At 26.2% G+C, this 57,671-nt stretch carries 54 protein-coding genes and 2 tRNA genes (2 of these 56 cut by a window edge); 38 read left to right on the forward strand and 18 right to left on the reverse strand.

Annotation, left to right across the window (positions count from 1 at the left end; all coding sequences use genetic code 11):
* From KQY27_RS04370 to KQY27_RS04380, 3 genes are all read left to right on the forward strand, one after another.
* Positions 1-308, forward strand: partial view of an L-threonylcarbamoyladenylate synthase gene (locus KQY27_RS04370; RefSeq protein ID WP_224425362.1) — the 3' portion only. Its footprint begins 292 nt before the window's first position; the window shows 308 of its 600 coding nt (coding positions 293-600); its start codon lies beyond the left edge, outside the window; its stop codon occupies positions 306-308.
* A gap of 430 nt (positions 309-738) precedes the next feature.
* Positions 739-1,446, forward strand: coding sequence for a DNA repair and recombination protein RadB (radB, locus tag KQY27_RS04375; protein ID WP_224425363.1), 708 nt, complete (start codon positions 739-741; stop codon positions 1,444-1,446).
* A 316-nt stretch (positions 1,447-1,762) separates the two neighbouring features.
* Positions 1,763-2,914: a pyridoxal phosphate-dependent aminotransferase gene (locus KQY27_RS04380; protein ID WP_224425364.1), complete on the forward strand. Its 1,152-nt coding sequence runs from the start codon at positions 1,763-1,765 to the stop codon at positions 2,912-2,914.
* Positions 2,915-3,389: 475 nt separating this feature from the next.
* On the opposite strand, the gene KQY27_RS04385 is transcribed toward KQY27_RS04380, so the two are convergent.
* Positions 3,390-5,171 (reverse strand): ribosome biogenesis/translation initiation ATPase RLI, encoded by a 1,782-nt coding sequence (locus KQY27_RS04385; protein ID WP_224425365.1) that lies wholly within the window; start codon positions 5,169-5,171, stop codon positions 3,390-3,392.
* A 456-nt stretch (positions 5,172-5,627) separates the two neighbouring features.
* Here KQY27_RS04385 and pth2 point away from each other — a divergent pair, with 456 nt between their 5' ends.
* The 8 genes from pth2 to KQY27_RS04425 all read left to right on the forward strand — a co-directional run bounded on the left by pth2 (position 5,628) and on the right by KQY27_RS04425 (position 11,175).
* Positions 5,628-5,969 carry a peptidyl-tRNA hydrolase Pth2 gene (gene pth2, locus KQY27_RS04390; protein ID WP_224425366.1) on the forward strand — a complete coding sequence of 114 codons (342 nt, stop codon included), beginning with the start codon at positions 5,628-5,630 and terminating at the stop codon, positions 5,967-5,969.
* Positions 5,970-6,026: 57 nt separating this feature from the next.
* Complete coding sequence (locus KQY27_RS04395) at positions 6,027-6,749, forward strand: delta 1-pyrroline-5-carboxylate synthetase (protein WP_342765741.1); 723 nt, start codon at positions 6,027-6,029, stop codon at positions 6,747-6,749.
* Position 6,750: 1 nt separating this feature from the next.
* Complete coding sequence (locus tag KQY27_RS04400; protein WP_224425368.1) at positions 6,751-6,912, forward strand: zinc finger domain-containing protein; 162 nt, start codon at positions 6,751-6,753, stop codon at positions 6,910-6,912.
* A 615-nt stretch (positions 6,913-7,527) separates the two neighbouring features.
* Positions 7,528-7,797 (forward strand): elongation factor 1-beta, encoded by a 270-nt coding sequence (locus tag KQY27_RS04405; RefSeq protein WP_224425369.1) that lies wholly within the window; start codon positions 7,528-7,530, stop codon positions 7,795-7,797.
* Positions 7,798-8,024: 227 nt separating this feature from the next.
* Positions 8,025-9,272, forward strand: coding sequence for a tripartite tricarboxylate transporter permease (locus KQY27_RS04410; RefSeq protein WP_224425370.1), 1,248 nt, complete (start codon positions 8,025-8,027; stop codon positions 9,270-9,272).
* Between the two features lie 377 nt (positions 9,273-9,649).
* On the forward strand, positions 9,650-10,078 hold the full coding sequence (locus KQY27_RS04415) for a spore germination protein GerW family protein (RefSeq protein WP_224425371.1): 429 nt from the start codon (positions 9,650-9,652) through the stop codon (positions 10,076-10,078).
* 145 nt (positions 10,079-10,223) lie between these two features.
* Positions 10,224-10,880, forward strand: a complete 657-nt coding sequence (locus KQY27_RS04420; protein WP_224425372.1) for a hypothetical protein — start codon at positions 10,224-10,226, stop codon at positions 10,878-10,880.
* Positions 10,873-11,175, forward strand: a complete 303-nt coding sequence (locus tag KQY27_RS04425; RefSeq protein WP_224425373.1) for a hypothetical protein — start codon at positions 10,873-10,875, stop codon at positions 11,173-11,175. Before KQY27_RS04420 ends, KQY27_RS04425 begins: the two co-directional genes overlap by 8 nt.
* 40 nt (positions 11,176-11,215) lie before the next feature.
* Here the strand turns inward: KQY27_RS04425 and KQY27_RS04430 are convergent, their stop codons facing one another.
* Positions 11,216-12,412, reverse strand: coding sequence for a 50S ribosomal protein L11 methyltransferase (locus KQY27_RS04430; protein ID WP_224425374.1), 1,197 nt, complete (start codon positions 12,410-12,412; stop codon positions 11,216-11,218).
* Between the two features lie 258 nt (positions 12,413-12,670).
* On the opposite strand from KQY27_RS04430, the gene KQY27_RS04435 reads away from it, so the two are divergent.
* The 3 genes from KQY27_RS04435 (at position 12,671) to KQY27_RS04445 (ending at position 16,608) form a co-directional block, all read left to right on the forward strand.
* Positions 12,671-14,101 carry a CpaF family protein gene (locus KQY27_RS04435; protein ID WP_224425375.1) on the forward strand — a complete coding sequence of 477 codons (1,431 nt, stop codon included), beginning with the start codon at positions 12,671-12,673 and terminating at the stop codon, positions 14,099-14,101.
* Positions 14,102-14,422: 321 nt separating this feature from the next.
* Entirely contained in the window at positions 14,423-15,415 is a 993-nt protein-coding gene (locus KQY27_RS04440) for a PDDEXK nuclease domain-containing protein (RefSeq protein WP_224425376.1), read from the forward strand.
* A 56-nt stretch (positions 15,416-15,471) separates the two neighbouring features.
* The gene (locus tag KQY27_RS04445) at positions 15,472-16,608 is read left to right on the forward strand and encodes a type II secretion system F family protein (protein WP_224425377.1); all 1,137 of its coding nucleotides are present in this window, start codon (positions 15,472-15,474) and stop codon (positions 16,606-16,608) included.
* Positions 16,609-16,931: 323 nt separating this feature from the next.
* On the opposite strand, the gene cbiQ is transcribed toward KQY27_RS04445, so the two are convergent.
* The 3 genes from cbiQ to cbiM all read right to left on the reverse strand — a co-directional run bounded on the left by cbiQ (position 16,932) and on the right by cbiM (position 18,985).
* Positions 16,932-17,723 carry a cobalt ECF transporter T component CbiQ gene (gene cbiQ, locus KQY27_RS04450; protein WP_224425378.1) on the reverse strand — a complete coding sequence of 264 codons (792 nt, stop codon included), beginning with the start codon at positions 17,721-17,723 and terminating at the stop codon, positions 16,932-16,934.
* Positions 17,724-17,864: 141 nt separating this feature from the next.
* Positions 17,865-18,167, reverse strand: a complete 303-nt coding sequence (locus tag KQY27_RS04455; RefSeq protein WP_224425379.1) for a PDGLE domain-containing protein — start codon at positions 18,165-18,167, stop codon at positions 17,865-17,867.
* A gap of 182 nt (positions 18,168-18,349) precedes the next feature.
* The gene (gene cbiM, locus KQY27_RS04460; RefSeq protein ID WP_224425380.1) at positions 18,350-18,985 is read right to left on the reverse strand and encodes a cobalt transporter CbiM; all 636 of its coding nucleotides are present in this window, start codon (positions 18,983-18,985) and stop codon (positions 18,350-18,352) included.
* Positions 18,986-20,645: 1,660 nt separating this feature from the next.
* On the opposite strand from cbiM, the gene cdhA reads away from it, so the two are divergent.
* The 8 genes from cdhA (at position 20,646) to KQY27_RS04500 (ending at position 30,082) form a co-directional block, all read left to right on the forward strand.
* Positions 20,646-23,036 (forward strand): CO dehydrogenase/acetyl-CoA synthase complex subunit alpha, encoded by a 2,391-nt coding sequence (gene cdhA, locus KQY27_RS04465; protein ID WP_224425381.1) that lies wholly within the window; start codon positions 20,646-20,648, stop codon positions 23,034-23,036.
* 37 nt (positions 23,037-23,073) lie between these two features.
* The gene (gene cdhB, locus KQY27_RS04470) at positions 23,074-23,586 is read left to right on the forward strand and encodes a CO dehydrogenase/acetyl-CoA synthase complex subunit epsilon (protein WP_224425382.1); all 513 of its coding nucleotides are present in this window, start codon (positions 23,074-23,076) and stop codon (positions 23,584-23,586) included.
* 42 nt (positions 23,587-23,628) lie between these two features.
* The gene (locus KQY27_RS04475) at positions 23,629-24,114 is read left to right on the forward strand and encodes a VOC family protein (protein ID WP_224425383.1); all 486 of its coding nucleotides are present in this window, start codon (positions 23,629-23,631) and stop codon (positions 24,112-24,114) included.
* Positions 24,115-24,325: 211 nt separating this feature from the next.
* Positions 24,326-25,726 (forward strand): CO dehydrogenase/CO-methylating acetyl-CoA synthase complex subunit beta, encoded by a 1,401-nt coding sequence (gene cdhC / locus KQY27_RS04480; RefSeq protein WP_224425384.1) that lies wholly within the window; start codon positions 24,326-24,328, stop codon positions 25,724-25,726.
* A 213-nt stretch (positions 25,727-25,939) separates the two neighbouring features.
* Positions 25,940-26,698, forward strand: coding sequence for an AAA family ATPase (locus KQY27_RS04485; RefSeq protein WP_224425385.1), 759 nt, complete (start codon positions 25,940-25,942; stop codon positions 26,696-26,698).
* A 214-nt stretch (positions 26,699-26,912) separates the two neighbouring features.
* Positions 26,913-28,082: a CO dehydrogenase/acetyl-CoA synthase subunit delta gene (cdhD, locus tag KQY27_RS04490; RefSeq protein ID WP_224425386.1), complete on the forward strand. Its 1,170-nt coding sequence runs from the start codon at positions 26,913-26,915 to the stop codon at positions 28,080-28,082.
* Positions 28,083-28,108: 26 nt separating this feature from the next.
* The gene (acsC, locus tag KQY27_RS04495) at positions 28,109-29,485 is read left to right on the forward strand and encodes an acetyl-CoA decarbonylase/synthase complex subunit gamma (RefSeq protein WP_224425387.1); all 1,377 of its coding nucleotides are present in this window, start codon (positions 28,109-28,111) and stop codon (positions 29,483-29,485) included.
* A 117-nt stretch (positions 29,486-29,602) separates the two neighbouring features.
* Complete coding sequence (locus tag KQY27_RS04500; protein ID WP_224425388.1) at positions 29,603-30,082, forward strand: 4Fe-4S dicluster domain-containing protein; 480 nt, start codon at positions 29,603-29,605, stop codon at positions 30,080-30,082.
* Between the two features lie 63 nt (positions 30,083-30,145).
* Here the strand turns inward: KQY27_RS04500 and KQY27_RS09300 are convergent, their stop codons facing one another.
* Both KQY27_RS09300 and KQY27_RS04510 read right to left on the reverse strand, forming a co-directional pair.
* Complete coding sequence (locus KQY27_RS09300; protein ID WP_305067304.1) at positions 30,146-30,622, reverse strand: methylated-DNA--[protein]-cysteine S-methyltransferase; 477 nt, start codon at positions 30,620-30,622, stop codon at positions 30,146-30,148.
* Between the two features lie 439 nt (positions 30,623-31,061).
* Positions 31,062-32,678 (reverse strand): pseudomurein-binding repeat-containing protein, encoded by a 1,617-nt coding sequence (locus KQY27_RS04510; RefSeq protein ID WP_224425389.1) that lies wholly within the window; start codon positions 32,676-32,678, stop codon positions 31,062-31,064.
* Between the two features lie 313 nt (positions 32,679-32,991).
* On the opposite strand from KQY27_RS04510, the gene KQY27_RS04515 reads away from it, so the two are divergent.
* On the forward strand, positions 32,992-33,456 hold the full coding sequence (locus KQY27_RS04515) for an avidin/streptavidin family protein (RefSeq protein WP_224425390.1): 465 nt from the start codon (positions 32,992-32,994) through the stop codon (positions 33,454-33,456).
* Here KQY27_RS04515 and KQY27_RS04520 read toward each other — a convergent pair whose 3' ends face one another.
* The 3 genes from KQY27_RS04520 to KQY27_RS04530 form a co-directional block, all read right to left on the reverse strand.
* Positions 33,457-34,758 (reverse strand): oligosaccharide repeat unit polymerase family protein, encoded by a 1,302-nt coding sequence (locus KQY27_RS04520; RefSeq protein ID WP_224425391.1) that lies wholly within the window; start codon positions 34,756-34,758, stop codon positions 33,457-33,459. It abuts the gene before it with no gap.
* Positions 34,759-34,942: 184 nt separating this feature from the next.
* Positions 34,943-35,755 carry an adhesin gene (locus tag KQY27_RS04525; RefSeq protein ID WP_224425392.1) on the reverse strand — a complete coding sequence of 271 codons (813 nt, stop codon included), beginning with the start codon at positions 35,753-35,755 and terminating at the stop codon, positions 34,943-34,945.
* 408 nt (positions 35,756-36,163) lie between these two features.
* Positions 36,164-36,334 carry a ferredoxin gene (locus KQY27_RS04530; RefSeq protein ID WP_224425393.1) on the reverse strand — a complete coding sequence of 57 codons (171 nt, stop codon included), beginning with the start codon at positions 36,332-36,334 and terminating at the stop codon, positions 36,164-36,166.
* 462 nt (positions 36,335-36,796) lie between these two features.
* Between KQY27_RS04530 and KQY27_RS04535 the strand changes: the two genes are divergently transcribed.
* The 4 genes from KQY27_RS04535 to KQY27_RS04550 all read left to right on the forward strand — a co-directional run bounded on the left by KQY27_RS04535 (position 36,797) and on the right by KQY27_RS04550 (position 39,628).
* Positions 36,797-36,879: transfer RNA gene (locus KQY27_RS04535), tRNA-Leu, on the forward strand.
* A gap of 26 nt (positions 36,880-36,905) precedes the next feature.
* Positions 36,906-36,978: transfer RNA gene (locus KQY27_RS04540), tRNA-Thr, on the forward strand.
* A gap of 401 nt (positions 36,979-37,379) precedes the next feature.
* Positions 37,380-38,402 (forward strand): ABC transporter permease, encoded by a 1,023-nt coding sequence (locus KQY27_RS04545; RefSeq protein ID WP_224425394.1) that lies wholly within the window; start codon positions 37,380-37,382, stop codon positions 38,400-38,402.
* Between the two features lie 335 nt (positions 38,403-38,737).
* Entirely contained in the window at positions 38,738-39,628 is an 891-nt protein-coding gene (locus KQY27_RS04550) for a PhoU domain-containing protein (protein WP_224425395.1), read from the forward strand.
* Between the two features lie 225 nt (positions 39,629-39,853).
* On the opposite strand, the gene KQY27_RS04555 is transcribed toward KQY27_RS04550, so the two are convergent.
* The gene (locus KQY27_RS04555; protein WP_224425396.1) at positions 39,854-40,138 is read right to left on the reverse strand and encodes a 2TM domain-containing protein; all 285 of its coding nucleotides are present in this window, start codon (positions 40,136-40,138) and stop codon (positions 39,854-39,856) included.
* A gap of 504 nt (positions 40,139-40,642) precedes the next feature.
* On the opposite strand from KQY27_RS04555, the gene KQY27_RS04560 reads away from it, so the two are divergent.
* The 6 genes from KQY27_RS04560 to phoU all read left to right on the forward strand — a co-directional run bounded on the left by KQY27_RS04560 (position 40,643) and on the right by phoU (position 46,578).
* Positions 40,643-41,479, forward strand: a complete 837-nt coding sequence (locus KQY27_RS04560) for a phosphate ABC transporter substrate-binding protein (RefSeq protein WP_224425397.1) — start codon at positions 40,643-40,645, stop codon at positions 41,477-41,479.
* 550 nt (positions 41,480-42,029) lie between these two features.
* Positions 42,030-42,773 carry a phosphate ABC transporter substrate-binding protein gene (locus KQY27_RS04565; protein WP_224425439.1) on the forward strand — a complete coding sequence of 248 codons (744 nt, stop codon included), beginning with the start codon at positions 42,030-42,032 and terminating at the stop codon, positions 42,771-42,773.
* A gap of 305 nt (positions 42,774-43,078) precedes the next feature.
* Positions 43,079-43,957 carry a phosphate ABC transporter permease subunit PstC gene (gene pstC / locus KQY27_RS04570; protein WP_224425398.1) on the forward strand — a complete coding sequence of 293 codons (879 nt, stop codon included), beginning with the start codon at positions 43,079-43,081 and terminating at the stop codon, positions 43,955-43,957.
* Positions 43,954-44,814, forward strand: coding sequence for a phosphate ABC transporter permease PstA (gene pstA / locus KQY27_RS04575; RefSeq protein WP_224425399.1), 861 nt, complete (start codon positions 43,954-43,956; stop codon positions 44,812-44,814). Before pstC ends, pstA begins: the two co-directional genes overlap by 4 nt.
* Before the next feature lie 98 nt (positions 44,815-44,912).
* Positions 44,913-45,665: a phosphate ABC transporter ATP-binding protein PstB gene (gene pstB / locus KQY27_RS04580; RefSeq protein ID WP_224425400.1), complete on the forward strand. Its 753-nt coding sequence runs from the start codon at positions 44,913-44,915 to the stop codon at positions 45,663-45,665.
* Positions 45,666-45,912: 247 nt separating this feature from the next.
* Positions 45,913-46,578 carry a phosphate signaling complex protein PhoU gene (gene phoU / locus KQY27_RS04585; protein ID WP_224425401.1) on the forward strand — a complete coding sequence of 222 codons (666 nt, stop codon included), beginning with the start codon at positions 45,913-45,915 and terminating at the stop codon, positions 46,576-46,578.
* Positions 46,579-46,733: 155 nt separating this feature from the next.
* Here phoU and KQY27_RS04590 read toward each other — a convergent pair whose 3' ends face one another.
* The 7 genes from KQY27_RS04590 to porC all read right to left on the reverse strand — a co-directional run bounded on the left by KQY27_RS04590 (position 46,734) and on the right by porC (position 52,265).
* Complete coding sequence (locus KQY27_RS04590) at positions 46,734-47,588, reverse strand: fumarate hydratase (protein WP_224425402.1); 855 nt, start codon at positions 47,586-47,588, stop codon at positions 46,734-46,736.
* A 380-nt stretch (positions 47,589-47,968) separates the two neighbouring features.
* On the reverse strand, positions 47,969-48,397 hold the full coding sequence (locus tag KQY27_RS04595; protein WP_224425403.1) for a 4Fe-4S dicluster domain-containing protein: 429 nt from the start codon (positions 48,395-48,397) through the stop codon (positions 47,969-47,971).
* 109 nt (positions 48,398-48,506) lie between these two features.
* Positions 48,507-49,010, reverse strand: a complete 504-nt coding sequence (locus KQY27_RS04600; RefSeq protein WP_224425404.1) for a 4Fe-4S dicluster domain-containing protein — start codon at positions 49,008-49,010, stop codon at positions 48,507-48,509.
* A 21-nt stretch (positions 49,011-49,031) separates the two neighbouring features.
* Positions 49,032-49,901 carry a pyruvate synthase subunit PorB gene (gene porB / locus KQY27_RS04605; protein ID WP_224425405.1) on the reverse strand — a complete coding sequence of 290 codons (870 nt, stop codon included), beginning with the start codon at positions 49,899-49,901 and terminating at the stop codon, positions 49,032-49,034.
* Positions 49,902-50,007: 106 nt separating this feature from the next.
* A complete protein-coding gene (porA, locus tag KQY27_RS04610) occupies positions 50,008-51,147 on the reverse strand; it encodes a pyruvate synthase subunit PorA (RefSeq protein ID WP_224425406.1) in 1,140 nt (379 codons plus the stop codon).
* Positions 51,148-51,278: 131 nt separating this feature from the next.
* Entirely contained in the window at positions 51,279-51,521 is a 243-nt protein-coding gene (gene porD / locus KQY27_RS04615; protein WP_224425407.1) for a pyruvate synthase subunit PorD, read from the reverse strand.
* A 213-nt stretch (positions 51,522-51,734) separates the two neighbouring features.
* Entirely contained in the window at positions 51,735-52,265 is a 531-nt protein-coding gene (porC, locus tag KQY27_RS04620) for a pyruvate synthase subunit PorC (protein WP_224425408.1), read from the reverse strand.
* Positions 52,266-52,904: 639 nt separating this feature from the next.
* Between porC and KQY27_RS04625 the strand changes: the two genes are divergently transcribed.
* The 5 genes from KQY27_RS04625 to KQY27_RS04645 form a co-directional block, all read left to right on the forward strand.
* Positions 52,905-54,533: a dihydropteroate synthase-like protein gene (locus tag KQY27_RS04625; protein WP_224425409.1), complete on the forward strand. Its 1,629-nt coding sequence runs from the start codon at positions 52,905-52,907 to the stop codon at positions 54,531-54,533.
* 54 nt (positions 54,534-54,587) lie between these two features.
* Positions 54,588-55,520 (forward strand): TIGR00269 family protein, encoded by a 933-nt coding sequence (locus KQY27_RS04630; RefSeq protein ID WP_224425410.1) that lies wholly within the window; start codon positions 54,588-54,590, stop codon positions 55,518-55,520.
* Positions 55,521-55,676: 156 nt separating this feature from the next.
* A complete protein-coding gene (locus KQY27_RS04635) occupies positions 55,677-55,880 on the forward strand; it encodes a MoaD/ThiS family protein (protein WP_224425411.1) in 204 nt (67 codons plus the stop codon).
* Between the two features lie 29 nt (positions 55,881-55,909).
* Entirely contained in the window at positions 55,910-56,770 is an 861-nt protein-coding gene (locus KQY27_RS04640) for an ARMT1-like domain-containing protein (protein ID WP_224425412.1), read from the forward strand.
* Between the two features lie 313 nt (positions 56,771-57,083).
* Positions 57,084-57,671, forward strand: the 5' portion of a protein-coding gene (locus KQY27_RS04645) for an NAD(P)-binding domain-containing protein (protein WP_224425413.1). 276 nt of this gene lie beyond the right edge of the window; the window shows 588 of its 864 coding nt (coding positions 1-588); its start codon is at positions 57,084-57,086; its stop codon lies beyond the right edge, outside the window.

Consider the following 57,671-nt stretch of genomic DNA (forward strand, 5'->3'; position numbering starts at 1 on the left):
TTATTATACGTGAAACATCTATAATGCCAATTCTTTTTGCTAAAAATCATAAAATTGGATTTAGAATTCCTGACAATGATATAGCTAGATCTTTATCTCAAAATTTCCCAATAACTACTACTAGTGCAAATCTTTCTGGAGAAAAAACATTAGATACTCCAAAAAAGATAATCAAACAGTTAAATGGGGATGTTGATTATGTTATCGATATTGGTCATTTAGATTCTCCTAATCCTTCAACTGTTGTTGATTTAACCAAAAGAAAACCTGTAATATTAAGACAAGGAATAGGTATTTTAAAAAATTAAGTATTCGAATATTAGATAAAAATAATTTGTGAATATATTGATTTTGGAAATTTACAATATTTCTTCTTTATTAAAAATTACTATATTTTATTAATTTTATTTAATTATATTAACAATAAGATCTCTAATTTAATTTTAATTAGGATAATAATACAAATTAGAATAGTATTAATATTAGTAAAAACAAACAGTATTATGGATAAAAACACTATAAAATATTATAAAAAATATAAAAATATAAAAAATTTTAAAAAAGTTTTAAAAATATTATAAAATATATAATATAAATATATTGAAAAAATAAATTATTAAGATATATTGTAAAAATATATTTTAATTATTATTAAAATATTATTATTAAAATATTGTAAAACTTATAAATATTATAAATTAATTTTAAAAATCTTGAAATATTAAAAATAGTGAGAGTATGAAAACATTAGCTAATATAAATAATCCTTCAAAAATTTCAACTGATTCTTCCTTAGATATTATTTTAGGAGGGGGAATTGAAAAAAGGAATATAACTCAATTTTATGGACCTCCCGGTTCTGGAAAAACAAATATATCTTTAAATTTAGCTGTTAAAGTTGCAAAAGAAGGTAAAAAAGTAGCTTATATTGATACTGAAGGTGGAATATCAATAGACAGAGTTAAACAATTAGCTAATGAAGATTTTGATAAAATAGCTAATAATATAGTTGTTTTTGAACCAAACTCATTTCAAGAACAGATTAATAATCTAAAATCAATTGAGACATGGATTAATTCTAATGCTGAAGAGGTTGATTTAATTATTATTGATTCTGCTGTAGCTTTATATAGATTAAAAGAAGGAAAAAATTCAAAATTAATTAATAGAGAATTAGGAATTCAAATGGGAACTTTATCAAGGTTATCTCGTAAATATAATATAGCTGTAGTTATAACTAATCAAATATATTCTACATTTGAAGTTGAAGGTTCTGTAACAGTTACACCAGTTGGTGGAACTATATTAAAATATTGGAGTAAAATAATAGTTGAACTTTCAAAATCTGATATGAATGGACAACGTATAGCTACTTTAAAAAGACATAAAACAATAGCTGAAGGTAAAAGCACTAAGTTTGCTATTACTAACAATGGAATTGAATAAACTTTAATCTTTTGAATTTTTCTTCTTTATTATTCTTTATTATTAATTATTACCCTTTATTCTTCTAATCAATTTAAACCATTATATTTATTAATAATTTTAAACATACTTTATTATGATATAAAACTTTTATATATTTTACAATTCTTTAATTAATGATTGCTTAACAGTATTATGAAAGTTTTATAAAAATTTTAGAAATAATAAGAATAAATCTAAGAATAAATTTAATTATAATTTTAATTATAATTTATAATAAAATTTTAATAAATTTATAATAAATCTTAGAATAAATCTTAAATACAATCGTGATAATATGATCCAACCAAAAAAATATGCAAAAGCTGCTAAAATCCCTCCTAAAGGTTTCAAATCAGCTAATGAATTCTTTGAAGAAGTTTTCAATGATAAAGAGATGATTTGGATGGGTCAAAATACTAATCACCTCCATGAAAGTAATGAAATTTTGGATGCTATGATTAGTTGTGTTGAAAGTAGAGAATATTGTAAATATCCTCCTCCAGAAGGATTTAAAGAGTTAAAAAATCTTATTTTAGAAGATCTTTCTCTTGAAGATAAAGATATTTTAATAACAGCTGGAGGAACAGAGTCATTATATTTATGTATGAACGATATTTTAGAACCTAATAATAATGTTATTACTTGTGATCCGGGTTATCTAATCATAGACAATTTTGCAAGTAGGTTTTCTAATGAAGTTATATCTGTACCTATTTATAGTAGTGATAATGATTACAAGTTAACTCCTGAACTTGTAAAAGAATACATGAATGAAAATACAAAAATAATCGTGCTTATCGATCCTTTAAATCCTTTAGGTAGTTCTTATAATGAAGAAGAAATAAAAGAATTTGCTGAAATAGCTATTGAAAATGATATTTATCTCTTACATGATATTACATACAGAGATTTTGCAAAAGAACATTTTTTAGCTGCCCATTATGCTCCAAACCATACCATTACAATATACAGTTTTTCAAAGATTTTTGGAATGGCAGGACTTAGGATAGGATCTATAATATCCACAAAAGAAATAATTAGTTCTGTAAGAACTATTCTTATTAATGACTTAGGAACAAACCTTATAGCTCAAGCTGGTGCTATTGCAGCTCTTAAATCAAAAGACTCTTGGATTAATGAAATTACAAATACTACACGAAATAATCAAAAGCTTATTAAAGAATGTGTTGATGAAATTAAAGGGGTTTTTATTCCAGTATATCCTTCTAATGGAAATATGTTAGCTATAGACCTTAAAAATACAGGAATAGATCCAAAAGTCATGGCCGACTATCTTTTAAAGAAAAAGATTTTTACAAGACAAGGTGCTTACACTAGTAATCTTTTTGGAGACAAATATCTTAGAGTTAGTTTCTCAATTCCAGAAGAACAGGTTAAGATTTTTGTTAAAGAATTTAAATCAGCTGTTGATGTTCTAAGAAAATAGATTTTTGTATAAATTCATCTTATTTTAATTTTTTATCTCATATTTTTATTTTATTATATTGTATTCATTATTTTATTTTATTATATCGTTTTTATTACTTTATTTTATAATGTATTCCCTTATTTTATTTATAATTTAAAATATATTTAATAAAATATAATGTAAAATAAAATTAATAGAAAAATAAATAATATAATAATTAATCGAATAACTAATAGAATATTTATAGAATATTATAAAATAATTAATAAAATAGTTAATAGAATAGTTAATCAAATAACTAATAGAATAGTTATAGAATATTATAAAATAGTTAATAGAATAGTTAATTAAATAACTAATAGAATAGTCAATAGAATAATTAATAAAGTAATTATAAAAATATTTGAAAAATAAAATTAATAAAATTAATAAAATTTATAAAAATAATAAAAAAAATCAAAAATATAAAAATAAAAATTTTATTTGAAAATTTTTATTTATCTTTTAAATAATAATATTCTCCTTCTTGTTTTTGTTCTCGATCTAGGTAGCTGTCTAATTTGTTTACTCTTGGTCTTTTTGTTTCTTTATCTCTTCTAAATGTTATTTCAAGATCTTTTAAGAATGTGTTCATTGAAGTTCTGAGATCTGTTGGTTTGGTTGCTTTCCCTTCGATTCCTGGTTCACCTTGGAAAACCATCGCTCTATCTGATATATAATCAATAAACACAATATCGTGATCAACAATAAGGGATGCAGCATTTCTACTTTCGATTATTTTTCTAATAGCTCTTCCAGCTATTAATCTCTGTTCAACATCGAGAAAAGCTGTTGGTTCATCAAAAAGATAAATTTCAGCATCTTTTGATAAGGTTGCTGCTACAGCAAGACGTTGAAGTTCTCCTCCACTAAGATCTTCTACTTGTTTATCTAAAATTTCTTCAAGTGAAAATGGTTTCATAATTTCTGTTTTAAATATATTTGAACCATAACTTGGTGCATTCATATATAGAAAATCTTCTACTCTTCCTTCAAAGTCAGTTACAATATATTGTGGCTTGTATGCTATTTTTATATCTTCTCCTACTTCTCCTTCATCAGGTTCTGTTTCTCCAGCTAATATTTTTGCAAATGTTGTTTTACCAATACCATTTGATCCAAATGCTGTTACAATTTCATCATGAAAAATTTCTCCAGCTTCTGCAGATAATGAAAATCCGTCATAAGATTTTTTTAGATTACTATAGGATACAATAGCTTCTCCTTCATCTTCTGGTGTTGGAGGTCTAATACTAAATTCAATAGGTTGTTTTCTGATTCTTACATTTTCTTCTTTTAAGAATCCATTGATATATGCATTTATTCCAACTCTCACGCCTTTCATTTGTGAAACTACTCCATAAGCTCCAGATTGACCATAAAGAATATGGATATAATCTGAAATAGCATCGAGAGTAGCTAAATCGTGTTCAATAACCATTACTGCTTTTCCTTCATCAGCTAGAGATCTAATTACATTAACTGCATTGAGACGTTGGCGAACATCCAACCAAGATGTTGGTTCATCAAAATAGTAAAAGTCTCCTTCTCTTACAAATGATGCGGCTATAGCTACTCTTTGAAGTTCTCCTCCACTTAAGTTAGCTATTTCTCTATTCAGGACATTTTTCAAGTCAAGTGTTTTGACTGCTTCTTCAAATTTTCCTCTTTCATCAACACCTGTTAAAAGGTCAGATACATTTCCTTTAACAAATTTTGGAAGTTGATCTACCATTTGTGGTTTATGAACAACTTTTATTTTTCCTTCAGATAATTCCTTAAAATAATTTTGAAGCTGTGATCCTTTAAAATAGTTAATGACTTCATCCCAATTTTCTGATTTTTCTTCCCAGTTTCCAAGGTTTGGAATCATTTCTCCAGATAAAATTCTCATAATGGTTGATTTTCCAATTCCATTTGGACCAAGAATTCCAAGAACAGATCCTTTGCTAAGCTGAGGCAAGCCAAATAATTCGAACATATTTTGTCCAAATCTATGGATTGGTTCATCAAGAGCTTCAGGAAGATTAATTACACTTATTGCATTAAATGGGCAACGATTAGTACATATTCCACACCCAGAACATAAATCTTCAGAAATAAGTGGTTTTTTTGTCTTTTCATCAATAACTATTGTATCTTCTTCCATACGTACTCCAGGACAGTATTCAATACATGTATAATTACATTTTTTGGGCTGGCATCGATCATGGTCTAATATGGAAATCCTACTCAATTTATCACCTAATTAAAAATCATTATTAAAATTTGAAAAATTACAAATCTTTTTAATAAAAAATAATTTCATTATTCTAATTTTATTATTTTTATTCTTATTATTTATTTAAATTTTTAAACTATTAAATTTACTAAAATTTAATATTACTTTAAAATATTTATTATATTATTCTTTATTATTCTATATTATCTATATTGTTTTTATACTATTAATATAATAAATATAATTTTATAGAATATTGAATTTATGAATGATATTTATTTTATAATATAATATTTTAAGAATATAAATAACTATAAAGTATTATAATATTATTAATATTAAATTTATTAAATATTAAATATTAAAAATTATATAATTGTATAATAATTGTATATTAAATTGTATATTATAATAATTATAATAAAATTTGAATGTATATGATACTAATTTGAATTAATAAGGTGTAGTTTAATGAAACAAGTGATTGTAGTTCGGAATGACTTGAAAATGTCCAAAGGAAAAACAGCTGCTCAAGCTTGTCATGGATGTTTAGGTTCTTATAAAAAGGCAGATTCTAATAAAATCAAAGAATGGGAAAGGGAAGGCGAGAAAAAAGTAATTGTTAAAGTTAATTCATTAGAAGAGTTATTTGAAATAAAAGAAATAGCTAAAAAGAATAATGTTCCTAATTATATGGTAAAAGATGCTGGAAGAACAGAGTTGCCTGGAGGAACTATAACCTGTTTGGGTATAGGTCCTGACACTGATGAGATTATTGACAAAGTGACTCATGATTTGAAGTTACTTAGCTAAATATTATTTTAATAGCTATTACTTACTATTTTATAAAATAGGAATGGTGTTAGTATTATAGATTGGGTAGTTAAAATTGGAGGAAGTCTTTTTCCAAAAGAAGCTATAGAATTAGTCAATGCTTTAAAAAGATTAAAAGGATCAAAAAAATCAAATAATATTAATTTTTTGATAATAATTGGAGGGGGAGAATTTGCAAATCTTATTCGTAAATATGATGGAATAACAAGATTTTCAAATCACATTACTCATGAAACAGCTATTGATTCAATGGATATTATAGCAAAACTTCTCAATGATAAGTTTGATTTTACTAAACTTGTTTATTCTATTGAAGATGCAGAAAATAGTTTAAATGATGGTTTTATTCCTATACTAGCTTGTTCAAAAATTTTAAAGGAAAATGAAGATAATAATGAAATTCCTCATTCCTGGGATATGACTTCAGATTCTATATCTGCATATATTGCAAACTTACTAAAAGCGAAACTTTTAATAGCTACAAATGTAGATGGTATATATACCCAAAAACCAACTAAGTTTGGGGCAAAATTTATCCATGATATTGATGCTAAAAAACTACTAACTTTTGATGAAACATCAGTTGATTTGATGCTCGCAGAGTATTTGCTTAAATTTGGGACTAATTGTTTTGTTGTAAATGGAAACTTTCCAGAGAGAGTTTTATCTCTAATTGGAGAGGATATAGGCAGCAGAATAAATAATAACGATTATAATACTGATTATAATTTTAAATACACATTAATTAGAGGTGAATGAAATGGAAAAAATAGAATGTAAATCTTGTAAGCAAGAAATACCATTAATTGATACTTATGTTCAATTCCCGTGTCCAGAATGTGGTGAATTAATAGCAAGATGTGAAAAATGCCGTACTTTTGGCCATACTTATGTATGTGATTGTGGTTTCGAAGGACCATAATTTTTAATTTAATTTAATATAATTTAGTATAATTTTTTAATATAAATTACATTTATAGTTTGATTTATGATTTCATTAATAATATTTCATTAATAATTATAAATTTATCAATTAATACTATCTTTTCATGTATAATACTAATCTTATTATTATAATGAAAAATTGTCATAAAGTGTAATTATTGGCTTTATCGTGTAAAATTGATTTAAAACCTGAATATTGTTTTAATATTGATTATTTTGGCGAAATAAACCGAAATAATTATATATATTGAAATTCAATAGTATAATACATTTATAATAGTTTATATTAATATCAATATATCTATTTAAAATGCTATAATTACCTAAAAAGTTAAGTTTTATTGATGATGAATTATATAAATAATAAAAATGAAATATATAATGAAATATAACATAAAATATAAACGAAATGTGAAATAAAATATTAAACAATATATTTTAATAAAATATATTTAATAAAATTAATAAATTTAATATATTTAATTTATATTTAAAATATTCAAATATTAATATTTAGAATATTTAAATTATTTAATATATTAAAATATTTAAAAAATATTTAAATTAATGTTCTTTTGTGGAGGAAAAAATAATGGGAGAAGTTGTTGCAACTGTTAAATTAATGCCTGAAAGTCCTGATGTTGACTTAGAACAAATGAAAATTGATGCTCAAAATGCTGTTACTGAAGATGCTGAATTGCACAAAATTGACGAAGAACCAATTGCTTTTGGTTTAGTAGCTTTAAATGTTATGTTCATTGTCGATGATGGTGAAGGTGGAACTGAAATAGTAGAAGAAAAATTAGCTAAAATCCCTAATGTTACCAGTGTAGAAGTTATGGATGTTAGAAGATTAATGTAATTTCTATTTTTACATTAATTCATTATTTTTATTTTAAAACAAATTTTAACAAATTTTATTTAGTTAATTTTTATATTTTTTTACATACTTTAGATTATTGAGAATATTTTTAGATTATTGAGATTATTATTTTAATATCATTTATATAATCTCTATAGTTTATATAATCTATATAGTCTATATAATCTATTTATTTTAAAACAAGTAATTTTTGCGAGGGAGATAAGATGTTTGATCTTATTTTTGCTTGCTTTTTAGGTATTTTATGTGGTGCAATTACTGGAATGATTCCAGGAATTCATGTTAACACAGCAGGAGCTATAATTTTTGCTTCATCAGCATTTTTACTAGGGGTTTTTTCCCCTGAATTTTTGTGCATTTTTATGGTAGCTATGTCTATTGCCCATGCTCTCATTGAATTTGTGCCTTCTATGCTTCTTGGAGTTCCTGAAGAAGGTACAGCTATGTCAATTCTGCCAGGTCATAGAATGGTTCTTGAAGGTAGGTCAAAAGAAGCTATTAGGATAGTTTCTCTTGGAGGATTTGGAGCTATATTAGTTATTATTTTAATGCTTCCTATTTTTGCTATTGTGTTACCAACTACTCAAGAAATTATAAAACCATATACTTTTATAATACTTCTTGTAGTTTCAATATATCTTTTATGGAAAATAACAAATGGTAAAAAAGCATTTATGTGGTCTTCTGTTTTGTTTATTTTCTCAGGATTGTTGGGTTGGACAATGTTTCAAACACCAATTTCTTCTGGAATTTCTATGATGTGTATATTTTCAGGATTATTTGGGATAAGTACAATTTTGTATAGCTTAAATGAAAGCTCATTCATACCTCACCAAAATAAGTTTTATGATCTTGAGCTAAATAGCAATATGTTACGAGGAATCTTTGCAGGAGGAGTGGCGGGAGCTATACTAGGATTTTTACCTGGATTTGGACCAGCTCAAGGAAGTATAATAGCCCAAGCAGCAGCTGGTGGTGATGGTGAAGATGCTACTGAGAATTTCTTAACAGCTATTAGTGGTTTAAACACCTCTGATACTTTATTTTCTCTTATTTGTATTTATTTAATTGGAAATCCTAGAAGTGGAATAGCTGTCTATATGAATTATTTAATACCTACGTTCACTGTTCCACATTTAATGGTATTCAGTTTTGCAGCACTTGTAGCTGTATCAATTTCATTTATTCTTTGTTTGAAATTAGGAGACAGTTTTTCCAAGTTGATGCAGAATATAGATTATAAAAAACTATCTATTTCAGTTATAATTTTAATGATTGTTATTCTGTATATATTTGCAATAATTTATAATGCACCTATTGCTTATATAACACTTGCCCTTATTACTTCAACAGCTATGGGGTTACTTCCACATTATTTGGGAGTTGGTAAGTCTCATTTAATGGGAGTTTTGATTATTCCGGCAATGGTTGTATATTTTAACATGTTTTTTTAACTATCATCTGAATGTTCTAGCTATTTAGTATTTCTTTAGTAGCTATTGGTAGTTATTAAGTAGTTATTAGTAACTATAATCTTTTAAGAAGTTATTATAGTTAATAGCTATTTTCACTTCTTTTCCTTCATAATAGCTATTTTTACTTTTTTTCCACATTTGTGGATATATTCATGATATAAATATGTATCGAAAAAAGTTTTTATATTTTGAAGAACATATTATAGAGGTATATAATAAATGTAAATATTAAATATTTACTAGTTGTCTGGATTCATTTTTATTAATTGATTAAATTTTTGATTCTAAAATTAATAATTGATTTAATATAAATTTAATGGATATTCTAGTAACAAAAATTTGAAGGAAGGATATGAATGGTAGACGAAAATCCAATTAGAACAACAGTAGATGAGTTAAAAAAACTTTTAAATGTTAAAGATTTTATTGGAGACCCTATTGTAACTGATGATAAAATATTAATTCCCTTTTTGAAATGGGGATTAGGCTTTGGAGCAGGTAAAGGAAATGGCCCTGAAGATACAGGGGGATTTGGCTCTGGAGCTGCTGCAGGAATAGAACCTATATCTATTGTTGTAATAGATAAAAAAACTGAAGGCATGGAAGGAGTTAGAGTACTTAACTTATCTAATGGAACAGAAACTAGCAAAGCAATCTCAGAACTAGGTGTAGTTGTATCTGACTTAATAAAAGAGTTAGCTGCTAATCATAAGGGTCATATGGGTGGCTTTAAAGGTTCTAAAGATTCTAAAAATGAAAAATCAAATGTAAATGATGCTGAATAATTGAAAATATCTAATTTTCTTAGCTTATTTTTTTATTTTTTATAAGCTTATTTCAGCTAAATTATTTATTTTTTGTAATTTGAATATTTTATTTATTCATTTTTTATAATCTCATTACATAAATTTCTAGATTCAAGGGGATATCTTGGATATTTTATATTTAATTCTTGAGATAATAGCTATAATAATTATCTTGATAATTATATTGTTATTTGTTTTTCTATATTTTGGAATAAAAGTTAATATTAAATTAAATAAACACGATGATGATTTTAAAGGAATTATTGAAGTTAGATGGACTTTCATTAAGATTTTTTCTAAAAATTTAAATGACAAAGATAAAGATACTAAAAATAAAGACAAAAAAGATAAAAAAGATAAGAAAGATAAGGATAATAAGAAAAATAAAAATAATAAAAGTAATATGGATATATTGAAAGAATTTAGATCTATTTTTCCTTTATTTAAAGATAATTTTGATGATATTTTCTCATTTATCATTGTTTGTATTAATTCAATTTCTATAGAGAAATTCAATACTTCTCTAAAACTGGGATTTTCAAGTCCAGTTGATACTGTTAAAGTAGTAAGTTATATCTGGATTTTTTCAAATATTCCTAATTGTTCAAAAAATTTTTATTTATCTGCTGAACCTGTTTTTGTTAAAGAAACTATTGATGTTAACAGTGAAATAATTCTTAAGATGAATCTATTGAGACCTTTTATAAAATTATTAAATCTTTTAACTAAAAGAAGTATGATTAAGTTGATTTGGAATTTAAGGAAGTTAAAAAATGCTTGAAAAAGATATCAATGATTTATTAAATGCTAAACTTCATAATGAAAGTTTTTTCACTGAAACCATTGATTTAGGAAATTACAAGATATATCCTTTTTATGAATTATCTTTAATATCAAATTCTGAAAATATGGGGCATTGTTCAATTAGTCCTATAGCTATAATTATTTGTATGATAATAAATAATCAAATTACTGATTATTATTTGCATTATTTCGATGAATCCCATAATAATGAAACATCCACAAAAGATATACTAAATAAATTCTATAATGAAACAGAAATGGAAATTAAATAATAAAAACATCTTTAGCTATTGATTTAGCTATTAATGGAAATTAAATAATAAAAACATCTTTAGCTATTGATTTAGCTATTTTTTTAAAATTGTTAGAATTTGCTTCTGGAAAACAATCTAATATACAAATATCAAACTTTTTGCTTTCATCTTTATTTTCATCTATATTTTCTGCTTTTTTAGATAATATTTTACTTAATTCTTCAAAAGGCAAATTATATAATTCAAAATTAGTTCCATAAGATATTTTATCAGTATTTCCATAAGATTCTTCTATTCTTGGTATTTTTATTTTTTTTAATTCTTTTAACTTTTCTATTTCTTCTAGTTTTTCTGATTCTTTTAATTCTTGTAATTTTTCTAATCCTTTATTCTGTTTAAATCCATTTAATTCAAGATTAATAGAAGTTATTATGGTAGCTGGAGTCCAAATATCATTAAAAACTACTTTTTTAACACCTAATTTTAATAAAAATATTCCAAGAGTGCCATTACCGCAAGTTCCATCTAAAACATTTAAATTCATAGTTTCTTCTTTAGATAAATGTTTTGCTTCAAGATATTCCCATAATCTAGCTATTTTATTTTCCATGGATGGAGGAAATTCTAAATAGCTTAAATGTTGGATTTTATTTATAACTATTTCTCCAGCTGGGCTTTTAACAATATCGCATCGAATATCACTACCTGTTAATAATTCATAAGAAATAGCTTCGTAATCTGTATCTATAATTCCAACAGTATCCTTTGGATCTCCTTTAATAACTCCCTTGACTTCACTAACTTCATCTATTATCCTATTAGCTATTTTTTTTGTTAAGGTTGGATAAAGAATTATTAAAGAATTTTTTTCAATAAAAGGTTCATTTTTATTACTATACATCGTTGTTAAAAGAGGAATTGGTCCATTTCTCAGATTAAATCGTCTAAATTCAATATCTTCTTCTTTCATTATTTTTAAAATTTGAGCCATCGAAATATCAATATGTCTTTTTCCACAAGAGCATCTACCAAAATCATCATCTAATTTTTCTAAATCTAGTTGTTCATCTAGTGGTTTAAATTTTTTTATTTCAATATAACTTTCTTTTTTACAATTAATGCATTCATTTTTATTTTTTAAAGTTTTTGAAATATTTTCTAGATTCATTAGTTCATCTAAATTGATTTCATAATTTTCACTTATTTTAGTGAATTTACCTAAATCATATTTATTTGATGATTCTGATTTTTTCATATTATTGAATTTGTTTTCGATATCTTTATATTTTACTTTTGATATAATATTATTAAAATATTAATAAATTATATTATTATAATATTAATGAGAACAATTTTTAAGTGTAGATACAATTTTTCAATTAAATATAAAAATTGTCTTTAAGTTGAAAAATATTGAATATAATAAGAATATGGGATAATTTCAATTAAAATATTAGATAATTGGGGTTGAAACAGAAAAACAGAGATTAAAAGACATTATGTGGTGGAATATATGGAAATTATTCCAAAGTATGAATTATCAAAAACAAATTTTTCAGATGAAGAAAAAAATTTATTAGAGGATTTAAGAAATAATTTAGTTGATTTAGCTATTTCTTCAGGAGAAAATTTTCATATAAATGAAAATGCATTATTAGATGATATCAAAGAATTTCTTAAACTAAGATTTTTTAATGAAGATTTTAATGATAATCATTCTTATAAAAATTCTCAGGATAATATTGATAAATTAGCTAATAAGCTATTTGAAGAGATTATTGGATATGGAGAAATTGATCCTTTAATAAAAGATGATTTTCTTGAAGAAATAATGGTAATCGGAACAAATAAACCTGTTTTTGTTTATCATAGAGAATATGGTATGATGGAATCTAATCTGATTTTTGAAAGTGATGAAGAAATTATTTCTATCATTGATTCTATTGCAAGAAAAATAAATAGGAGAATAGATCAAGAATCTCCAATATTAGATGCAAGACTGGGAGATGGATCTAGAGTGAATGCTACTATTCCTCCAGTTTCTGCTGATGGTCCTTCAATAACAATAAGAAAATTTAAAAAAGATCCTCTAACTATTATAGATCTTATTAGGGAAAACACAATCAATTCTGATTTAGGTGCTTTTTTATGGCTATGTGTTGATGGTTTGGGAATTAGACCTGCAAATGCAATTATATCTGGTGGAACAAGTTCTGGAAAAACAACTACTCTGAATGCATTAGCTGCTTTTATAAATCCTCGTGAAAGAATTATTACTATTGAAGATACTCTTGAACTTCAAATACCTCATGATCATATTGTTAGAATGGAAACAAAACCTCCCAACATTGAAAATAAAGGGGAACTAACCATGGATGATCTTGTGAAAAATTCACTAAGGCAACGGCCTGATAGAGTTATAGTTGGAGAAGTCAGAGGAAAAGAAGCTATAACTCTTTTTACAGCTCTTAATACAGGACATTCTGGTTTTGGAACTCTTCACTCAAATAGCTCCCGTGAAACTATAACTCGTTTAACCAACCCTCCAATGAATGTTCCAAAAATTATGATTCCAGCTATTGATTTTATTATTATGCAAAATAGAATTTATCGCTCTGATGGAGTATCTGTTCGTCGTGTTAGTGAGGTTGCTGAAGTAGTAGGTATGGAAGAAGGAACAATTCAACTAAATAAGATTTTTCAATGGAATGGTAAAAATGATGAAATTGAAAATGTTTCTATTTCAAGTAATACTTTACAATCTCTTGCTGATATTAAAGGAGTAAAAATTAGTGAACTTCATGGTGAAGTTAATAGAAGAAAATCAGTCTTAGATTTTTTAGCTAAAAACAATATCAGGAGTACAAATGGTTTTGCTAATGTCATTGAAAATTATTATTTAGATCCAAACACAGTTTTAGATAGTATATCTGATTTTGGTTAGCTATGTGTTATAGTCTAAAACTGTCACCACTGGTGCGAGAAATTATTTTTAAAAATTGATGGATACATAATATAATAATTTTTTTCTAAAATGAAAAACTGTCACCGGCGGTGACACAAATTATTTTGAAAATTGATTGGACTAATTTAACAATTTTTTTCTAAAATGAAAAACTCTCAGCAGTGCTGAGAGTTTTTATTTAATTTGTTTATTTTTTTAAAAAATCTATAATATTAATGTATGATTCAAAAAAACAAATTATGTAATGATAAAAATCCAATTAAACTTAATAAATTGTTAATATATGGAGGTGGGCATAAAATGAACGAAATGAAAATTGACAAAAAACATAAAGAAGATTTTATTAACATTTTGAAAATGATAAAAAATTCACAAAATAATGCATTAAAAAGTGTTAATATTCAATTAATAAATTTATATTGGAATATTGGGGAATATATTGATGAAAAAGTAGAAAAATCTGACTGGGGGCAATCTGTAGTAAAACAACTTTCAAACTACTTGAATAAAAAGGATCCCACATTAAAAGGATTTTCAGACAAAAATTTATGGAGAATGAAGCAATTTTATTCAACTTATAAAAATTATCCAAAACTCTCAGCACTGCTGAGAGAAATTACTTGGACTCATAATTTATCAATTTTTTCTCGATGTAAAACTGTTGAAGAGAGAGAATTTTATTTAAATCTATGTATAAAAGAAAAATTGAGTTATAGAGAGTTAGATCGCCAGATTTCATCAAGTTTATTTGAAAGAACAATGATTTCAGGTCCAAAAATTTCTCCAATGACAAAAGAAATCTATCCAAATACAAATGAACATTTCAAAGAAGACTATGTTTTTGAATTTTTAGGGTTAAATAACAACCATAATGAAGATGATTTACAAAAAGGACTTATAAATAATTTAAAAAATTTTATTCTTGAGATAGGTAAAGATTTTTCATTTGTTGGTGAAAAGTTTAGACTTCAAGTAGGAAATAGTGATTTTTACATAGATTTATTGTTTTTTCATAGGCAACTTCAATGTTTAGTTGCATTTGAATTAAAAACAGAAAAATTCCACCCTGAACATATAGGACAGCTAAATTTTTATTTAGAAGCACTTGATAGAGATGTTAAAAATGATAATGAAAACCCAAGTATAGGGATACTATTATGTAAAAGTAAAGATGATACTGTAGTAGAATATGCATTAAGTAGAACTTTATCTCCTTCTATGGTATCTCAGTATCAAACAAAGCTACCTGATAAGAATATATTGCAGGAAAAATTTGAAGAGTTACTTGATTAACTTGTGGGGATGATATTATTTTAAAAACTTTTTTTATAGCTATTGCAGATATTTTTTTGGCTTTATTTCATTTACTTTTTAAACTATTTAATTCTTTTTTCAATTCACTTTCTAGGCTGATTTTTAAAAATATTGCTGATAAGGATAATAATAATGATAAAACTAATAATGAAAATAAGAATTCTGATTTTAATGAAGATAATAAGAGTGCTGTTAATATAGTTTCTAAGTTAAAAAATATTCTTTTTTCAAATAAAGATAAAAATAAAGATGAAATTTTTATATTTAAACAATTACAACTCAATTCTAATCTGAATAAAAAGAATAATAATTATAATAATTATAAAGATGATAGCTATTGGAGTAAAAAATATAATATAGCAAATAATAGAATTGGTTCTAATATAGAAAATACAACAAATAATGATAAAAATATTCAGAAAGGATATTTAAACAATATTGTTGGGAAAAAAATAGCTGAAATTATAAATATAAAATTATTTATTCCATCTGTTCTGGCATTTATTGTTATTTTAACAATTTTAATTTATTTTTTACTTGGTTTTGAAATAGCTATGGCCATAATTCTTCTCTTTTTAATGATAATTTTTGGAATACTTTTCTATCCAAAGATGAATAAAGATAAAAGTAGGTCTGAAATATCTAAAGAACTTCCATATGCTCTTAGACAGATGGTAACTGAATTACGATCTGGAAAAGGACTTCATGATACAATAAGTTCAATAGCTAACTCTGATTATGGTGCATTATCTTTCGAGTTTTCAAGAGTTATTGAAGAGATTAAATATGGTGAAAATACCGAAAAAGCACTGATTAATATGTCTAATAGAGTTTCTTCTGATGGATTGAATAGAGCTGTTCAACAGATTGTAGGAACTCTTAGAACTGGTGGAAATCTTGCATCTACTCTTAATATAATAGCTGAAGATATTTCCTATGATCTTCAAATCAAACTTAAAGATTATTCTCAAAAGTTAAATGCTTTTATTATGATTTACACTTTTTTAGCTATATTAGGGCCAGTAATACTTTTAATCATGCTGATGGCAGCTTCTACTGTGATGGGAGATATAGTTCCAAGTAATGTGGTTATTATTATGTATGTATTCTTTTTCCCAATGATTGTGGTATTTATGGGATTGATGATTAAGAAGTTAGAACCTAGTTTGTGATTCAATAATATTAGTATTATTATTATTATTAATAATTTTGTTCATGGTTTTATAATTGACATTACCTTTAATGAAAATGATTAATTGTTCTTATTTTTGATTTATATTTTTATATTTTATTTTTTATTATCATTTAAACTTCAAATTCTTTATTAATTATAAAATAAGAACTTAAAATAATAATATTAAATAAAAATGAATATGAAAAATAAAGAAAAAACAATTAAAACAATTAAAACAATTAGAACAATTAAAATAATAAAATAAAAATAATAAAAATAATAAAAATTGATAATAAATTAAAAATAGAAATAAAAATTTAACTAAATAATCCCATATAAATTAACTATCTCAACAGAAAATATAACAATGACTGTTAAAACTATTATACTATAATCAATACGCCTTATTGGATTTTCTTTTTTATAGCTAGTAGCTTCACCAACATATCCTCTAGCTAGCATACTATAATAAACTTTTTCTCCTTTTTCAAAGGATTTTAAGAATAACATCATTATTGTATAGCCAATTTGTTTTATTCTCCAAAGATAGCTAGTTTTTTTATTCCAAATATTAAAAGATCTGGATTTTTGAGCTTTTCTTATATTTTCAAGTTCATCAAAGAAAACAAAAAGATATCTTACAGTCATACTAAGTATCATAGACATTTCTTTTGGAAAACCAAGTTTTCGCATAGAATTGACTATTGATTCAAGTGGGGTTACAGATGAAAGAAGAACAATAGCTGAAAGACAAACAATTAAACGACTGAGAAGCAGTGCTCCAAAAAGTATTCCTTCATAGCTTATGGTTAATCCAAGAGGTAGTGTAAAAAGCACAATACCTGGCTTTATGAAGGGCTGAAAAATAGCTATAAATCCTCCAAATGGTAGAATCATTAGAACTCTTTTTGCAAAATAACCAATGGAAACTTTTGAAAATAAAAGTAGTATTATTAAATAAATTTCTAACAATAATAAAACAAGAAAGCTTTGGGTATATACAGCATATACTACTATTAAGACAGTAAAAATAAGTTTTATTCTACCATCTAATTTATGTATTGTGCTGTCTTTCCAAGACTCTTGTTCTATTTTAGTTATTGTTGCATTCATTCTGTCACAATATCTGTGTATTTAATACAATTTATATTAATTAATATAGCATTTATATTTGTATAATTATTCATAATAATTCATAAATATATTTATTTAATGATATTATATTCTTATATATTTTTTAATATATTTTATAAATTATTTTTGATGATTTCTTCTCTTTAATACATATCCTAATCCATAAGCTAAGCCAAATACTATAAGCACTCCGATTATAATAGCTAATCCTCCAGAGAAAGGACTTTCTCCAAGAGAAGGAATTATATAATCAGGCATTGGTGATTCATGAACTGCTTCATCACTAACACCAGGGTTTATTATTTTTTCAGCTGCACTTTCTAATCCATCTGGATTACTGGATGCTAAAAATGGTGCTAATACTGCTATTAAGATAGCAATTACTAGTCCTATAATTATAAATTTCTTTGTTTTTGTTTCCATTCTTTATCTCCCTATGATATTTTTGTATCTACAATTATATTCAATTGCATTTATGATATTATCTCAGTATAATTAATATTATAATATAATTAAATATTTTATAATTAAATAATTTTAATTAAAAACTAATAATAATAGTTAATAATTAATAATTTTGATTTTATTTTGTGAATCATTCGTTTTTATGCAGGTCTTGATCCTGCAGCTATTAAATCTGGTCTGACATTTCTTATAGCTACATAAACTATTGAACTTATTAATCCTTCACCTACAAGGCCTATTACAAAGTGATAGATTCCCATAAAGTATAATCCTGCTATGAGTGGGAATGTTCCTGCTAACCATAATTCTATTACACATGCAATTGCTGGGATAAATAGGGAGAGGAAACATGCTATGAAAACAGCTGGAACCTCACTTATTATAGATTTTAACCCTTTAAAACTGTAAAATCCAATGAAACTTCCAAGAACTCCCATATTAAATATGTTAGCTCCAAGTGTGGTTATTCCTCCATCTCCAAATGCTAGAGATTGTATTATCAAAACAACAGCTAAAACTAAAAATCCTGCAAATGGACTTCCAAGTAAAATTCCAACAATAGCTGCTCCTACCATATGCCCACTTGTCCCCCAAGGTATTGGAATATTCATAGCTTGAATTGCAAATATTCCTGCAGCTAAAACTGCAAGTAATGGAATTTGTTTTTCGTTTAAATTATTTCTTGCCCAATTTACTGCGAAATATCCTATAATAATTATTATTATATAATATATCGCGCATTGCCATAGTGGTATAAATCCGTCCGGGATGTGCATTATTATTCTTCCTTTAAAATCGTTTATTTAATATCTTTAAAAATCTTATCTATTATTAATATTTACTACTATATTTTTCCCCGCTATTTGACCTTCTTTTCTTAATACAAGTAATAATTAAAGTAATAAAAAATAGAGAGTAATACTTTTTTCTATTTTATTTATATACTTAGTATTAATAATCTATCCATTTACACTAGGTATTGGATTATTGGTGATATAATAGTAATTTTATAAGTCTATTCATAGACTTACTGTACTTAATTTTGAATATATCACATATAAAACTTTTCTTTGTAATACTAAACCCTATTTTTTCTTATAAAATGTAATACTTTTTTTATTAATTTTTTAGTTTTTAATTATTTTAGTAATTATAAAGTAGATTATTCTTTATTAGGATATATGTTAAATTTTCATATACTTTTTTAAAGTTTAATAAATCTTATTTTCCAATGTATTTCGTAGTAATTGATAAAATTTTAAAATAAATAATTTTAAATAATTTTTAAAAATTACTAAATAATTTATCAATTTTCAAAAACTTATTTATTGTAGTTGTATAATGTATTACCTTTCATTGATTTATTACTATTTATTATCTTTTATTATAAATCTTTAAAAATTATTTTTACTCATATTAAAATTTTGTTTGATCTGTACTGTTTTTTAATCAACCATTTACCTTTTTAATTCAAATAACTGCCTTTTCACTTTAAATTTAGAAAAATTTATAATATTATTTTTATTAATAGTATTACTGGATGGATTTTTATGAATATATTAAGTTTTATATCAGAATTAACTCTGTTTATTAGCTTTTTATTCTCAAATAATCTCTATAAACTTTTTATTTCCATTTATATTAATAATTCTTTCAATAAATTTTTAGAAAGGTTTAAATAAGTATTACTATTTCTATATAATATATTAAGTAGTTGATGTTTAAATAATATTTTAAATCCTCATATATATTATAAGAGATAATTTATGCAATTCAATTTTATTTATAAAGATGAATTTTATGTATTTTATTGTTTACATAGGTTATTTGTTTTAATAAAATCTTAAAATGTAAATATATGGTTTTTTATAAATAGAAACTAATACTTAACCTTCAGCCAAACCTCTTAACTATATGTTTCCATATGATAGCCATTAACTACTTAATATTTTTTTTAACAATTTTTTAATCTTTAATACCATTAGATATTGATTCTTTATTATAAATTCCATTTTTTTTATTTTGAAAAATGTAATACTTTTTCTTATTATAGTAATTGTTTTAAATTAGATTAAAATAGCAATAATAATCATAATTCCTTTACAAACCAATGTCTTATAATTATTTTTTAAAATTTCCAGCAGAAATCCTATTTATCTATTTTTATTATTTTTCTTCTAGTAATAATTATTTTAAATTTCTTAATACAAAAAATATATATACTTTGAATTTTAAATAAAATATCATTATAAATCATTATTAATTATAATTTGTTATAAAATATATATTATTAAAATTTACTCTGATAGTTTGGATGCTAATCTTATTGTCAAAACGTTTCTAGAAGGGTTTAAATATTAATAATATTTCTTAAATAAGATTTTAAAGATTTTATAATATAATTATTAAATTAAATAGAACTAATAATACTAATAAATGAATAATAAGGTCGGTGATAATTTGACACCTAATTCAACTAAACCTAAAGATTTTAAAGATGATTTTTGGAAAGCAAAAGATATTAAATTCTCTTTTGGTGAGATTGTAGAAGATAAATCTCCTAGTTCTCAAGAGGAAGAGACTTTTATGGGTCCAACTCCAAAACCATCTGTTACTGATTTAAGATCTTGGGATATGAAACTATTAGAACGGTATCCTCCTTTCTATGCTCCATTCTGTGATATGTGTTGTTTATGTACATTTGGAAAATGTGATCTTACAGGTAAAAAAGGTGCTTGTGGGATTGATATTGAGGCACAACAAGGAAGATTTGCTCTTTTAACTTGCTGTATAGGTGCTGCAGCTCATTCTGCTCATAGTAGGCATTTACTAGAATATTTAATCCACAAAGTTGGTCCGGATCATCCTGTTGATTTTGGAAATAATATTGATATTGAAGCTCCAATAATGAGGACTTTAATAGGAAAAGCTCCTAAAACTTTAGGAGATATTCGAGAAGCTATGGATTATATGGAAGAAGAAAACCTTCATCTCCTTTCAGCTTGTCATACAGGACAAGAAGGAAACTATCTTGATTTTGAATCTAAAGCACTTCATGCTGGTTTAATGGATCATATTGGGATGGAAATAGGAGATGTTTCTCAAATAACTGCATTAAACTTACCAAAAGGCGAGGCAGATACTCCACTTGTAGAACTTGGTATTGGATCAATTGACAGAGATAAACCAGTCATACTTTGTATTGGACATAATGTTGCTCCAGGAACTGGTATTGTTGATTATTTAGAAGATCAAGGTCTTGAAGATGATGTCGAACTTTGTGGTATTTGCTGTGCGTCTATTGATATAACTAGATATACTGATAGAGCTAAAGTTGTTGGACCAATTTCAAAACAGCTAAAATTCTTAAGATCTGGCGTTGCTGATGTAGTTGTTGTAGATGAACAATGTATTAGATCTGATGTTCTTGAAGAAGCTCAAAAAACAGGAACTGCTTTAATAGCTACTACTGATAAAATGTGCTTAGGTTTACCTGATAGAACAAATGATTCTGCTGATGCAATTGTATCAGATATACTCAATAAACAATTTGATGGAGCACTTATTCTAGATACTGCAAAAGTTGGAGAAGTAGCTACAAAACTTGCATTAAATTTATCTAAAACTAGAGGATCATTTAAAAAATTACCTGATATGGATGAAATACAAAAAGAAGCCAGTAAATGTAGCGAATGTGAATGGTGTGTAAGAGTATGTCCAAATAGCATTCCTATTATGGATGCTGTATCTTCTGCAGGTAAAGGCGACTTTGAAAATGTAGAATCTTTGTATGATCATGATATATGTTATACTTGTGGTAGATGTGAACAAGAATGTCCTGAAAACATTAAAATCATGGATTTAATGGCTAAAGTTGGAGAAAATAATCTACAAAATCAAAAATTCAACATTCGTGTAGGTAGAGGTCCAATTCAAGATGTAGAAGTAAGACGTGTTGGAGCTCCTATTGTACTTGGAGATATTCCAGGTGTTGTAGCATTTGTTGGATGTACTAATTATCCTAATGGTTCAGAAGAAGTAGCTAAAATGGCTGAAGAGTTCTTAGAACGGAACTATATTGTGGTTACTAGTGGATGTGGAGCTATGTCTATTGGTGAATACAAAGATGAAGAAGGAAAAACATTATATGAAAAATATGGTGGAGAATTTGATGCAAGAGGACTTGTAAATGTAGGATCTTGTGTAGCTAATTCTCATATTCCTGGTGTAGCTATTAAAATTGCTAATATATTTGCTAAAAAACCATTAGAAGGAAACTTTGAAGTTATTGCGGATTATATTCTTAATCGTGTAGGGGCTTGTGGTGTTGCATGGGGACCTTACTCACAAAAAGCAGCAGCTATTGCATCTGGTGTTAATAGATGGGGTATTCCAGTAATTCTTGGTCCACATGGTTCTAAATATAGAAGATTATACCTTGGTCGTTCTGATAAAGACGATGTTTGGGATTTAAATGATTTAAGAACTGGTAAAGTAATTAAAGGCGAACCTGCTCCAGAACATCTGTTATATGCAGCTGAAAGTAGAGAAGAAGCTACTGTAGCTATTGCTAAAAATTGTCTTAGACCTACTGATAATAACAAAGGAAGACAAATAAAACTAAATCATTATATTGATTTACACAAAAAATACTTTGGTGTAATTCCTGAAGATGTTTATAAGTATGTTAGAAATGAAAAAGATATTCCTATTACTTATAAAAATGATGTTAAAGAAATTTTAGCTCGCAATAATTGGGAACCAAGAGAATTAGTTATGGAACCAACTATTCTTGATTTTCCAGAAGATGAGGAAAAGAAGAATTAATATTAAAAGGAAAGAGTAATGAAATAAAGGTGATTAAATGAATGACAGAGTTATTCCATGGCAACCAACTGTTATAGCTGGACCAAAACAAGCATTACTAGTAACTCCTGAGACAGCTAAATTAATGCTTCAAAAGGCTAAACGTCCTTTATTTGTAGTTGGGCCTTATGCAAAAAATGAACCTCTTATGGGTCATGTTAAAGATATAGCTGAAACCTGGGATTTACCTATTGTTACAACAGCTGATACTTTTAAAGCATTCCATGAAAATGGAATTGAAACTGATTCTTATGGAATTGTAGAAATAACTAATTTATTGAAGGATCCTGAATGGAAAGGAGTAAAAGGTGAAGGACAACATGATTTGGTTGTCTTTGTAGGATGTATTTATTATATTGCATCTCAAGGACTCTCTACCTTAAAACACTTTGCACCACATCTCAAAACTTTGACAATATGTAAATATTTCCATTCTAATGCTGATGCTTCTTTCCCTAACATGAAAGATGAAGAATGGGAAAAATACTTAAATAAGATGAAAACTAAATAAATGAATAAAAAATAGATAAAGATTAGTTAGGTTTTAGTTAATATGAAATTTGAAGCTGCTTTAATCGTTGTTCGAGACATGGAACAATCTAGAAGTTTTTATGAAAATTTACTTGATCAAGAAGCTATAATGGACCTTGGAGCTAATGTAGCTTATGATGGATTTTCTCTTCAAACTTTAGAATATTGGGTGGATTTTATAGATAAAGTTGAAAATGATATTGACTTTTTAAAAAATAATAATTCTGAGTTATATTTTGAAATAGATGATTATGATACATTTATTGAAAAATTTAACAATTATAATGATTTTGAAGTAGAAATTGTCCATAAAACCAAGGAATTTCCATGGGGACAAAGAGTTATTAGATTCTATGATCCTGACAATCACATGATTGAAGTAGGAGAAAGTATGGATTCTGTGGTAAAAAAGTTCTTCAATAATGGAATGTCAATAGAAGAAATTGTTGAAAAAACTGGGTTTCCTGTAGAATTTGTTGTTGATTTAAAGAATAAATTAATTAATTAATATAAAATTATGGATTAATTAAATTAATTTTAAATTAATTTTAATTAAATATTTTATTAATAAAATTTTAAATATCTAAAAATAAATTAATAATGAGAATAAGTTAATAACAAGTTGAATAATACTTGTATAATTTATATCTTAATATATTAAATCTAATATTATTATAAATCTAATATTATTAATATTTAATTGATAGAGGAGGAATTAAATGTTTAGTGATATCCCTGTTGATGTAAGTCCTATGCACGAGGGTGAAAGAATACGTGCAGCTAATATGTATGTGGAATTAGCTGGTCCAAAATCTATTGGTGCAGAACTCGTACAAGTAGATGAATCTGTAGTTGATGGTAAATTTGAAGTAATTGGTCCTGAATTATCTGAAATGACTAAAGGTGAAATTTATCCATTTGGTATTAAGATAGATATTAAAGGAGAAATGCTTGAAAAAGAACTTGAAGGAGTTATTGAAAGAAGAACTCATGATTTATGTAATTATGTTCAAGGATTCATGCATTTAAACCAAAGGGATCAAATTTGGTGTAGGGTCAGTACTGAAGCCATAGATGCGAATTTTAAATTAGTTGATCTTGCTAAAGCTCTTGGAATACTTTTTAAAGAGGAATTTCCAATTATTGAAGAAATTTCAGTGACTATTCTTACAAATGAAGAAGATGTTAAAAAATTCGTTGATGATGCACAAAGTATTTATGCTACAAGAGATGAAAGGGCAAGAGAATTGTCTGATGAAGATGTTGATGTATTTTACGGATGTTTAATGTGTCAATCATTTGCACCTACTCATATGTGTGTTGTAACACCTGATAGGACAGCACTTTGTGGTGCTATTAATTGGTTTGATTGTAGAGCTTCAGCTAAAATGGATCCTGATGGATCAATTTTTGAAATTGAAAAAGGTGAAGTTTTAGATGATCTTAAAGGTGAATATGCAAATGTTAACGAAATGATAGCTCAAAAAACACAAGGAGAAACTGATAAAGTTTATTTACATAGTGTTTTTGAATATCCTCATACTTCTTGTGGTTGTTTTGAAGCAGTAGCATTCTATATTCCTGAGCTTGATGGTATTGGTATTGTTGACAGAGATTTTAGTGGTGAAACTCCTTTAGGTATTCCATTTTCATCTATGGCAGGACAATGTTCTGGTGGAAAACAAGTAGAAGGATTTACTGGACTTAGTTTAGAATATATGAGATCCCCAAAGTTCCTTCAAGCTGATGGTGCATATGAAAGAATTGTTTGGATGCCAAAAGAAATAAAAGCTTCTCTTGAAGGATTTATTCCAGAAGAAATCTTTGATAAAATTCCTACTGATGAAAATGCAACTAGTGTTAAAGATATAAAATCATATCTTAAAGAAAAAGATCACCCAATTCTTGAAAGAATAGCTAATATGGGTGCTGATGAAGAAGAAATTAGTGATGATAGTGATGTAGCTATTGATACTGAACCTATGGATATGAATCAAGAATTTGTTCCAGTAGCTAGTGCTTCTGAAATGGCTATGCCTATGTCTGGTGGAACTAAAATTATCTTTAAAAATGCAAAAATATATGCTGAAAAGGTTATAATCAAAAAAGCAAAGAAATAAGCTAATAATGAAATCGATAATGAATAATGAATAATGAATATTGATAAGTTTAATTGAATAAATTAGTTATAAAATAAATTAGTTCTAGGTTGAATTAATTCTAAACTGAATTAGTTATGAAATTAATTAATTATAATTTTCAATAGATAAATTTCAATAGATAAATTTGAATAGATAAATTTTAAAAGAAAACTCCAAACCTTGTGTGATAATTTGATAATTGCAGTAAGTGGAAAAGGTGGAACTGGAAAAACTCTTGTTTCATCTATTTTAGTGAAATTATTGTCTAAAACAGGAAAAGATCTTCTTGTAATTGATGCAGATCCAGATTCAAATATTCCCGAATCTTTAGGAATTGAAGTGGACAAAAGTGTCGGTGATGTAAGGGAAGACTTAAAAAAAGATGTAAATAAAGGAAATATTCCTCAAGGAGTTAATAAATGGGATATTTTAGACTATAAGATCATGGAATCAATTGTTGAAACTCCTGAATATGATTTACTTATGATGGGTAGACCAGAAGGAAGTGGATGTTACTGTGCAGTTAATAACATGCTTAGGAAAATCATAGAAAATATCTCCTCTAACTATGATTATATAGTAATTGATACTGAGGCAGGTCTTGAACATCTAAGTCGTAGAACAACACAAAGTGTTGATATTATGTTAGTGGTTTCTGATTCTTCAAAAAGAGGTTTACACACTGCATCACGAGTTGGAGAATTATCTAAAGAATTAGAAATATCTTTTGAACAAATTTATTTAATATTAAATAGAGTAAAAGAAGGTTATGAAGAAGAACTATCTGATAAAGCTAAAGAAACAGGTTTGGAAGTTATTGGTTTAATACATGACGATAAAACTGTATCTGAATTTGATTTAGAAGGGAAGCCTTTAATTGAACTTCCTGATGATAGTGAACCTGTCAAAATCGTTAAAAAAATTATTGATAAGTTAAAATTGGCTAATTAGTTAATAAATCTAATTAATTAATATAATTAACATAATTCATAATTAATTTAATAAAAATAAATTATTAATGATAAATAATTATTATAATATATTTAATTATAATATTATCTAATTATAATATATTTTAATTATTTAATATAATTAATATTCGAATAAAATAATAAGGATAAATAAGGATAAATAAAGATAATAAATTAAGTGAGGATGTGGATTTATGGATCAAATCAATCAGCTACTGAAGCTGTTGGAAAATGCAGAATCTGTAGAAATTAATGAATTTAGAATGGATTTTGAAGAGTTAGAAATAAATTTAGCTCCAGCTATTGCTAGAACAGTTCAACAAACTGTAGCTAAACAACAAGCTATTGAAAAGAGTATTGAAAAAACTATGTTAAAGGCAAGTGAGTTTAAACCACCTATTAAAGAATATCCTGGTAAAATAGCTCAAGTTCAATTAGGGGATGGAACAAGAAAACCTGTATATCTTGGAGGTCAAACTGCACTTTATAGATTTGAGGAACCACAACCAAACCCTCCTGTTGTCACTTTCGATGTATTTGATATTCCTATGCCTGGTCTTCCTCGTCCAATAAGAGAACATTTTGAAGATGTCATGGAATCTCCTGGAGAATGGGCTAAAAAAGCAGTTAAAGATTATGGTGCTAATATGGTTACAATGCACTTAATTGGAACTGGTCCAAAAGTTATGGATAAATCTCCTCGTGAAGGGGCTCAAGCTGTTGAAGAAGTACTTCAAGCTGTTGATGTTCCTCTTGTAATTGGAGGTTCTGGAGATCCTATTAAAGATCCTCTTGTTCTTGAAGCTGCAGCTGCAGCTGCTGAAGGGGAAAGATGTTTACTTGCATCAGCTAATATGGATTTAGATTATCATAAAGTAGCTAAAGCTGCTGTTGATTATGGACATGCTGTGCTCTCATGGGCTATTACTGATGTTAATATGCAAAAATCATTAAATAAATATTTAATGAAAGATGGATTAAAACAAGAAGATATTGTTATGGATCCAACTACTTGTGCTCTTGGTTATGGTATAGAGTTTTCTATTGATGTTATTACAAGAACTAGACTTGGTGGACTTAAAGGAGATCCTGATTTACAAATGCCAATGTCTTCTGGTACTACTAATGCATGGGGTTCAAGAGAAGCTTGGATGAAAAAAGATGAATGGGGACCAACAGATTACAGAGGTCCATTATGGGAAATTTTCACAGGTCTTACATTAATGCTAAATGGTGTAGATATATTTATGATGCTTCACCCAGAGTCAGTAAGAATACTTAGAGAAATTGGCGAGACCTTTACTAAAGAATATTTAACAAGCCCTAGTCAAAATATTGACAATTGGATTATGGAATTAGAATAATTAGAGAAAATTAGGGAGGTTTTATTATGGCTAAAGTTACTGCAATGGATGTTTATAAATTATTACCGCAGACTAATTGTGAGGATTGTGGAGAAGCAAGCTGTATGGCTTTTGCAACAAAACTATCAGAAAAAGAAGCTGATTTAGCTTTATGCACTGAGTTAACTGAAGAACAATTTGCAAAACTTGATGATTTACTTGCTCCAGCTGTTAAAGAAATTATCATTGGAAAAGGTGATAAAGCTAAAGTAATTGGTGGAGATGAAGTTCTTTACAGATATGAAGAATCTTATTATAATCAAACTGCATTGGCAATAGATGTTTCAGATGATTTAGAGTCTGCTGATTTTGATGAAAAGATAAAGACTATTGAAAACATAGAATTTGAAAGAACTGGGGAACTTCTTAAACTTGATGCAATTGCACTTAGAAATAAATCAGGAGATCCAAGTAAATTTGCAGAATGTGCTAAAAAGCTTAAAAACGCAAGTTATCCTATTATTCTTGTCACTTTTGATCCAATAGCTATGGAAGAAGCACTTAAAGTCATTGGTGATGAACGACCTCTTATGTATGCTGCAACTAAAGATAATATTGTAGATATGGCAGAACTTGCAGATAAATATCAATGTCCTATTACAGTATTTTCACCTGGAGATATTGAGGGAATGAAAGACTTAGTCTTTACTCTAAGATCAAATGGTATAGATGATATTGTTATGGATCCTGGAACTTTAACTAAGGAAGCTATTGGAGATACTTTAGATAACTTTGTAATGAGCAGACGACTTGCTGTGGAAGATAAAGAAGAAGATTTCAGATATCCTTTACTTGGTGTTCCTGCACTTGTAAGATTAAATAATGATGATGACGAAATTAAAAAAGGAACTATGGAAGCTACAGTTGCTTCTACTTTAATGAATAAGTATGCTGATGTTCTTATTCTAAAAGGAACTGAAATATGGGAACTTATTCCAGTATTAACTCTTAGACAAAGTTTATACACTGACCCAAGAAAACCACAAGCTGTTGATCCAGGAGTTTATGAATTTAATGAGGTTGATGAAAATTCACCAGTTTTACTTACTACTAATTTCGCTTTAACTTATTATACTGTTGAAGGAGATCTTAAATCTGGAAATGCTATTTGTTATCTTCTAGTTCTTGATACTGTTGGAAGAGCAGTTGATGTAGCAATTGCTGGAGGCCAATTTGATGGTAAAGCAGTTGCTGATCTAATTAAAGAAAGTGGAATCGAAGATAAAATAAAAACAAGAAAAATGGTTATTCCAGGATTAGCTGCTCCATTGAGTGGTGAAATAGAAGATGAAACTGGTTGGGAAGTTATGGTTGGTCCAAGAGACTCATCAGCTGCAGCGGATTTTATTGCTGAAAAATTCTAAATCTATTTTTAGAATTTTTTTATTTTATTTATTAATATATAAATTAATATAATAATTATTATAATCATTATTAATATTGTAAAATTTTATATTTATTTAGTTTATTCAGGTGATTAAATGAAAACATTAATGGTCACAGACCCTCAAATGTGTAGTGAATGTGAAGCATGTATTAATGCATGTAAAAAAGCTTATGGAACTGCAAGAGCTAGGAAAACCGAGACAATTCCTATTTTTTGTATGCACTGCCACCCAGACAAAGCACCATGCCGGAGAATATGTCCTAATGATGCTATTGAAGTTGTTGATGGTGAAGATGGGGAAATTCTCAAAGTTAATGAGGAAAATTGTATTTTATGTAAATTATGTGCCATAGCTTGCCCTATAGGAATTATAGCTATAGATAAAGAGAAAAAATCAGCTGAAAAATGTACTTTATGTTTAGAATCTGATAATATTATTCCTGCTTGTGTTGAAGCATGTAAAGATAATGTTTTAAATGTATTTTCAATTGAAGATCTTCAAGAACTTAAAAATGATGAAAATTTAACTGAAGAACTTCGAGAAGCTATTAAAACCTTCAAATCTAAGTCTTAATAGCTATTTATAATTATTTTTATTATTTTTATTATTTTATAATTTTATTTTGTCATTAATTTATCATTTGATTACTTTTTCTTTTTTAACTTTTATTCCTTCATTATTGAGCATTTCTTTTTTCATATCGAGTCCACCTCTAAAACCAGTTAAACTCATATTAGATCCAATTACTCTGTGACATGGAACGATTATAGCTATAGGATTTTTATTCAAAGCATTCCCAACAGCTCGGTATCCTTTACTTCCTATGGCTTCCCCAATTTGTTTGTAAGTTTTCACTTCTCCTTTTTCTATGTTCATTGTTTCAATATAAACTTTTTTTTCAAAATCTGTTATATCAAGCATATTCAAATCAACATAATTTGAGAAATCCACATTTTTACCTTCAAAAGACTGTTTTAATAGATTTTCTAAACTTTCACATCTAGTTATGCCTTTCTCTTTTAATTCTTTTTCTTTTTCTGAATATATATCTTCCTTTCCTAAAAAGACATTTGTAACTTTGTTATTTTTACAATAAGCAGTAATTTCATACATATTTACCATCTTCTTTTTATGTAATTATATTTTTTTGTATTATAATTTATTTATTTTTTTATATATTATATAATCTATATAATTTATAATTAAAAATTAAACATATAATTAAATATATATTATTCATATAAAAAATCAATAGAAGCTTAAATAGAAATTAAATAAAAAATTAAATAAGAATTAATTAGTATAATAGAATTAATTCAATATTATGCTATAATGTTATATAAAAGCAAAATAAATAGCTAATAAATAATAAGTAAATAGCTAAATAAAATAGTCAAATAAAAAAATATAAATTAAATAGAAAAAGTAATAAAATTATATTATAATTATGTAAATAAATTTATTTATTATTTATTTAGTTATTTTAATAATATAATTTATTAATTTTATTTAATATAACAAACTTATACTTATTCTTTTATATTCTAAATTATCATTCTCCAGTTAAATTTATTACATCATTATAATTGTTATTGTTTATATGGGGTTGTGCAAATTCATTAAATAAAGATTCTCCATATAATTCTTCTTCAGCAGGAGAATTTGAAGACTTTGTAACATTTACTCTATAAATATAAGAGCAATATTCTTGGTTAGGGAGTAATGAAATTAATTCATCAATCATTAATTGTTTTAAACTTGCTTCAATAGGGGTAACACCTATTATATATGCAAATTTGACATTTGATTTAATATTACCAAAAGGTCCAATTAATTCAACGGTTCCTAACTCATTAGAACCCAATAATAATGTACTTACATTGTTAGTTTGGGTGAATATTGGCAAATATTTATTTAGTGTGTGTGAAATTGGAACATTTAAACCTAATGATTTAGGCAAAACTTTATTTTTATTTATATAATCTCCAATTTTGGATAATCCATAAACAATTGTTTGGTATTGTATATTCCCATATTTGGAACTTATATAATTAGGTGCTTTATTGTTATTCTCAATAAATACTGACATTCTTTTACTAATATCATTGTATTGTAATTTTGTAAATACTTTATTTATTGAAACACCACTTGGACTATTTGGATTTTTTATTCCATATTTTACAGTTATGTCTGTAGTTATTCCAGTATACTTAGAAGTTATTGTTTTTGATATTAAGTATAAAAATTCTGGTATTGAGAATTTATAGTTAGATATTGTAACATAATTAGGTAATTTTCCATTTGATTCAACATAAGATTTGACTAAAGAAGAAGCTGATAATATCTTACTTTGAGATAATTTAATAGGTTTTACTACACTATTGTTTGTGGTATTATTGTTTGTATTATTTGAAGGATTTGAACTTGAATTATATTTCGGTAAATATTTATTAATACTGTTTGTACTTTTAATATTTAAAGAAAGATAGCTAGGTAATCTTTTATATGAATATGAATAAGTTAAAATTTTGGAGAATCCATAAATTATTGTTTGATACTTCATTTTTCCAAAACTGGTGGAAACATAATTTGGTGCTTTATTATATGTACTAATGTATTTAGAAATACTTGTTGCTAAACTATTATAAGTTTTTTTAGTTATTGACTTTTTAATTGAATTTCCCACAGGACTTGTGGGATTTTTAATGGTATATTTAACAGTTATACTTGAAGTTATGCCTTTATATTTGTTGTTTATAGTTTTTGACATTAAATACATAAATTCTGGCATTGAATAGTTGTAATTGGATATTTTTACATAGTTAGGTAGCTTTCCATACTTTTCAGCATATGTTTTAACATATTTTGCAGCAACTAATATACTAGATTGTGAGATAGTTTTAGGCGGTTTTGTAGGGACTGTTGCTGTCATTGCTTTTATAACATTTTGGGAGTCCTTTTCACTGTTTATATTCATTTTATTAATTTCTGTACTGTTTTTTGAATTATTCAGATTTATATCACTTTGATTAATATTATTACTACTTAAAATTACATCATTTTCACTATTATTTTGACTTCCAATATCATTTTCAGCAAAACTAAAACTAGATGTTAGAAAAATTATTGCAGAAAATAATAAAATTATTTTAATATTTCTTGATAACATAGTGTTTCCTTGTTAATTTATATTATTTTATAATAAAATTATACATTTATATATCATTAATCATTAATTGATTAATATATTATATAAAAGATATTTACGTAATATATTATAAATCTTACTGATTTTTATAATAAATATGAAAATTAGGGCTTAAATAAATAAAAATTGGTAAAAAATAAGAAGATTAATTGTATTTTTTATTTAATTCTAATATAATTTTAATATATTTCTATATAATTTATTTAATTCTAATATATTTTTAATATATTTTAATATAATCAGATATATAATAATTGTAATATAATGTGATAATATGGATAATAGAGATAATAAAGATAATTCTGATAATGAAGAAATAACTATTGAAAGATATGAAAATGATAAAATAGCTTTTAATTATCCTTCTAACTGGTATGAATTTGAAAATAAAGCGAAAAATCCTACTGAAGTAGTAGCTATGAAAACAGATAAAGGGAAAGGAGGAACTTTTTCATTTTCTGTAGCTAATGCAGGAGGAAAGTCAACAGAATATTGGCGAGATTTTATGGAGAAATTTCTAAAAGATAATGGTGCAATTATATCTGACTCAGAAATAAAAGTTATGGGTGATGTAGTTATCTTTGATTTTAGAAGTGAAATTTCTAAATCTGATGTTAGTTCTAATCAAAGACATATTGGTTTTGTTAGAGATGGAGCATTTTTTTATTCATTTTTTACTAGCTTAGATTTAGATGCACTCGAAGAAGATATTGATATTATGCTTGGATTTGATAAATAATCAATTTACACTTTTATTTTTTTTCACATTTAATATGTTAGCTAAATATAGTAAAAATCCAAGTAAAAAATAGACAATAACTTGGATATCTAATATTCCAGTCTCCACTCCTAAAATTGCATATGTTAAAAGTAGTGCGTAAATTGCAATATAGAATGAGTCCTTAGTTTTTTGTAATATTTTATATCCTATACCTAATATAAATCCAAGAAGTCCCATTCCAATAGCTACTCCAAATTTTCCAAAATCAACTAACATTGGTCCTATAAGGGTTGGGGTAACTGTTACTTCACTTCTCCAAGCTATTAATTTTCCAATCATCATTCTTGGTCCAAGATCAGTACTTCCAGGAATTGCACTTAGTGTTAATGCTCCATGTTCAATTCCAAAATTCCCTGAAATATAGTTTAATAGGTTAAGTACATGTAATGTAAAGTCTGCTCTACTTTGTAATGTGTAAAAAGGACTGGTATTTGTTGTTATTGCAAATTCTTCTACTGAACGGAAATATCCAATACCAATTATAATTCCTACTCCAATTAATGCTCCAATAACAACTTCCCATACAGCTAAGACCTTTCCATAATAGCCAATCATTATCATCATTAATAGCACAGCTATTATTGGAGTTCTATAACCTAATAACAGTAAAAAAATTGAACTAAGAATAATAAGAACAAGGAATCTGAATCTAACTTGGCTGCGGCTTAATTTTCCTTTTTTAAACTTGTCTAGATAGGCAGCTCCTAGAAGACCAATTCCAGGTATCATTAAAAATACTGGCATTGTGAGTATTGGTATCAAGCCATAACGTAAAGAGGGTTGAAGGAGAGGTATTCCTCCAACTGATGCAACACTAAGAAAGAAGAATATTATCCCAACTAAAATAAGACAAAATCCAATTGAATATACATCATCTCGTTTTAACCTAATGAAGGAATTTTTTTCTGTATTTTTAAAGAAATATTTAGGTATTACAACAGAACCAATAATAAATGCAATAAAAGCAATAACTAAACTAATCTGTAAATCAACTGATATAGAGTTTATTGAAAGAATTAAAAAGATAGCAAAAACTAAAATAACTACAATTGGATGGAATATATGATTTTTAATTATATTATTTCTTTTAAAAAAACTTAAAAAATTTTCATTAGGGTATAATCCTATAAAATAGCTATTAGTCCATTGTTTTTCAATAAATTTTCCAATATTAAAAATTATAGTAAATAAAAGTGATCTTCTAAATATTTCTTGAATATTCTTACTTAAATATGTAATTATGGAATAAAAACTACTCATTTTATCACTTTTATTTAACTAAAATAATTTTTTTTATAATAATTTATATTATAATAATTTTTTATTATAAATTATAAAATATTTTTTATATTTTACTTTAGTTTTTAAATGTCAATTTATCTTTTATTCTTATCTTTTATTTTTATTTTTTATTTTTCATTACTTTAAGTAATTATTTTTAGTTTCAGGTTATTTTTTTGACATTTATGACATCAAATGCGTTTTTAATTGCATTAATCTCTTCAGGAGTTGAATTATAAATTCTGATTGTAATTATATCAGTTTGTCCATTTATTGTTCCGAGAATGTTAGATGCTATATTTATTTCTTCTTTTCCAGCCATAATTAAGTATATTTGTTCGTAGATATTTTCAGAAATAGGTCTAATTGAAGTTTTTCTAGTATTTAGGAATAATTCATTGGATAGTTCTTGGAATGTTTTGCTATCTTTTTCATCTATAGCTATTTTAGTGGATATTGTGTAGTTGGTGTTATTTTCTATTTTATTAGTTAGTTCATCTAATGTAGTTATATTTTGTGGGCTGATTTGAATTTCAGTAACATTATTATATTTCTCACCATTAGTTTCAAGAGTTATATGTTCAATATATATATCTGAATTTTGAACATCTTTATAAAGAGTTGCAAGTATAGGTTTACTATTTGAATCTCCATCAGTATCTATTAGAACTCTAACATCTGCACCATGATTATCATCTACCCATAATACAGTTCCAGATAATTGTTGATATTTTCCAGTACTTGCATTATATCCTCCTAGATGAGTTTTAACAATATTTCCTTCTTGATAAAAGTTTAAATAGTTTTCAGCAAACTTATTTAATGTAGATGAGTCAAATGAAACTGATTCTGACTTATCATCACTTCCTCCTGTATGCATTAAAGCGAAACCAACAGCTCCTATAATACATATAATTATTAAAATATCAATTATAGTAAATCGTTTTAAAATATTTTTAAAATTAGGTTTTTTCATATTCTTACCAACCTATGATAATAAATAACACTAATGAGTAATAAATGGATTCTTATTTGAATAATAATGGATATATTTAAGCAATATTTATTAATATATAATGAATATTTATTTATAATAATTTCATAATTAATTTCACAATTAATTTTACAATAATTATTTATTTAAATTATATATTAATAAATTTTTTTATAAATAATTTTTATAAAGAGTTTATTCTAAAGAATTTATTTAAAGATTTTTATTAATGAGAAGATTCATAAGAGCTTTTATAATATTTTTATATAGAATAATAGTTTATATAAAAAAATTTCCATAAATAACTTTATAAATACTATTTTTATAAAGAATTTTTTTATTTTAAAATTAGTCAATATGGATTCTAAATTAATATAAATTTAATGCTTTTTAATCTTCATCAAGTATTATACATCCAGTAGGACAAACTTCTAAACATTCTCCACATTTGTCACATCCTTTTTTAACAGTCATTTTGTATCCTTTCTTTTTAATTAATCCTAAGTGGCAAACATCTACACATGCTTCACACACTCCGCATTCTGACATATCAATTTTCAATTTATCACCATAAATTTATTAGAGTAAATATATTAGAGTATATATTTATTAGGGTAAATATATTAGAGTAAATATTATAGTAAAGTTTATATACTAAAATAATTAAAAATTTAAATGCTGTAATATTTAATTTAGAACACCATCAAGTTTATAATTCTTATAGTTAATAACTTTTTATACTTTATCGTTAATAAGTATTATTGAGTATTATTGAGTGATAGCTGTTTATTATAATGTATTCTAGTAGATTTTGATGATATATTTCTATTAAATAGAACCGTAATTGTTTAATACTATTTATTGATATTGAACAATATTTATTGAATGATTTAAATTCATTATTAAATTTAAAATTTAATGGATTATTAAAAATTATTATTAAAATTATATTATTAACTGTAAAATAAAACCGTTAATATTATATATTATAATGTTCAATTAATGTTGTTGTAAACTTCATATGCAGGGGTGCCCGAGCGGCCAAAGGGGGAGGACTTAAGATCCTCTGGCGCAGGCCTTCGAGGGTTCGAATCCCTTCCCCTGCACTTCTTATTATTTAAAATCTGAATCTGCCTTAGTGGCTCAGCCGGTAGAGCGATACCTTGGTAAGGTATAGGCCGGGGGTTCGAATCCCCCCTAAGGCTTTTTATTAAAAATATTGGTTTTCATAGGAATTAGAATAATTAAAACAATATACGGTCCTTATGGATAATGGATTGTTATTTTTCATTCTTTATTTTCATTCTTTGTTTTTATTCATTATTTTTATTTTTTATTATTATTTTATTATTATATTATTATTTTAAAATTATTTGCAATTATTAAAAATTTTTATTTTATTTTATATAGATTTAATAATTTAATAATAAGATCTTAATAATAAAATTTATTATATTGTAGTGCAATATACATAAATTGATATTGCAGTTATAAAGTTATTAATTATTGTTAAGATAATGGTTGATAACAATTAATTTATTTATTTAAATTATATAATTACTTTATATATGGTTTATAGAGATTATTATTGGTTGTGAGGAAAAATATGTCTAAATCGTTTGATATAATAATGGCAGGATTGATATCTGGAATTGTCGCATTAACGACTAGTTTTTTAGGTGTTGCAGGAACTGTTATTGGAGCTGTTTTAGGAGCTATCTTATATCAGATTATTTCTATATTTGTTAAAGAACCTCTTGAAAATTCTACTGTGAAAAAAGTTGAAAGAGAAATAGTATATATAATTCCACTGGTGTTAATAGCTGTATTTCTAGCAATTTTCATAGTTGCTTTACTTCATTCGTATTCTTTCTATTATCCTGACTTTTTGGAGTTTTTCAAGCAGCTAGAAGAAATTACTAACAATAATCTTGTGAGATTTATGGGAATAGGACTTATTTTTATGGGTATCTATCCATTGTTACAACCAAAATCAATCAAAAAGCAATATGGTTTAATAATTTTGATTTTAGGCGTTATTTTATTAATCAGAGGATTATTGGACCTAGATTTTAATATTATTGATTTATACACAGAAATGTTTGGATTTTTTGATGTAATCTTAATTACTATTATATTTTTAATATTAGTGTTTATAATTCTAAAAATACTTATAGAATCAGTATATCTGTATAGGGATAGAAATAAGTATGCAATCATTGATGATTATAGTAATCCAAAAACTACTAGAACTCAAGACTCTATTGAAAAAGATTATAGATTTAAATCTGAAATTAAGAAAGAATACTATAAAAATGAAAATTTAGATTCTAATGATAATTTTAAGGATAATGATAGTGTTTATATGAGAGGATCTGATGATCTTCCTAATAAAGATACAATTACTAACAGGAATAGGGATGCTGCTGTTGATAATAATTTAGATAGTATTACTGGAGAAAATGTAGATAATCTAGATAATGTGGATGTCACTGAAGAGGATGTAGATACTACTAACAATGAAAATATTGATAAAAATATTGATAAAGCTCCACTTTCTAAAAATAAAACTATTAAATCTAGTAAAACAAGTACAATGTTTAAAAACAGAAAATTTTTCAAACGATAATTTTCAAGTAATTATTTTTATAAATAATTTTTATAATATTAATAATTTTTAATTTAATTTTTTATATTTTATTTTGATATAATTTTTTATATTTTTATAAAATTAGATATATTATATAATTAGATAATTAATTTGATATAATTATATAATTTAATATATAATTAAAAATAAATTAAAAATATATAAAAATAGATTAAAAATAAATTTTATTAAACAAAAACTATTCTTATATATTAATTATGTTCATATTGTGTATATTGTTATATATTCTAATATATTGCAGTATATATTTGGTATATTTGTTATATAGCTAATGCATATTATATTTTGATAAAATGACAAAAACTAATAAAACTCTTAAAGATATCTTAGATGTTATATTATATGAAAACCCTGCTACTCAGGATGAAATAGCTGAAAGATTAGGTCTTACTCGGCGTTATGTCACAAGACTTCTTAAACCTTTGATTGATGAAAATATTGTGAAAAGATCTTATATTCTTGATTTAAAAAAATATGAAGAGATTTATGGGGATGAAGATAATTTATTTTCAAATGATCATTCTGCTTCATTTTTAATCAAAGGAATGTTACAAAACATGGCGGATCATGTGTCAAAACAATTAAAAACAGCTTTTGAAGCATTAATCAATGGGGATAAAGAAAAAGCAAAGATAGCTATGGAAATGGATTATGCAACTAACAATATGTTTGAAAAACTACGTTCTTCTGTTGAAACAGTTGTAAGTATAGACCCTTCTACTCAATTTTCAAAAACACTTATTTTTAATGAGATAGGTTATGATTTAGAGAGGATTGGGGATTATTGTGATCATTTTTCAAAATTTGTACTAAATGAACCAAATGAGATAAATGATGAAATTATGATTACTTTAAAATCTATGTACAAATCTGTAGATAAAATGATATCTTTTTCTATGGATGCTTTTCTAAAAGAGGATTTATCTCTTAAAGGGGATATTATGGATTTAGAAGAAAAAGTTCATTCTCTCCAGAAAAAAGCTCTTAATTATATAGCTATTGAAATGGCTGAAACTTCCTTTGAGGATAAAGAAGAATCTACTTATTATATCTATCTGTCTCGACTAGTTAAATCATTTGAAAGAATTGGAGATATTTGTATAGAAATAATGGACACAGCTACTGAATTTCATAAGAATATTCCTCGTTCTACTGTTCCAAGATCCTTTAGAGATGATAGATAATTAATTAAATATAAAAATTAAATATATAGAATAAATGTAAAGAATAGATATAAAAATAGATATTAAAAATAAATATAAGAAATAAATATAAGAGATAAATTAATTAAATAACTTAATTAAATAATTTGATTAAATAACTTAATTAAATAATTAAATAACTTAAGTTAAATATCTTAATTTAATAATTAATCAAATAAGATTCATATAATACAAAAATATCATTTTTTATTTTTTTTCATCTTCCATATATTGTTGTATTTTTTTATCTTCCCATTTTTTTCCAAAAACTCTTTTTTCAAAGACAAAAACCCCTAAAAAGTGGAATACAACACCTATTCCCCAGAATACTAATGGGAATAAGAACCACCAAAATCCAGGTGTAAATATCATGTTTATAATAAATAAGAAAATATTAACTATAATATATGAAATCAAATTAGTATAAAATCCTTTTACATCTTCTAATCGTTTTTTAGCTCTTTTATAGCTTTCATCATTAGTATCATGCATCTTATCATTTCCTTAATTATTAACAAATTTCCTTAATTCTCAATAATATCAATTTGTTATAATTATTTATCTTTAATAGAATTTAAATTTTTTTGTTATAATCCAATAATGAAATTATTTTTAAATTATCTAAAAATATATATTCAGTTCTTAAAATATTATTACATTTATTTTAATATTCAAATAATGTAAATTTAGGATATATGCTGTTTAAATTTCTAAATAATTATTTAATCGATATTTCAATTGATAATTTATTCTTTAAAGAAACTTTAATAGTTTTTAGCTTTTAATCATATGGTTTAAACTATAAATAGATTCATCACTATCTAATTTTTAATTTTAAGAACATATACTAACTATGATAATTATTACACTTTTTGTGATACAACTTTCATTTTCTATATTTTTTTATTTATTTTGTTCCTATTTTATGTACTTTTGTTCACTTTATAGTAATCTTTATATACTCAGAATTATAACCTAACTTTGAGGTAATTTATTATGAAAAAGAGTAATATAATTATAATAGTTGTAATAGTAGCTATAATTGCTATAGCTGCTTTAGTATTAACCAGTGGTGGGAGTGCTTCTACTATTAATGTAGTTGGATCTACTTCTGTTCAACCGGTCGCTGAAAAACTCGCTGAAGACTACCAAAATGCTCATGGAAATGTTAAGATTAATGTTCAAGGTGGAGGATCTAGTGTAGGTATTAAAAGTGCTCAAGATGGAACTGCTGATATTGGTACAAGTTCTAAAGATTTGAAAGCTGATGAAAAGCAAGGACTTACTGAATATGTACTTGGTCAAGATGGTATTGTCATAGCTGTTAACACTAAAAATACTGTATCTGATTTATCTACAGAACAACTTAAAGATATTTATTCTGGTAAAATTACTAACTGGAAAGATGTTGGAGGTCCAGATGAAGAAATTCATTTAGTAACTCGTGAAGAAGGTTCTGGAACATTAGATGCATTCCAAACTATGATTATGGGTAAAGACACTAAAATAAAATCAGATGCAATTGTTCAAAGTTCTACTGAAGCAGTTAAACAATCTGTTAAACAAGATCCTGCAGCTATAGGTTTTGTATCATATGCTTCTATGAGTAATGATGTAAAAGCAGTAACTGTTGGAGGAGTAGCTCCTAGTGATGCAACTATTGCTGACGGGAGTTATGAATTACAAAGACCATTTATCTTTTTGGTTAAAGGAACTCCTACTGGTGATGTAAAAGAATTCATTGACTGGGTCATGAGTGCAGAAGGAACTAAAGTTTTAAATGAAGAAAAAATTGTAAAAAGTACTAATAATTCAACTAACTCTTCTAAATAATTATAAATTTTCTAATAATTTAACTACCATAATTATTAACTACTTATAATTATTAACTAATTAACTAATTAGTAGTTAATTAATAGGTAGTTAATTAATAGAATTTTTTTAGCTATAAGAATTAATAGTTGTAAATTATTTGCATACTTTTACAATTTTATAATATTTAATTTTATAATTTATAATTTTATAATAATTATAATTATAAATTAGTTAAAAAACATATAATATTCAAAGATAATACGAATAAATACAAATACAGATAATAAACGATATAATTATAGGATAATAATTAAAAAAGAATGAAGTAGAAAATATATAACAATTAGAAGAATATATAACTTTATTAAATATAACTTCATTAAAAATTTATATTATTTATCATAATTTTATCCTATTTCATTATATATTCATCAATTTATATTTTTCTATCATAACTCAACCTTAATTTTTAAATACTTACAAGTTGAAGTAAAATTAAGGTGATGTTTTGAACTCAAAAATTAAGATAATAATCATAGTCATAATAGCTATTATTTTAGCTTATATAATGATTAATCCTAATGAAAGTTATGAAAGGATTGATGTTGTAGGCTCTACTTCAATGCAGCCTCTTGCAGAACAATTAGCTGATAATTTCATGGAAAACCATTCTAAAATCAAAATTTTTGTTCAAGGAGGAGGATCTGGAATGGGTATAAGGAGTACAGATGATGGCCTTGCTGATATTGGAATGAGTTCAAAATCACTTTCGGATGATGAAAAAGACAACATTACTGAATTAGAACTTGGAAAAGAAGGTATTGTTATAAGTGTTAGTAATAAAAATAATATCACGGAACTTTCAACTGAACAGATAAGAGATATATTCAATGGAGATATCACAGATTGGAAAGAAGTTGGAGGCAAATCTGGAAAAATTAATGTCATTACTCGTGAAGAGGGTTCTGGAACAAGATCTGCCTTTGAATCTGTGGTCATGGATGATACAAAAATAATAAATAATGCAATTGTCCAAAGTTCTACTGAATCAGTTAAACAATCTGTTGCATCTGATCCAAACGCTATTGGATATATATCCTATGCTCATATGAGTGATGATGTAAAGGCATTATCTGTAAATAATGTCTCTGTAAGTGATGAAACAATAGCTAACGAAGAATATCCTCTTCAAAGACCTTTTTTATTCTTAATTAAAGGTAAACCAACAGGTGATGTAAAATTATTCCTAGATTGGGTAAAATCTCCAGCAGGTATAAAGATTATTAAAGAAGCAAAAATTGTTCCAACTTAAGTTATCTAAGTTAATATTTATCAAATTTAAAATTATCTAAAATATGATTATAGTTATTAAAATTAAAATCATTTATTTATAGTTGAAAATTTATTTATAGTTGAAAAAATATTTATTATAATTAAATTATTATTTACAAATAATTCTAATTACAACTAATTGTAATATTTTAAATATAATTAATTGTAATTTATTTTAAATAGTAAGTTATTATAAATAGTAATTTATTTATAATTAATTAACATTAACAAATCATTGATTTAAAAATATTTTTATTTATAAATATTCATATATTGAGGTTCATTATGGAAAATAATCGACTATCTGAATTTTTAATAGAAAAAGGGCTTTTTATAACAGCTATCTTTTCTATTATTGTAATTCTTCTAATTGTTGTATTTATATTAATGCAAGGACTTCCTGCTTTTCAAGAATATGGATTCTTTAATTTCTTATTTGGAATGATTTGGTCTCCAAATGATGGGCAGTATGGTGTATTTGCTATGATTATAGGGTCTATTTATGTGACTCTATTATCTTTACTCATGGCAGTACCGTTGTCTCTTCTGTGTGCTATATTTATGGCAGAAGTAGCTCCTAATAGTGTAAGAAAAATTTTAAAACCTGCTATTGAAACTTTATCAGGTATTCCTTCTGTTGTTTATGGATTTTTTGGTTTAATTGTCCTAGTTCCATTTGTAAGGACTCATTTTGGAGGTACTGGATTCAGTTTATTCACTGCAGCTTTAATTTTGACTGTTATGGTTTTACCAACTATTATAACTATTTCTCAAGATTCATTAAGGGCAGTTCCTCATGAATACCGGGAAGCTTCATTTGGTCTTGGTGCAACAAACTGGCAAACAATAAGGCATATTATCTTTCCTGCAGCTCTACCTGGAATAATCACGGCTATTATTTTAGGAATGGGAAGAGCAATAGGTGAAACATTAGCAGTTATTATGGTGGCAGGTAATGTTGTACAAATTCCAGGATCTATATTTGATCCAGTAAGGCCTTTAACTTCTAATATTGCTTTAGAAATGGGTTATGCAACTGGTCTTCATTATAATGCACTATTTGGAACAGCTATTGTCCTTTTCTTAATAATAATTATACTATTGTTAATTGCAAATTATATACAACGTAAATATAAAGTTGATGTTGGAGGAGGTTATTTATGAGTTTAAATTCACAAAAGTTTCTATCTCCTAAGACATCTCAAAAAATAATGAATGGAATTTTCATAATTTCTGGAATAGTTACAGTTTTAATACTTATACTAATAATAGGTTATATATTAGTAATGGGACTTCCAGTAGTGAATTTTGAATTTATATTTTCAAACCCTATTGATTCTGGAGCTTCTGGTGGAATTTTCCCAATGATTATATCTAGTCTTTATGTTACTCTTATTGCAGGTCTTGTAGCTACTCCTTTAGGTGTTGGTGCTGCAGTTTATCTTGTTGAATATGCTGGTGAAAGTAAAATTACAAGACTTATACGATTTGGTGCAGAAACACTTGCTTCAATCCCATCTATTGTTTATGGGCTTTTTGGTTTGGCATTTTTTGTAGTAGCTATTGGTTTGGGATGGTCAATTCTTTCAGGAGGGCTAGTTCTAGCTATAATGGCACTTCCAACAATATTTCAGGTATCTGAAGTTACAATATCCTCGATACCTAGTTCTTATCGTGAAGGTAGTTATGGATTAGGTGCTACAAAATGGCAAACTGTTTATAGAGTTGTGCTTCCAGCAGCTATTCCTGGAATTGTTACAGGAATAATTCTTGGAATGACAAGAGCTATCTCTGAAGCAGCAGCAGTTATGTTTGCAGTTGGTGCTTCACTTTCTTTACCAATTTCAATATTTGATCCTGGAAGGCCACTTCCACTTCATTTGTATATTTTAGCTACTGAAGGTATATCTCTTCCAAATGCATATGGAACTGCAGCTGTCCTTGTTATAATTGTACTTGCTGTTACCATAATCACTAATTACTTAATAGACAGATATCAAAGGAAGATGATGGGAAGATAATATAATAAAAGTTAATATAATGGAAGTTAATACAATAGAATTAACGTAATTTTAAATTAACGCAATTTTAATAGATATATAATTAATAAGGGGTTAATATGAACAGAATAGAAGTAGAAAATTTAAATGTGTATTTTGGGGATGCTCATATTCTTAAAGATGTTAATATAGAGATACCTAATAATACTGTTACAGCACTTATTGGGCCTTCTGGTTGTGGTAAATCCACATTCATTAGGACTATTAATAGAATGAATGACTTAATTCCAACATTTTCCCATAATGGGGATGTTTATCTTGATGGACAAGATATTTATGATCCAAAGATGGATGTAGTAGATCTTAGAAAAAAAGTTGGTATGGTTTTTCAGAAACCAAATCCATTTCCAAAGTCTATTTTTGAAAATGTTGCTTATGGACTTAAAGTTCATGGAATTAGTGATAATGATACTCTTTCTGCAAGAGTAGAAGAAAGTTTAAGAGCAGCTGCATTATGGGATGAAGTAGAAGATAAACTAGATAATTCTGCTATGGGATTATCTGGAGGGCAACAACAAAGATTGTGTATAGCTAGAACAATAGCTAACAATCCTGAAGTTATTTTAATGGACGAGCCTTGCTCTGCACTTGATCCAATTTCTACTACAAAAGTAGAAGATTTAATTCACAAGTTAAAAAAAGATTATACAATTATTATTGTAACTCATAACATGCAACAAGCTACAAGAGTATCAAAATACACTTCATTTTTCTTGCATGGAGAAATTATTGAAAGTAACTTAACTGAAAAGTTATTTGTAGATCCAAAAGATAGTAGAACTGAAGATTATATCACTGGAAGATTTGGTTAGTTGAAGTGATAATTATTTATTTTAGAAATAATATAAATTAATATAATTATATATGACTAAAATTATTATGTAATAAATTCTTTAGATAAACCCTTTAGAACTAAAATTATTATCTATTACTAAAATAATTATTGTAGTGAATCTTTATTATACTAAAATAATCTAATAATGAAATATAATCATAATAAATATAATCATAATAAATCCCAGTTGAAATTAAAAATTATTATTATAAGGGGATGTTTTAATGGATAAAGAATATCCAAGAATATCATTTAAAAATAGAATAAACAATGTGAAAGACGAAGCAGAAAAAATTGGCCAAATGGTTATTGAATCTCATCGTAAAGCAATTACTTTATTATCTGATTATGATGAAAATATAGCTGAAGAAGTAATAGCTAAAAGTAAAGAGATTGATGAAGCAGGATTTGACTTAGAAAGAAGATGTATTAAATTTATAGCTGTAGAACAACCAGTTGCTGGAGATTTGATGTTTATTGAGTCTACTATTCGGATTAACAGCCATGTAAAAAGAATTGGTTATTTAGCAGCTAATATGGCTGAATTATCAGTTTTAATTAAAGATACTTCAGTTCCAGATAAATTAATGGAAGATTTACAATATATGGCAGATTATGTTCAAATGATGTTAAGTAAAGGTATCTATGCATTTCTTGATCAAAATGTAGATATGGCAAAAGAACTTAGAAAAGAAGATGATAAAGTAGATGATCTTTTTGGTTCAATATTAGAACAAGTTACTGATGTCATGTTTGAAGACAAAGAAAACATTACTCAAACTATTAACTTAATATTCATAGCTAGATTCCTTGAAAGAATAGCTGATAGGGCTGTTGACATTGGTAGTAGGACTATTTTCATGTTGACTTTCAAAAAACCTAAAACTTAATTTTTTTAATTAGGATTTTAATTAAGATTTTAATTTTTAATCCTACTTTTTAATTATTTATTTTTTAGTTATTTATTTTTATTTTTTAGCTATTTTTTCTTATTTTTCGAATATTATTTATATTTTGATAATATTCATGTTATTTTATTATTATTTTATTTTATTCTCACTGTAGCATGTCTGTGAGCCCAACATTGAATACATACTCCGATAGGTAGTCCTGCAGTGTGAGTAGATATTTTTCCAACTTTAACACTAAGAGCAGTTGTTTTTCCACCTAGTCCCATAGGTCCAATTCCAGTATCATTTATTTCTTTTAAAAGTTCTTCTTCTAATTGTGCAAGTTGAGGGTCTGGATTTTTTTCTCTAATATCTCCAAGAAGCGCTTTTTTCGCTGTTTTTAAAACAAGATCAGAGGTACCGCCGATTCCTACTCCCACTACAATTGGAGGGCATGGTTTTCCACCAGCTTTTAAAACAGATTCAACAACGAATTCTTTTATTCCTTCTATTCCTTCACTAGGTAAAGCCATTTTTAGTAAGTTGTTATTTTCTGAGCCAAATCCTTTTGGAAGTATTGTAAATTCTATATAATCTTCATCTATTAATTCAATATCGATTTGTGGGATATTCTCTCCTGTATTGTCTCCTGTGTTTTTTCTTGTTAGTGGATCTACTATGTTAGGTCGAAGTGGTGTTTTTGATGTTGCTTTTTGGACTCCTTTCATTATTCCTTTGTATAATACATCATATAATTTTCCACCTTCAACTTCAACATTTCCAAGTTTTACAAAAATTATAGGACACCCAGTATCTTGACACATTGGGACTGATTTTTCTTCAGCAAGTTCAATATTCTTCAAAATAGCTTCAATATTTAGGCGAGGTAGCTCATCACTTTCAACTTTAAGAGCTTCTTCAAGTGACATTATAACATCTTCAGGTAGAGTTATGACAGCTTTTTTGTAAAGTTCATAAATAGTATTTTCAACAAGTTTTTCTGTTATCATTTTTTACCTCACTAAGTTTTTTAGCTATTAAAAAATTTCATTGTTTCTTATTTGTTAAAATTAGTATATTAAAGTTATTATTATGTTTGCTGATATGATTATAATTATTCATATCATTATTAATATCATATTTAATATTCTATTTAATATTATTATTCATATAATAAAAATGTATAAAAATAATTTATAAAAATAAAATATTTATAAGTTATTTTATATTTATAAGTTTAAAAAAAGATATAAAATGTATTAAAAAATCTAATTAGGTACTAATACTACTAATAATACTACAAATATTACTACTATATATTACTAATACCATTAATGTTATGGAAAATATTGTAAAAAAATAATTGGAAGATATTATAATAGTCAAAAAACTATTTCATAACTCCTTTTAATCTTTTTAGTTCGTTAGCTATTTTATCTTGTTTTTTGGAAACCATTTCAGAAGAATCATTGCTAAGCGCATTTGTTGGACAACATTCAACACATTGTTGTTCGTCTTCGTTTATACAAAGATCACATTTTTTTGCCTGTCCGATTTCATCCATGGAAATAGCTCCAATAGGACAAACATCTCTACACATTCCGCATCCAATACATTTTTCACCATTGATAATAATTGCCCCACCAAGTTCTTCAATAGCTCCTTCTGGGCAAATATTAAGACATGGTGCTTTTTCTGGTGTACAATGCATACAGAAAAGAGGCACTCCGTCATTGACTCTGATTGCATTCATTGGACAATTTCTTTCGCATTTTGCACAATCCACACAGAGTTCTGGGTTTGAAACTAATTCACTCATTTTAGAACCTTCTCATAGTTCATAATTAATAATTATAATATTTATTATTTTTTAATCTTCTAAAGTACATTATCTTCTAAAATTTATTAATTTTACTTTTCAGAATTTATTAACTTTCATCTTCGTAAGATTTATTGGCTCTTGTATTGCTAGTTAATATATTCAATATCCCTTTAGGTTTTGGTTTTTTAGAAGTTCCTGCAAGTTTTGATAAGTGCTCTTGTTGTTTTTGGAGTTTGATTTTATCAACATCCAACAAAGAAATTGCTCGTTTAGAACATGCTTTAATACAAGCTGGTCCTTCATCTCTATCTTCGCATTGATTACATTTTTGAGCTTTTCTATCTTCTACACTCACTGCTCCGAATGGACAAACCATCATACATAGTCCACAAGCTATACATTTGTCTTCTTCAATTCCTTTACCAATAATTGCTTCAGTAGGACATATAGCTTTACAAGGTGCATCTTCACATTGTTGACAAACTATAGGATAATATGTACCATCGATTTCTCTAATGATTATTCTGGAAGTTCCATAAAGTCCGCAACAAGCGCTTTCACAGTCTAAACAACCATCACACAAGTCCGGTTGAACTAATATTTTTTCCAACTTTAGTCCTCCAGTGGTTTTTTATTTTATTCCTAATTCTGCACATTGATTATCAACAAATTCTTGAATTTTTGTTTTCTCTTCTTCTGAAAGATGCTTAAATCTTTTTTGTGCATTTAAAAATTCATTTACAGGTTTTCTATCTTGTGGTTTATATGTTAATTCAAATTCACCATTTTCAATTTCATATAAAGGCCAAGAACCTGTTTCAACAGCTAATCTTCCAAGTTCAATAGTTTTTGAAGGATCATATCCCCAACCAGTTGTACATGGTTGATTTAAATGTATGTAAGCAGGACCATCAATTTCAGATGCTTTTTTAACTTTTTTCATAAAGTCTTCTGGATATGAAATAGATGCTGTAGCTACATATGGAACTCCATGAGCAGCTATAATAAGTGGCATATTTTTTTTAGGCTTATCTTCACCAAAACTTTCTTTTCCATGAGGTGAAGTTGTGGTAGATGCTCCGTAAGGAGTAGAAGCACTTCTTTGAATTCCAGTATTCATATAAGCTTCATTATCATAACAAATGTAAGTTAAATTGTGTCCTCTTTCCATAGCTCCGGACAAGGCTTGCATACCAATATCTGCAGTACCTCCATCTCCACCAAAAGCAACTACATTAGTATCTGTTTTTCCTTGAGCTCTAAGGGCTCTTTCAACACCAGATGCTACTGCACCAGCATTTTCAAAAGCTACATGTATCCATGGTATTTCCCAAGCTGTTTCAGGGAAAGGAGTTGTAATAACTTCTAAACAACCAGTAGCTGATATAGCTACTGTATTCCTACCTAATGCTTTTAAAGCTAACCTTACTCCTATGGTAGCTCCACACCCTGCACATCCTCTGTGTCCTGGTGCTAAAAGTTCTTCTTCAGGTAATTTCATTTTTATTCTCTCCTATTTATTATAATCATGTTAGTATAATTATGTTCATAATTTTGTATTATTCACATATCTATAATTGTATTATTTATAATTCTTATTTGTAGCTTTATTTTTTCAAACCAATCCAATTAATATCTTTTTCAGGATTTTTAGTTTTATTTACAACTTCATCAATTTCAGTTGGAGTTATATCTCTTCCTCCCAGTCCTAAAATAAAATCATATGCTTCAACATCGATTTTAGCTTTAACATCATTATATAAAGCTCCACCAACACCAAACAATATATTTTTATCAAGTACAGCTACTTTTGCATTTCTCACAGCTTTTTGAATCTTTTCTGCGGGGAATGGTCTGTATACTCTTACTTTAAGAAGTCCGACTTTTTCGCCTCGTTCTCTCATTTCATCAACACAGACTCTTACTGTACTACAAATTGATCCCATAGCCATGATTATGATTTCAGCATCATCACATTTGTATTCTTCAATGAAATCATATTTTCTTCCGAAAACTTCTTCAAATTCTTTATTAACTGTATCTATAACTTCTAAAGAATTTTCCATAGCTTCTTCAACTTGATATCTAGCTTCCATGTAATAATCAGGATCAGTTAATGTTCCAAGAGACATTGGTTTTGTTGGATCTAAAAATGCATGTTCTGGTTTATATTTTGGAAGGAATCTGTCTACTTGTTCTTGTTCTGGAATTTCCACTGGTTCTACTGTATGGGTCAATATAAATCCATCTAAACAAACCATGGAAGGCAATAAGACTTTATTATTTTCAGAAGTTTTATATGCCATAAGAATTGAGTCTAGGGATTCTTGCCCATTTTCACAATAAATTTGCATCCAACCGGCATCTCGTTGAACTATTGAATCTTGTTGATCGTTCCAAATACTTAATGGGGCTGATATTGATCTGTTCGCATCAGCCATAACTATAGGCATTCTCATTCCTGAAACTGCATATAATATTTCATGCATAAGCATTAATCCTTGGGAGGATGTAGCTGTAAAAACTCTTACTCCTGTTCCACTTGCTCCAAGCGCTGCACTAATGGCACTATGTTCAGATTCAACTCTAATATATTCTGCATCAATATCTCCATCAGCAACATATTGTGCAAGATATTCAGAAATTGATGTTTGTGGAGTAATAGGATAAACAGGAATAACTTCAGGTTTAGCTAATTTAACAGCTTCAGACACTGCCTTGTTTGCTGTCATAACTTTTTTTGTCATTAATAATTCTCCTATATTATTTGAAATTAAGCTATTATATGAATTTAAGCTTTTATATGAATTATTTTAAGCTATTATTTTTAAGCTATTATTATTTTAATTTTTATTAATTCTATTATTTTATATTAGTTTTATTCTCTTTTCATTTTAATAGCTTTTACTGGGCATTCTACTTCACATATGCCACAGCCTTTACAATAATCGTAATCTATATCATGGTCTTTATTGATACATCCTTCAGGACAGAACATAATACAGTTATCACAATCAATACATTTTTCTTTATCAAGGGTTGGTTTAAATGTTCTCCAACTTCCGGTTTTATTGTTACGAGTACTTCCGGGATTGGTTACTGCTCCTCCAATAGAATCCATCTCATCACCTTATTATATTTAATATTTAAATGTAATTTTTATAATAAATTTTTAATAATTAATATTTTTTTATAATTAGTATTTTTAATTAATATTTTAATTATTTAATTAATAATTTTAAATTAGTAATTTTAAAGAAATTTTTTTTAAAGTAATTTTTTAAAGTAATTTTTTTAAAATATATTTTTAGATAAATTTGATAAAATTAATTGTCTAAATTGTTTCATAAGCAATTTTAGCTGCTTTTGAATTTTTATCTCCTAATTTACCAGGAAATGTCTCATTTATGACTTTAATAATGGAATCAAGTGTCACTTCACCACTTTTTTTCGCAAATGAACCTAACATAATGGTGTTAACAATAGGAACTCCTAGATTTTCAAGAGCAATTCCAGTTGCATCGATATCATAAACTTCTTTGTCTTTATTGCTTTCTAGTTTTTCTTTTTTGTTAGTGTTAATGATAATCTTACTAGTATCTTTTACTCCAGAAAAGACATTTACAACATCTAATAGTCCATCATCAAGTACAACTACGTAGTCAGGATTTTGAACTTGGTATCTAACTTGTATTGGTTTATCATCAATTCTTGTGAACGCCATAACAGGTGCTCCCCGTCTTTCTACTCCAAAAAACGGAAATGCTTGTGAATATTTCCCATCTTCGAATGCAGCTTTAGCTAAAATCTCTGCTGCGGTAACGGCACCTTGTCCTCCACGACCATGAAAACGAATTTCAATCATTCAAATTTCCTCCATTCATCATGTATAATCATTATAAATTACAAGATATATAAACTTTTATAATTTATACAAAATTGAACATATCAATATTAGTTTTAGTAATACATCATTCACATTGAACAAAAATAGTATTTTTATATATAACATTAGGAATGATATATGATTCTTTTTATTTTTTAAAATTATTATAAAAATAGTAATCATTTATTATAAAGATTGATTTATTATTGTATTTATTATATAAAACTTATATAATCTCTTTTTATATTATTTCTTATATTATTTCAAATATATTTCATGATTATTTATTATTATATTTTTAAGTTTATATTTAATTAATGATTATAATTATTTATTTTATTTAATTTATTTATTATATTTATTATATTTAGTATATTTAGTATAATTGCTTATTTTATATATTTTATAATAGTAGCTATATAATTTATGAAAAATATAATTAAAGATATAATTAATAAAAATCTTATATTATATTATATTATAAAAAATTATACAATTATAAAATTATTCAATAAAATATTCATATTAAGATTAAAATAATCTAGAATTAATTAAATTAATTAAATTAATAAATTTAATAAAGTTAGTCAATGAAATCAAAAAATTGAAGAGGATTTTATGAAGATACTTATTGTAACCGGAAATTTAGCTTTTCCATTAGTTGAAAAAGCAGCTAAAGATTCAAATCATGATGTAATGATACATATAGCTGATACTCAAATAGCTGCTTTTTTAACTCCTAGAATGATAATTAATGAAATTGAGGATTATTATAGCAATGAATTAGCTAACGGTGAGATTGATATGATTATAACTCCTGGACTTATGAGGAAATCTACTGCTGATATTGCTTTTGCTTTAAATATTCCAACATTTAAGGGATCTACTGATGCAGCTGATTTAAAAATGGTTCTTGATTTGATTGATGGATTAGATGGGAATTTGGATCTTTCAACTAATAAACCTGCAGATAAATTAATTGAAGAAGAAAAAAGGAAACAAGCTATTGAATTTATATCTGATTTCGAGTCAGATTTGGAAATAAGGGAGGAACTTCTTAAAAAGCCAAATAATATTAAGGTTGGAAAATTAGCTGTTGGAGAAGATTTTCCAATGCGAATATTAGCTGAAATAGCTAATGCACCAATTTTAACTAAAGAAGAATTAATTAAAAAAGCTGAATACTTTTTAGCTAATGGTGCAGATATGATTGATATTGGGATGGTGGCTGGTGAAGATAAATCGGATACAATTCCAGATATGATAGCTACTCTCCGTCCAATTGTTGGTGAAAAAGCTCTTAGTATTGATACACTTAATCCAAAAGAAATAAGTGTAGCTATTAAACATGGAATAGATATGGTATTAAGTATAGACCTGGGAAATTATAAAGAAGTTTCATCTTTACTTAAAGAACATAATGTTCCTGCTGTAGCTTTACCAACTAATTTTACTGAGGGCAAAGTTCCACATACTGTTGAAGAGAGAATTTCTAGAATGGTTGAATTATCTGATGAGTGTAAAATTGAAGGTGTTGAAATCATAGCTGATTTAATTCTTGATCCTGTTAATAGTAGTAGTATTGTTGATTCTATTATTGCATGTAGAGAATATCATAAAATTCATAATAATCCAATGTTTTTTGGTGTAGGGAATGTGAATGAATTAATGGATTCTGATTCTGTTGGGGTTAATGCTTTGCTTGCAGGAATAGCTATGGAACTCGGAGCTAGTATTCTTTTTACTCCTGAAGAAAGTGGAAAAACTACTGGGAGTGTTTATGAACTATCTATAGCTAGTAAAATGATGTTTTTAGCTAAAAATAGAAATTCTATTCCAAAGGATCTTGGTATAAATCTCCTTGTTTTTAAAGATAAAAAGAAAAGACAAGATATTGATGGCCTTGAAGATTCTGATTTTGATGTTCCAGTAGAACAAGCAAGAGAAGCTAATCGTTTTGTCCTTGATCCAGCAGGTAGCTTTAAGATCAGAGTCGAACATGCTATCCATCCAGAAAATAGCAAAATTATTGTGACTCACTTTAAAAAGACAGTTCCTGATTTGACTATCGAAGGAAAATATACAAAAGAAATATATGATGAATTAGTAAGGCAAGGAATCATAACAAGAATGGAACATGCTGCATATTTAGGAGCTGAACTTCAAAAAGCAGAAATAGCTATGATAACTGGTAAAGAATATATTCAAGACTTTGATTTGTTCAAAAGACCTTTTGATTTGAATTAGATATGTAATTAGATATTTATGATATTAGAGATATAATAGTGTAGTGAAATAATTATGGAAATTTGTACAAAATGTGGAAATCCTAAAATTGTTATAAGGCGTAAACAGTCTGGTCAAGCTTTATGCCAAGATTGCTTTGTTGAAAGTATTCAAAAAAAAGCAATTAAAACAATAAAAAAAGAAAAACTTCTTGAAAAAGGAGATAAAGTTCTTGTTGCACTGTCTGGAGGTAAAGATAGTGTAACTCTTCTTGATATTCTTGATACTTTTCGTCAACGTAATATAATTGATTTATGTGCAGTAACTGTTGATGAGGGAATTGGAGGATATCGTCAAGATGGTGTTGCTATAGCTATCAATCATGCAAAAAGATTAGGAATAGAGCATAAGGTAGTTTCCTTTGAAGAATCTTATGGTATTACTCTTGATGAAATTATGAATCGTCCTAATCATAGAGGGTCTTGTACATATTGTGGAGTATTTCGTCGATGGATAATAAATAGAGTTGCACGTGAATTTGGAGCTAGTAAAATAGCTACTGGACATAACCTTGATGACGAAACTCAAGCAATTCTTATGAATTACCTCGAAGGAAATATAGATAATTTAACTAAAATTGGTCCTATAACAGATTCAAAAAGTCCACTTTTTACTCCAAAAATTAAACCTCTTCGTGAAATTCCAGAAAAAGAAATTGGTTTATATGCAATAGCTAGGGAACTTGAAGTTCATTTTGCAGGTTGTCCATATTCTCAAGAATCTTTTAGAGGAGAAATTGGTGAAATAATCAAAAATCTTTCTAAAGATCATCCTACTATAATGTATTCTACATTAAGTGGTTTTGATAAAATTAAAAAAGCTTTAAAGAAAGAATATAAAAGCGAATTTGAATTTGAAAGATGTAGTATTTGTGGTGAACCTTCTTCAAATAAAGTCTGTAGGGCATGTACCTTTTTAGAAGAGCTTGATAAAAAAGTAATTTTATAAATTATTTTTAATGAATTTATGATATTTTTATGTATACTTTTAAGTATATTTTTTTAATAGATAATAAATTAATAGATAAAATTTTTTTAAAATGAATCAAATGCATATATTTTAAAATGAATTTAAATATATATTGTGTATAAATTAGATGATAAAATGAATTTTAAACTTATATTTAATAATAAAAATGAAATAAAATCTCTTGATAATGATAATACTTCTATAAAAGATGTACTTAATGAAATGGATTTATCTTCTGAAACAATTGTAGCTAAAAAAAATGGAGATATTGTTATAGAAGATGAAAAGATTCAAGATGGGGATGAAATTCAAATAATTCAAATAATATATGGTGGATGATGGAGGATAGTAGATAATGGAGGGTAAATATGAAAGTCTACTATGAATGTGGGCCTTGTTTTATTCGTCAAGCTAAAGAAGCTATGGATTTAGCTACTGATGATAATGAATTAAAAATTAACCTTATTGAGGATATTTTTGACTTTTTAGCTGATAATTATACTCAAAATGCTTCTTCTAATAAATTAGGTTCTGTTATTCATCGAATGATTAAAGAAAAAACTAATTGTTCTGATCCTTATTCAAAAGAAAAGGTCATTGGTAATAAAATAGCTTTAGAATTTCTTCCCATGATTGAAAAACTTCTTGAAGAAGATAATAGTCTAGAGAATTATATTAAAATAGCTATTGTTGGTAATATACTAGATTTTGGAGCTTTAGGTCTTGATTTTAATCCTCAGGAATTTATTTTGTCAAATTTAGATAAAAATTTAGCTATCAATCAAATTGATCAATTTAAAGAAGCTATTTCTAATCATAAAGATGTCCTCTTTTTAGTTGATAATACTGGTGAAATCGTTTTTGATAAGCTACTTATTGAAAAATTAATTGAACTTGGTCTTAATGTAACAGTAGCTCTCAAAGAAAAACCAATTCTCAATGATGCATGCATGGAAGATGCTAAATCTGTTGGTTTAGATGAAATAGCTAAATTAACAACTATTGGAACTGATTCTATAGGTTTGATATATGATGAAGCATCTCAAGAATTTAAAAATCTTTTTGATAATTCAGATTTTGTAATAGCTAAAGGACTTGGCAATTATGAAGGTTTAACTGAAACTAATCTTGAAGGTAAAGATGTTTTTTCTCTTCTTTGTGTAAAATGCAGTGCAGTATCTAAAGATATTGGTATTGGTGAAAGAGAAAATATTTTGTTGAAATTATAAGACTATTTTATAAATTATAAGATTCTTTTATAATTTTATAATTTTAACTAATATTTCTATTAAAATAATATTTCAATTAATTATTGATTAACCTAATAATTAATCTAATAATTAATCTACTAGATATCTAATAATATAAAGTATTTAATATTATAAAAACAAAAAGAATAATTGATGAAATTAAGATAAAATTTTAAAAATCTTTAAAAAATCATTAAAAATATTTCAAAAATATTTTAAAAATATTTTATAAAAAATTACAACAAATAAAATATGATAATAAGGATATAGCTGTTGTGATAGTGGTGTTAAATTGAAAGTAGGATTTATTGGGTTTGGAGAAGTAGCTTCAATATTAACAAGAAGGCTTCTAACAAGAAGACTTTATGATAATGATGTTGAAGTAATAAGTTCTACAGAAGGTAGAAGTCAAGAAACTAAGAAATTAGCTGAAAACTCTTTAGCTACTATGGTTGATAGTTTTGAAGAAGTAGCTGAATCTTCAGATATTTTAATTTCTGCAACAACTCCTTATGAAGCATTAGATGTAGCTAAAAAATATGGTTCGTTGGTAAATGGAGTTTTTTTAGATTTAAATAATATTTCTCCTAAAAAAACTTTAGAAATAAGTAGTATTTTTGAAAATACTATTAATTATAATAGTGGCTATACAAATAATTATAGTAATAATGTAACTTATTCTTCTGTTGAAGAAGATGATTCTATTTTTATTAAAGGCGCTATTATGGGCAGTATAAAATCTCCAGAATCTTTAATTTATGTATCTGGAGAAAATGCTAATGAATTAGAAGTTTTAAATGATTATGGTCTTAATATTCATGTTATCAGTAAAAATGTTGAAGATAGTGCATATATAAAGATGCTTCGAAGTATATATACA

The organism is Methanobrevibacter sp. TMH8 (genome assembly GCF_020148105.1).
Lineage (GTDB): Archaea > Methanobacteriota > Methanobacteria > Methanobacteriales > Methanobacteriaceae > Methanobinarius.

What these genes read in the sequence shown, in the direction of transcription:
- radB (WP_224425363.1), top strand. Translation starts at nt 739, where the DNA reads ATGAAAACATTAGCTAATATAAATAATCCTTCAAAAATTTCAACTGAT.
- KQY27_RS04380 (WP_224425364.1), top strand. Translation starts at nt 1,763, where the DNA reads ATGATCCAACCAAAAAAATATGCAAAAGCTGCTAAAATCCCTCCTAAA.
- pth2 (WP_224425366.1), top strand. Translation starts at nt 5,628, where the DNA reads ATGAAACAAGTGATTGTAGTTCGGAATGACTTGAAAATGTCCAAAGGA.
- KQY27_RS04400 (WP_224425368.1), top strand. Translation starts at nt 6,751, where the DNA reads ATGGAAAAAATAGAATGTAAATCTTGTAAGCAAGAAATACCATTAATT.
- KQY27_RS04405 (WP_224425369.1), top strand. Translation starts at nt 7,528, where the DNA reads ATGGGAGAAGTTGTTGCAACTGTTAAATTAATGCCTGAAAGTCCTGAT.
- KQY27_RS04410 (WP_224425370.1), top strand. Translation starts at nt 8,025, where the DNA reads ATGTTTGATCTTATTTTTGCTTGCTTTTTAGGTATTTTATGTGGTGCA.
- KQY27_RS04415 (WP_224425371.1), top strand. Translation starts at nt 9,650, where the DNA reads ATGGTAGACGAAAATCCAATTAGAACAACAGTAGATGAGTTAAAAAAA.
- KQY27_RS04425 (WP_224425373.1), top strand. Translation starts at nt 10,873, where the DNA reads ATGCTTGAAAAAGATATCAATGATTTATTAAATGCTAAACTTCATAAT.
- KQY27_RS04430 (WP_224425374.1), bottom strand. Translation starts at nt 12,412, where the DNA reads ATGAAAAAATCAGAATCATCAAATAAATATGATTTAGGTAAATTCACT.
- KQY27_RS04435 (WP_224425375.1), top strand. Translation starts at nt 12,671, where the DNA reads ATGGAAATTATTCCAAAGTATGAATTATCAAAAACAAATTTTTCAGAT.
- KQY27_RS04440 (WP_224425376.1), top strand. Translation starts at nt 14,423, where the DNA reads ATGAACGAAATGAAAATTGACAAAAAACATAAAGAAGATTTTATTAAC.
- cbiQ (WP_224425378.1), bottom strand. Translation starts at nt 17,723, where the DNA reads ATGAATGCAACAATAACTAAAATAGAACAAGAGTCTTGGAAAGACAGC.
- KQY27_RS04455 (WP_224425379.1), bottom strand. Translation starts at nt 18,167, where the DNA reads ATGGAAACAAAAACAAAGAAATTTATAATTATAGGACTAGTAATTGCT.
- cbiM (WP_224425380.1), bottom strand. Translation starts at nt 18,985, where the DNA reads ATGCACATCCCGGACGGATTTATACCACTATGGCAATGCGCGATATAT.
- cdhA (WP_224425381.1), top strand. Translation starts at nt 20,646, where the DNA reads ATGAATAATAAGGTCGGTGATAATTTGACACCTAATTCAACTAAACCT.
- cdhB (WP_224425382.1), top strand. Translation starts at nt 23,074, where the DNA reads ATGAATGACAGAGTTATTCCATGGCAACCAACTGTTATAGCTGGACCA.
- KQY27_RS04475 (WP_224425383.1), top strand. Translation starts at nt 23,629, where the DNA reads ATGAAATTTGAAGCTGCTTTAATCGTTGTTCGAGACATGGAACAATCT.
- cdhC (WP_224425384.1), top strand. Translation starts at nt 24,326, where the DNA reads ATGTTTAGTGATATCCCTGTTGATGTAAGTCCTATGCACGAGGGTGAA.
- cdhD (WP_224425386.1), top strand. Translation starts at nt 26,913, where the DNA reads ATGGATCAAATCAATCAGCTACTGAAGCTGTTGGAAAATGCAGAATCT.
- acsC (WP_224425387.1), top strand. Translation starts at nt 28,109, where the DNA reads ATGGCTAAAGTTACTGCAATGGATGTTTATAAATTATTACCGCAGACT.
- KQY27_RS04500 (WP_224425388.1), top strand. Translation starts at nt 29,603, where the DNA reads ATGAAAACATTAATGGTCACAGACCCTCAAATGTGTAGTGAATGTGAA.
- KQY27_RS09300 (WP_305067304.1), bottom strand. Translation starts at nt 30,622, where the DNA reads ATGTATGAAATTACTGCTTATTGTAAAAATAACAAAGTTACAAATGTC.
- KQY27_RS04510 (WP_224425389.1), bottom strand. Translation starts at nt 32,678, where the DNA reads ATGTTATCAAGAAATATTAAAATAATTTTATTATTTTCTGCAATAATT.
- KQY27_RS04515 (WP_224425390.1), top strand. Translation starts at nt 32,992, where the DNA reads ATGGATAATAGAGATAATAAAGATAATTCTGATAATGAAGAAATAACT.
- KQY27_RS04520 (WP_224425391.1), bottom strand. Translation starts at nt 34,758, where the DNA reads ATGAGTAGTTTTTATTCCATAATTACATATTTAAGTAAGAATATTCAA.
- KQY27_RS04525 (WP_224425392.1), bottom strand. Translation starts at nt 35,755, where the DNA reads ATGAAAAAACCTAATTTTAAAAATATTTTAAAACGATTTACTATAATT.
- KQY27_RS04545 (WP_224425394.1), top strand. Translation starts at nt 37,380, where the DNA reads ATGTCTAAATCGTTTGATATAATAATGGCAGGATTGATATCTGGAATT.
- KQY27_RS04550 (WP_224425395.1), top strand. Translation starts at nt 38,738, where the DNA reads ATGACAAAAACTAATAAAACTCTTAAAGATATCTTAGATGTTATATTA.
- KQY27_RS04555 (WP_224425396.1), bottom strand. Translation starts at nt 40,138, where the DNA reads ATGCATGATACTAATGATGAAAGCTATAAAAGAGCTAAAAAACGATTA.
- KQY27_RS04560 (WP_224425397.1), top strand. Translation starts at nt 40,643, where the DNA reads ATGAAAAAGAGTAATATAATTATAATAGTTGTAATAGTAGCTATAATT.
- KQY27_RS04565 (WP_224425439.1), top strand. Translation starts at nt 42,030, where the DNA reads ATGATTAATCCTAATGAAAGTTATGAAAGGATTGATGTTGTAGGCTCT.
- pstC (WP_224425398.1), top strand. Translation starts at nt 43,079, where the DNA reads ATGGAAAATAATCGACTATCTGAATTTTTAATAGAAAAAGGGCTTTTT.
- pstA (WP_224425399.1), top strand. Translation starts at nt 43,954, where the DNA reads ATGAGTTTAAATTCACAAAAGTTTCTATCTCCTAAGACATCTCAAAAA.
- pstB (WP_224425400.1), top strand. Translation starts at nt 44,913, where the DNA reads ATGAACAGAATAGAAGTAGAAAATTTAAATGTGTATTTTGGGGATGCT.
- phoU (WP_224425401.1), top strand. Translation starts at nt 45,913, where the DNA reads ATGGATAAAGAATATCCAAGAATATCATTTAAAAATAGAATAAACAAT.
- KQY27_RS04590 (WP_224425402.1), bottom strand. Translation starts at nt 47,588, where the DNA reads ATGATAACAGAAAAACTTGTTGAAAATACTATTTATGAACTTTACAAA.
- KQY27_RS04595 (WP_224425403.1), bottom strand. Translation starts at nt 48,397, where the DNA reads ATGAGTGAATTAGTTTCAAACCCAGAACTCTGTGTGGATTGTGCAAAA.
- porB (WP_224425405.1), bottom strand. Translation starts at nt 49,901, where the DNA reads ATGAAATTACCTGAAGAAGAACTTTTAGCACCAGGACACAGAGGATGT.
- porA (WP_224425406.1), bottom strand. Translation starts at nt 51,147, where the DNA reads ATGACAAAAAAAGTTATGACAGCAAACAAGGCAGTGTCTGAAGCTGTT.
- porD (WP_224425407.1), bottom strand. Translation starts at nt 51,521, where the DNA reads ATGGATTCTATTGGAGGAGCAGTAACCAATCCCGGAAGTACTCGTAAC.
- porC (WP_224425408.1), bottom strand. Translation starts at nt 52,265, where the DNA reads ATGATTGAAATTCGTTTTCATGGTCGTGGAGGACAAGGTGCCGTTACC.
- KQY27_RS04625 (WP_224425409.1), top strand. Translation starts at nt 52,905, where the DNA reads ATGAAGATACTTATTGTAACCGGAAATTTAGCTTTTCCATTAGTTGAA.
- KQY27_RS04630 (WP_224425410.1), top strand. Translation starts at nt 54,588, where the DNA reads ATGGAAATTTGTACAAAATGTGGAAATCCTAAAATTGTTATAAGGCGT.
- KQY27_RS04635 (WP_224425411.1), top strand. Translation starts at nt 55,677, where the DNA reads ATGAATTTTAAACTTATATTTAATAATAAAAATGAAATAAAATCTCTT.
- KQY27_RS04640 (WP_224425412.1), top strand. Translation starts at nt 55,910, where the DNA reads ATGAAAGTCTACTATGAATGTGGGCCTTGTTTTATTCGTCAAGCTAAA.